The 55,158-nt window shown below is 73.0% G+C and carries 51 protein-coding genes (1 of these 51 only partly in view); 27 read left to right on the top strand and 24 right to left on the bottom strand.

The window, feature by feature from the left end; translation table 11 throughout:
* Positions 1–669 carry the 5' portion of a GNAT family N-acetyltransferase gene (locus ACFCZF_RS15665; protein ID WP_376672106.1) on the bottom strand. It extends 426 nt beyond the left edge of the window, so 669 of the gene's 1,095 nt are visible here — the first part of the coding sequence; its start codon is at positions 667–669; the stop codon falls past the left edge of the window.
* A gap of 10 nt (positions 670–679) precedes the next feature.
* Complete coding sequence (locus ACFCZF_RS15660) at positions 680–1,360, bottom strand: hypothetical protein (protein ID WP_376672105.1); 681 nt, start codon at positions 1,358–1,360, stop codon at positions 680–682.
* A 100-nt stretch (positions 1,361–1,460) separates the two neighbouring features.
* Here ACFCZF_RS15660 and ACFCZF_RS15655 point away from each other — a divergent pair, with 100 nt between their 5' ends.
* The 3 genes from ACFCZF_RS15655 (at position 1,461) to ACFCZF_RS15645 (ending at position 3,588) form a co-directional block, all read left to right on the top strand.
* The gene (locus tag ACFCZF_RS15655) at positions 1,461–2,120 is read left to right on the top strand and encodes a TetR/AcrR family transcriptional regulator (protein WP_376672104.1); all 660 of its coding nucleotides are present in this window, start codon (positions 1,461–1,463) and stop codon (positions 2,118–2,120) included.
* A 9-nt stretch (positions 2,121–2,129) separates the two neighbouring features.
* The gene (locus ACFCZF_RS15650) at positions 2,130–2,813 is read left to right on the top strand and encodes a maleylpyruvate isomerase family mycothiol-dependent enzyme (protein ID WP_375917612.1); all 684 of its coding nucleotides are present in this window, start codon (positions 2,130–2,132) and stop codon (positions 2,811–2,813) included.
* Between the two features lie 85 nt (positions 2,814–2,898).
* Positions 2,899–3,588 carry a copper homeostasis protein CutC gene (locus ACFCZF_RS15645; RefSeq protein WP_376672103.1) on the top strand — a complete coding sequence of 230 codons (690 nt, stop codon included), beginning with the start codon at positions 2,899–2,901 and terminating at the stop codon, positions 3,586–3,588.
* Positions 3,589–3,775: 187 nt separating this feature from the next.
* Here the strand turns inward: ACFCZF_RS15645 and ACFCZF_RS15640 are convergent, their stop codons facing one another.
* Positions 3,776–5,854 (bottom strand): HelD family protein, encoded by a 2,079-nt coding sequence (locus tag ACFCZF_RS15640; RefSeq protein WP_376672102.1) that lies wholly within the window; start codon positions 5,852–5,854, stop codon positions 3,776–3,778.
* A 279-nt stretch (positions 5,855–6,133) separates the two neighbouring features.
* Between ACFCZF_RS15640 and ACFCZF_RS15635 the strand changes: the two genes are divergently transcribed.
* On the top strand, positions 6,134–6,319 hold the full coding sequence (locus tag ACFCZF_RS15635; RefSeq protein ID WP_375917620.1) for a hypothetical protein: 186 nt from the start codon (positions 6,134–6,136) through the stop codon (positions 6,317–6,319).
* 13 nt (positions 6,320–6,332) lie between these two features.
* Here ACFCZF_RS15635 and ACFCZF_RS15630 read toward each other — a convergent pair whose 3' ends face one another.
* From ACFCZF_RS15630 to ACFCZF_RS15620, 3 genes are all read right to left on the bottom strand, one after another.
* The gene (locus ACFCZF_RS15630; protein WP_376672101.1) at positions 6,333–7,979 is read right to left on the bottom strand and encodes a DNA repair helicase XPB; all 1,647 of its coding nucleotides are present in this window, start codon (positions 7,977–7,979) and stop codon (positions 6,333–6,335) included.
* 92 nt (positions 7,980–8,071) lie between these two features.
* The gene (locus ACFCZF_RS15625) at positions 8,072–8,284 is read right to left on the bottom strand and encodes a hypothetical protein (protein WP_376672100.1); all 213 of its coding nucleotides are present in this window, start codon (positions 8,282–8,284) and stop codon (positions 8,072–8,074) included.
* A 427-nt stretch (positions 8,285–8,711) separates the two neighbouring features.
* The gene (locus ACFCZF_RS15620) at positions 8,712–11,291 is read right to left on the bottom strand and encodes a helicase-associated domain-containing protein (protein WP_376672099.1); all 2,580 of its coding nucleotides are present in this window, start codon (positions 11,289–11,291) and stop codon (positions 8,712–8,714) included.
* Positions 11,292–11,422: 131 nt separating this feature from the next.
* Between ACFCZF_RS15620 and ACFCZF_RS15615 the strand changes: the two genes are divergently transcribed.
* Both ACFCZF_RS15615 and ACFCZF_RS15610 read left to right on the top strand, forming a co-directional pair.
* A complete protein-coding gene (locus ACFCZF_RS15615) occupies positions 11,423–12,457 on the top strand; it encodes a hypothetical protein (protein ID WP_376672098.1) in 1,035 nt (344 codons plus the stop codon).
* Between the two features lie 30 nt (positions 12,458–12,487).
* Complete coding sequence (locus ACFCZF_RS15610) at positions 12,488–13,144, top strand: HAD family hydrolase (protein WP_376672097.1); 657 nt, start codon at positions 12,488–12,490, stop codon at positions 13,142–13,144.
* On the opposite strand, the gene ACFCZF_RS15605 is transcribed toward ACFCZF_RS15610, so the two are convergent.
* Positions 13,099–13,371: a hypothetical protein gene (locus ACFCZF_RS15605; RefSeq protein WP_376672096.1), complete on the bottom strand. Its 273-nt coding sequence runs from the start codon at positions 13,369–13,371 to the stop codon at positions 13,099–13,101. The genes ACFCZF_RS15610 and ACFCZF_RS15605 overlap by 46 nt on opposite strands.
* Before the next feature lie 162 nt (positions 13,372–13,533).
* Between ACFCZF_RS15605 and ACFCZF_RS15600 the strand changes: the two genes are divergently transcribed.
* Positions 13,534–13,917 carry a cold-shock protein gene (locus tag ACFCZF_RS15600; protein WP_053132946.1) on the top strand — a complete coding sequence of 128 codons (384 nt, stop codon included), beginning with the start codon at positions 13,534–13,536 and terminating at the stop codon, positions 13,915–13,917.
* Between the two features lie 39 nt (positions 13,918–13,956).
* Here the strand turns inward: ACFCZF_RS15600 and ACFCZF_RS15595 are convergent, their stop codons facing one another.
* Genes ACFCZF_RS15595 through ACFCZF_RS15580 form a run of 4 tightly spaced genes read right to left on the bottom strand, consistent with a single transcriptional unit; the run spans position 13,957 to position 17,455 of the window.
* A complete protein-coding gene (locus ACFCZF_RS15595) occupies positions 13,957–14,805 on the bottom strand; it encodes a 1,4-dihydroxy-6-naphthoate synthase (protein ID WP_376672095.1) in 849 nt (282 codons plus the stop codon).
* The gene (locus ACFCZF_RS15590; protein ID WP_376672094.1) at positions 14,795–15,505 is read right to left on the bottom strand and encodes a futalosine hydrolase; all 711 of its coding nucleotides are present in this window, start codon (positions 15,503–15,505) and stop codon (positions 14,795–14,797) included. Before ACFCZF_RS15590 ends, ACFCZF_RS15595 begins: the two co-directional genes overlap by 11 nt.
* Positions 15,506–15,516: 11 nt before the next feature.
* On the bottom strand, positions 15,517–16,005 hold the full coding sequence (locus ACFCZF_RS15585) for a DUF2771 domain-containing protein (RefSeq protein ID WP_376672093.1): 489 nt from the start codon (positions 16,003–16,005) through the stop codon (positions 15,517–15,519).
* Positions 16,006–16,063: 58 nt separating this feature from the next.
* The gene (locus ACFCZF_RS15580) at positions 16,064–17,455 is read right to left on the bottom strand and encodes an MFS transporter (RefSeq protein WP_376672092.1); all 1,392 of its coding nucleotides are present in this window, start codon (positions 17,453–17,455) and stop codon (positions 16,064–16,066) included.
* 344 nt (positions 17,456–17,799) lie between these two features.
* On the opposite strand from ACFCZF_RS15580, the gene ACFCZF_RS15575 reads away from it, so the two are divergent.
* Both ACFCZF_RS15575 and ACFCZF_RS15570 read left to right on the top strand, forming a co-directional pair.
* Positions 17,800–18,726: a DUF3027 domain-containing protein gene (locus ACFCZF_RS15575; RefSeq protein WP_376672091.1), complete on the top strand. Its 927-nt coding sequence runs from the start codon at positions 17,800–17,802 to the stop codon at positions 18,724–18,726.
* A 166-nt stretch (positions 18,727–18,892) separates the two neighbouring features.
* Positions 18,893–22,015 carry a sacsin N-terminal ATP-binding-like domain-containing protein gene (locus ACFCZF_RS15570; RefSeq protein WP_376672090.1) on the top strand — a complete coding sequence of 1,041 codons (3,123 nt, stop codon included), beginning with the start codon at positions 18,893–18,895 and terminating at the stop codon, positions 22,013–22,015.
* Positions 22,016–22,091: 76 nt separating this feature from the next.
* Here the strand turns inward: ACFCZF_RS15570 and ACFCZF_RS15565 are convergent, their stop codons facing one another.
* The 3 genes from ACFCZF_RS15565 to ACFCZF_RS15555 form a co-directional block, all read right to left on the bottom strand.
* The gene (locus ACFCZF_RS15565; RefSeq protein WP_376672089.1) at positions 22,092–24,494 is read right to left on the bottom strand and encodes a cation-translocating P-type ATPase; all 2,403 of its coding nucleotides are present in this window, start codon (positions 24,492–24,494) and stop codon (positions 22,092–22,094) included.
* A 99-nt stretch (positions 24,495–24,593) separates the two neighbouring features.
* Positions 24,594–25,085 (bottom strand): GNAT family N-acetyltransferase, encoded by a 492-nt coding sequence (locus ACFCZF_RS15560; RefSeq protein WP_376672088.1) that lies wholly within the window; start codon positions 25,083–25,085, stop codon positions 24,594–24,596.
* 32 nt (positions 25,086–25,117) lie between these two features.
* Positions 25,118–25,375: a DUF2530 domain-containing protein gene (locus tag ACFCZF_RS15555; protein ID WP_375917662.1), complete on the bottom strand. Its 258-nt coding sequence runs from the start codon at positions 25,373–25,375 to the stop codon at positions 25,118–25,120.
* A 190-nt stretch (positions 25,376–25,565) separates the two neighbouring features.
* On the opposite strand from ACFCZF_RS15555, the gene ACFCZF_RS15550 reads away from it, so the two are divergent.
* Positions 25,566–27,023 carry an NCS2 family permease gene (locus tag ACFCZF_RS15550; RefSeq protein WP_376672087.1) on the top strand — a complete coding sequence of 486 codons (1,458 nt, stop codon included), beginning with the start codon at positions 25,566–25,568 and terminating at the stop codon, positions 27,021–27,023.
* Between the two features lie 41 nt (positions 27,024–27,064).
* On the opposite strand, the gene ACFCZF_RS15545 is transcribed toward ACFCZF_RS15550, so the two are convergent.
* Positions 27,065–27,247, bottom strand: a complete 183-nt coding sequence (locus tag ACFCZF_RS15545; protein WP_055417808.1) for a hypothetical protein — start codon at positions 27,245–27,247, stop codon at positions 27,065–27,067.
* Positions 27,248–27,403: 156 nt separating this feature from the next.
* Between ACFCZF_RS15545 and ACFCZF_RS15540 the strand changes: the two genes are divergently transcribed.
* From ACFCZF_RS15540 to thpR, 3 genes are read left to right on the top strand one after another with little or no spacing between them, the layout of a single operon-like run.
* Complete coding sequence (locus tag ACFCZF_RS15540) at positions 27,404–27,841, top strand: MarR family winged helix-turn-helix transcriptional regulator (protein ID WP_007450858.1); 438 nt, start codon at positions 27,404–27,406, stop codon at positions 27,839–27,841.
* Positions 27,842–27,868: 27 nt separating this feature from the next.
* Positions 27,869–29,236, top strand: a complete 1,368-nt coding sequence (locus ACFCZF_RS15535; RefSeq protein WP_376672086.1) for an MFS transporter — start codon at positions 27,869–27,871, stop codon at positions 29,234–29,236.
* Positions 29,237–29,292: 56 nt separating this feature from the next.
* Positions 29,293–29,865 (top strand): RNA 2',3'-cyclic phosphodiesterase, encoded by a 573-nt coding sequence (gene thpR, locus ACFCZF_RS15530; RefSeq protein WP_376672085.1) that lies wholly within the window; start codon positions 29,293–29,295, stop codon positions 29,863–29,865.
* A 144-nt stretch (positions 29,866–30,009) separates the two neighbouring features.
* On the opposite strand, the gene ACFCZF_RS15525 is transcribed toward thpR, so the two are convergent.
* Entirely contained in the window at positions 30,010–31,002 is a 993-nt protein-coding gene (locus ACFCZF_RS15525; protein WP_376672084.1) for an aldo/keto reductase, read from the bottom strand.
* A 52-nt stretch (positions 31,003–31,054) separates the two neighbouring features.
* Positions 31,055–31,642: a Uma2 family endonuclease gene (locus ACFCZF_RS15520; RefSeq protein ID WP_376672083.1), complete on the bottom strand. Its 588-nt coding sequence runs from the start codon at positions 31,640–31,642 to the stop codon at positions 31,055–31,057.
* Between the two features lie 90 nt (positions 31,643–31,732).
* Between ACFCZF_RS15520 and ACFCZF_RS15515 the strand changes: the two genes are divergently transcribed.
* Positions 31,733–32,500 (top strand): aminoglycoside adenylyltransferase family protein, encoded by a 768-nt coding sequence (locus ACFCZF_RS15515; protein ID WP_376672082.1) that lies wholly within the window; start codon positions 31,733–31,735, stop codon positions 32,498–32,500.
* Here ACFCZF_RS15515 and ACFCZF_RS15510 read toward each other — a convergent pair.
* A complete protein-coding gene (locus ACFCZF_RS15510; RefSeq protein WP_376672081.1) occupies positions 32,479–33,162 on the bottom strand; it encodes a GDSL-type esterase/lipase family protein in 684 nt (227 codons plus the stop codon). The two genes, ACFCZF_RS15515 and ACFCZF_RS15510, sit on opposite strands and share 22 nt — an antisense overlap.
* A 112-nt stretch (positions 33,163–33,274) precedes the next feature.
* Between ACFCZF_RS15510 and ACFCZF_RS15505 the strand changes: the two genes are divergently transcribed.
* A complete protein-coding gene (locus ACFCZF_RS15505) occupies positions 33,275–34,258 on the top strand; it encodes a WD40 repeat domain-containing protein (RefSeq protein WP_376672080.1) in 984 nt (327 codons plus the stop codon).
* Here the strand turns inward: ACFCZF_RS15505 and ACFCZF_RS15500 are convergent.
* Positions 34,232–35,020 carry a TetR/AcrR family transcriptional regulator gene (locus ACFCZF_RS15500; protein ID WP_376672079.1) on the bottom strand — a complete coding sequence of 263 codons (789 nt, stop codon included), beginning with the start codon at positions 35,018–35,020 and terminating at the stop codon, positions 34,232–34,234. The two genes, ACFCZF_RS15505 and ACFCZF_RS15500, sit on opposite strands and share 27 nt — an antisense overlap.
* 91 nt (positions 35,021–35,111) lie before the next feature.
* Between ACFCZF_RS15500 and ACFCZF_RS15495 the strand changes: the two genes are divergently transcribed.
* The gene (locus ACFCZF_RS15495; RefSeq protein WP_376672078.1) at positions 35,112–36,101 is read left to right on the top strand and encodes an ATP-binding cassette domain-containing protein; all 990 of its coding nucleotides are present in this window, start codon (positions 35,112–35,114) and stop codon (positions 36,099–36,101) included.
* Entirely contained in the window at positions 36,098–36,922 is an 825-nt protein-coding gene (locus ACFCZF_RS15490) for an ABC transporter permease (protein WP_376672077.1), read from the top strand. Before ACFCZF_RS15495 ends, ACFCZF_RS15490 begins: the two co-directional genes overlap by 4 nt.
* Positions 36,923–37,035: 113 nt before the next feature.
* On the opposite strand, the gene serC is transcribed toward ACFCZF_RS15490, so the two are convergent.
* Positions 37,036–38,154 carry a phosphoserine transaminase gene (gene serC, locus ACFCZF_RS15485; RefSeq protein ID WP_376672076.1) on the bottom strand — a complete coding sequence of 373 codons (1,119 nt, stop codon included), beginning with the start codon at positions 38,152–38,154 and terminating at the stop codon, positions 37,036–37,038.
* A 111-nt stretch (positions 38,155–38,265) separates the two neighbouring features.
* On the opposite strand from serC, the gene ACFCZF_RS15480 reads away from it, so the two are divergent.
* Positions 38,266–41,139, top strand: a complete 2,874-nt coding sequence (locus ACFCZF_RS15480; protein ID WP_376672075.1) for an FAD-binding and (Fe-S)-binding domain-containing protein — start codon at positions 38,266–38,268, stop codon at positions 41,137–41,139.
* Between the two features lie 39 nt (positions 41,140–41,178).
* Here ACFCZF_RS15480 and ACFCZF_RS15475 read toward each other — a convergent pair whose 3' ends face one another.
* Both ACFCZF_RS15475 and ACFCZF_RS15470 read right to left on the bottom strand, forming a co-directional pair.
* The gene (locus ACFCZF_RS15475; RefSeq protein WP_376672074.1) at positions 41,179–41,463 is read right to left on the bottom strand and encodes a hypothetical protein; all 285 of its coding nucleotides are present in this window, start codon (positions 41,461–41,463) and stop codon (positions 41,179–41,181) included.
* The gene (locus ACFCZF_RS15470) at positions 41,460–41,714 is read right to left on the bottom strand and encodes a hypothetical protein (protein ID WP_376672073.1); all 255 of its coding nucleotides are present in this window, start codon (positions 41,712–41,714) and stop codon (positions 41,460–41,462) included. The genes ACFCZF_RS15475 and ACFCZF_RS15470 overlap by 4 nt, the downstream gene beginning before the upstream one ends.
* 147 nt (positions 41,715–41,861) lie before the next feature.
* Between ACFCZF_RS15470 and ACFCZF_RS15465 the strand changes: the two genes are divergently transcribed.
* The 3 genes from ACFCZF_RS15465 (at position 41,862) to ACFCZF_RS15455 (ending at position 44,438) form a co-directional block, all read left to right on the top strand.
* The gene (locus ACFCZF_RS15465) at positions 41,862–42,134 is read left to right on the top strand and encodes a GntR family transcriptional regulator (protein ID WP_376672072.1); all 273 of its coding nucleotides are present in this window, start codon (positions 41,862–41,864) and stop codon (positions 42,132–42,134) included.
* A 149-nt stretch (positions 42,135–42,283) separates the two neighbouring features.
* Entirely contained in the window at positions 42,284–43,741 is a 1,458-nt protein-coding gene (locus tag ACFCZF_RS15460) for a VCBS repeat-containing protein (RefSeq protein ID WP_376672071.1), read from the top strand.
* Positions 43,742–43,844: 103 nt separating this feature from the next.
* A complete protein-coding gene (locus tag ACFCZF_RS15455; RefSeq protein WP_376672070.1) occupies positions 43,845–44,438 on the top strand; it encodes a DinB family protein in 594 nt (197 codons plus the stop codon).
* Positions 44,439–44,487: 49 nt separating this feature from the next.
* Here the strand turns inward: ACFCZF_RS15455 and ACFCZF_RS15450 are convergent, their stop codons facing one another.
* Together ACFCZF_RS15450 and ACFCZF_RS15445 are read right to left on the bottom strand one after the other, a co-directional pair.
* Positions 44,488–45,105 carry a dihydrofolate reductase family protein gene (locus tag ACFCZF_RS15450; protein WP_376672069.1) on the bottom strand — a complete coding sequence of 206 codons (618 nt, stop codon included), beginning with the start codon at positions 45,103–45,105 and terminating at the stop codon, positions 44,488–44,490.
* Between the two features lie 91 nt (positions 45,106–45,196).
* Positions 45,197–45,649 carry an NUDIX hydrolase gene (locus tag ACFCZF_RS15445; RefSeq protein WP_376672068.1) on the bottom strand — a complete coding sequence of 151 codons (453 nt, stop codon included), beginning with the start codon at positions 45,647–45,649 and terminating at the stop codon, positions 45,197–45,199.
* A gap of 306 nt (positions 45,650–45,955) precedes the next feature.
* Between ACFCZF_RS15445 and ACFCZF_RS15440 the strand changes: the two genes are divergently transcribed.
* From ACFCZF_RS15440 to ACFCZF_RS15415, 6 genes are all read left to right on the top strand, one after another.
* Positions 45,956–46,936 carry a DMT family transporter gene (locus ACFCZF_RS15440; protein ID WP_375918423.1) on the top strand — a complete coding sequence of 327 codons (981 nt, stop codon included), beginning with the start codon at positions 45,956–45,958 and terminating at the stop codon, positions 46,934–46,936.
* 88 nt (positions 46,937–47,024) lie between these two features.
* Positions 47,025–48,821 carry a protein kinase gene (locus ACFCZF_RS15435; protein WP_376672067.1) on the top strand — a complete coding sequence of 599 codons (1,797 nt, stop codon included), beginning with the start codon at positions 47,025–47,027 and terminating at the stop codon, positions 48,819–48,821.
* Between the two features lie 132 nt (positions 48,822–48,953).
* The gene (locus ACFCZF_RS15430) at positions 48,954–49,820 is read left to right on the top strand and encodes a TIGR03084 family metal-binding protein (RefSeq protein ID WP_376672066.1); all 867 of its coding nucleotides are present in this window, start codon (positions 48,954–48,956) and stop codon (positions 49,818–49,820) included.
* Entirely contained in the window at positions 49,817–51,487 is a 1,671-nt protein-coding gene (locus ACFCZF_RS15425; RefSeq protein WP_376672065.1) for an acyclic terpene utilization AtuA family protein, read from the top strand. Before ACFCZF_RS15430 ends, ACFCZF_RS15425 begins: the two co-directional genes overlap by 4 nt.
* A gap of 103 nt (positions 51,488–51,590) precedes the next feature.
* A complete protein-coding gene (locus ACFCZF_RS15420; RefSeq protein WP_376672064.1) occupies positions 51,591–53,189 on the top strand; it encodes an acyl-CoA carboxylase subunit beta in 1,599 nt (532 codons plus the stop codon).
* Between the two features lie 31 nt (positions 53,190–53,220).
* Positions 53,221–55,068 carry a biotin carboxylase N-terminal domain-containing protein gene (locus ACFCZF_RS15415; RefSeq protein WP_376672063.1) on the top strand — a complete coding sequence of 616 codons (1,848 nt, stop codon included), beginning with the start codon at positions 53,221–53,223 and terminating at the stop codon, positions 55,066–55,068.
* Positions 55,069–55,158 lie beyond the last annotated feature (90 nt).

Below are 55,158 nucleotides of genomic sequence, written 5' to 3'. Positions count from 1 at the left end.
GAAGCCCCCGTCGCCGCCCGCGGCCAGGTCGGTGGCGGCGGCGGGCGTGACGCCCTGGAGGGTGAGGCGCTCGGCCTCGATCACCAGGTTGTTGCGCCAGCGCCATTCGGTGACCGGGGCGCGTCCGGGCAGTTCGCCGCGGCCGGTGGCCCACAGCAGGGTGCGCCAGGGGTCGGCGCCGGGCTGGACGTGCGGGAAGATCCGGGCGAGGACGTCCGCGCACAGTTCGGCGGGCGGCTCGTAGGCCAGTCCGAGGCCCTCGGCGATGTCGTGCGTGTGCGCGAGGACCTCGGTGACGCCCATGGCGGCGAAGCCCTCGCGGTTCGCGCTGCGGAAGGGGTACGGGTGGAAGGCGCGGATCTCGCGCGGGGTGGTGCGGAGGGTGGCGGCGAGCAGCGCGCCGGTCGTCTCGACGACGTGCAGGACGCCCTCGTTGTCCGTGCCGTCGTCGAGGGTGAGCTCGAAGGGGACGTAGGCCTCGGTGGCGCGTCCGGCGAGCTGGCCCGCGTAGGCGATGAGGTCGCCCGCGATGTGCTCCGCCGTGTACCGGCAGTTCCACTCCAGCCGCCCGGCCGGTACCGCCTCCCAGTCCCGGTCCGTCGCCGTCCGCAGCAGCGCGACGGCGCCCGCGACGGCCTCTGCCACCTGTTCCCCACCCATGCTCCGCATGCCGGGCAGGCTACGGGGCCGGGCTGTCCCCGAGCGACAGCATTTCCAGCTCACCGGTGAGGTTGTGGCGGGCGGTCGCCTCCCACTCGCGGCGCCCGTGCGGGGTGTGGAACAGCCGGGGCAGGTCGAGCAGTTGGCGGAGCACCGCGGCCCGGCCCTCGCGGAAGGCGTCGTTCGGGACGAAGTGGTACTCCTCGCGGACGGCCGCCGTGTACGCGGCGTACCCCGACGGCGGCGCGGCGAGGATCGCCAGGTCCGCGTCGCACAGCACCTGCCCGTCGCGGTCGTCGCCGGCCGGGTCGTGGCCGACGGTGAGGCGGACCAGCCGGGCCACCTCGGCGGTTCTCTCCGCCGGAACACCGGCCTCGGGCAGGGCGCGCTCGGCGAGGCGGGCCGAGCGCTCCTCGTTCTCGGAGCGGTCGGGGAGGTAGACGGCGTCGTGGAACCAGGCGGCGAGGCGCACGACGTCGGCGTCGTCGGCGTACTCCTCCAGTACGTCGATGTGGTCCAGGACCGCCGCCAGGTGCGCGAGCGTGTGGTAGCGCCGCTGGGGCTCCTGCCAGCGGGCCAGCAGGTTGTCGGCGTACGGCGCGGGGTCGGGACCGGGGGCCCCGGCGGACGCGGCACCGGGTGCGGTGGTTCCCGCCAGGGCGCGGGCGAAGCGAGAGCGCAGGGCGTCGAGGTCGGCCATGGGCCCATTCTTCCAGATAACGTTCGTGATAGCTTCTAACTGAAGCGCCGGGGTTCCCGGCGGGCGGACTGGGCGAAGAACGAAAGGCGGCGGTCGGACCATGCCGGAGGCGCGCACCAGCACCCCGCGCGAGCGCTACCGCACCCAGGTGCGCGCGGAGATCAAGGAACACGCGTGGGAGCAGATCGCCACGGCCGGCGCCTCCGCGCTCTCGCTCAACGCGATCGCCAAGCGGATGGGCATGAGCGGACCCGCGCTCTACCGCTACTTCGACGGCCGCGACGAGCTGATCACGGAACTCATCTGGGACGCCTACCGCAGCCAGGCCGACACCTTCCGGGCGGCCGCCGAGGCCGGGGCCGACCTGGCCGGCCTCGCGCACGCCCTGCGCGCCTGGGCCCTGGACGACCCGCAGCGCTACTTCCTCATCTTCGGCACCCCCGTCCCCGGCTACCAGGCGCCCGGTGACATCACCGAGATCGCCGCCGAGACCATGGCGGTCATCGTCGACGCCTGTGCCGCGCTGCCGTCCGCACCGGCGCCGGACGACGCCGCCGGTGCGTTCGACGCGCACCTGGAGACCCACCGGCAGTGGGCGGGCGACCACCCGGCGCCCTCCGCCGCCCTCCACCGGGCCCTGTCCTTCTGGTCCCGGCTGCACGGCGTCCTCTCCTTGGAACTCGCCGGTCAGTTCACCGGCATGGGATTCGACCCCGCTCTTTACTTCGCCGCCGAACTGGAGGACCTGCTCGGGTCCTAACGTGGAGCCATGACGACTCCCGCAGACGTGCACGACGTACGTGACCCCGAGCTGCCCGGCCGGCTGCTGATCCTCGAACGCGACGAACTGGTGCCCCTGTTGCGCTCCCGCGCGGACGCGGACTTCGCGCTGCCCGTGGCCGCGTGTCCGGGCTGGACCGTGCGGGACGTGCTGGCGCACTGCTCCAGCGCGCTGATCCGGGTGGTGGAGAAGCGCTTCGAGGACGGTGTCTTCTCTCCCGCCTCCAACGACCGCGACATCGCCGAACGCGCCGACTGGGGCAACGCCCGGGTCATCGACGAACTGGAACGCGGCATGACCGAGGCCGGACGGGTGATCGCGCGGTCGGACGGCAGGCTGGACGCGGTGGCGCTGGGCGAGTGGGTGCACGCCGGTGACGTACGAGTGACCTTCGGCGAGCCGGGGGCGTACGCGGGGCGCGGGCTCCCCGAGGCGCTCACGCTGCTCGGCGCGATCACCCGGGCGCGCGGTCACGTGCCGCTCCACGCCGACCTGGACGACCTCGACGAGCCCCTGAAGCTGGGCGAGGCGAGCGGTGCGCGGCCGCCCGGCCGGTTCATCGGCGACGGCCCCACCCTCCTGCGGCTCTACGCGGGCCGTCCCCTGGACGGAGCGGCGGCGTACGAGCTGGCCGGGGTGGAGGCGGCGGAGCTGAACATCTTCGGCGACTGAGCGGCGACGCGGGGACCCGGGCCTGCCGCGGGGCGCGTAGTCTGGGATTGGACTAGACCTGTAGCAGGCCGACGAATGGGGTCCCATGAGCAAGCGTGCAGTCCTGGAGGTGATCGCCCTCGACGTCGAGGACGCGGTCGCCGCCCAGGCCGGAGGCGCGGATCGCCTCGAACTGGTCACCGACATGGCGGCCGACGGACTCACCCCGTCGGCCGCGACCGTCGCCGCGATCCGCGCCGCCGTCGACATCGACGTACGGGTGATGCTGCGGCTGGCGGACGGGTTCGCCGCCGGGGACGTCGAGCGGCTGACGCGGGTCGCCGCGGAGATGCGGGAGGCCGGGGCCACGCAGTTCGTGCTCGGGTTCCTCGACGCGGACGGTGACGTGGACCTGGGTGCGGTGGAGCGGGTCGCGGGGGTGCTGGACGGGTGCCGGTGGACGTTCCACCGCGCGATCGACCGCGCCTCGAACCGGGACGCCCTGCGCAAGCAGCTCGCGGACTTCCCGGGCCTGGACACGTATCTGACGGCGGGGTCGGCCGACGGGGTGGACGACGGGCTGCCGCTGCTGCTCGCCGAGGCGCGACGGCGGGGCGAGCCCGGGTACGAGCAGCACCTGCTGGTCGGCGGCGGCCTGCGGCTGGACCACGTACCCGGGCTGCTGGACGCGGGGATCGACGGCTTCCACATCGGCGGCGCGGCGAGGCCCTCCGGGTGGGACGGGCCGGTTTCGGCGGCGGCGGTGGGGGAGTGGCGGCGGGTGCTGGGGGACTGAGCGTCGCTTGAGCGGTACCCCGCGTTGCCGCTCGCGGGGGTGGGTGCGCGGCCCGGCGTTCGCGGGGTGCCGCTGCGCCCACCCGTGCCGCCCCAGCGGCACGACTGCCCGCAGCTGCGCGGCGCGATTGGCCGCAGCTGCGCCGCGCGACTGTCCGCAGCTGGGCCCACGACTGTCCGCGGCTGCGCTAATCCGTCAGCTGCGGCGGCAGACCCGCCCCGTGCGTCACGATCAGGCCCGACACCGCGCGGGTCAGCGCCACGTACAGCCGGCGTAGCCCCGTCCGTTCGTCCGGTTCGCCGTCGACCACGGCCTGTGGTTCGTCCAGGACCACGTAGTCGTACTCCAGGCCCTTGGCCAGCGAGGCCGGGACCAGGGTCAGGCGGGTGGCGTGGGTCGTCTCCTCGCCCGGCCCGATGAAGCCGATCCCCGCCGCCCCGAGGGCCTCCGCCAGCGCCGGCACCCGCGCGTCGGCGGCGATCAGACCGACCGAGCCCTCCCGCTCCAGCAGCTCGAGGCACGCCGCCACCACGTCGGCCGTAAGGGCGTCCGTCGCACGGATGTCGAAGAAGCCCGGGTTCTCACGGATCGACGCCACCGGCGTCAGGCCCGGCGCGATGTCCGGCAGCAGCCGGGACGCGTAGGCGATGACGTCCGTCGGCACGCGGAAACCGGCCGTCAGCTCCTCGATCACCGCCTCGCCCTTGCCCAGGTGCCCCAGCGCCTCCTCCCAGCTCCGGGTCGCCCACGGCGTCGTGCCCTGCGCCAGGTCGCCGAGGACGGTCGCCGAGCCGGTGGTGCAGCGTCGGCCCACCGCGCGGTACTGCATCGGGGAGAGGTCCTGCGCCTCGTCGAGGACCACGTGCCCGAGGGAGTGGGTGCGCTCGATCAGATCCGTGGCCTCGTCGATCAGCACGGCGTCGGCGGGTGACCACCTGGCCGACTTCACCGAGCGGGCCGGCTTCACCCACAGCACCGCCTTCCGCTCGTCCTCGGTGAGGACGCCCTCGGCGTGCTCGGCGAGGAAGTCCGCGTCGGAGAGCAGGCGCAGGACGAGCTTCGCGGGGTCGACCTGCGGCCAGACGGTCTTCACCACCGCCTTCACGGCGGCGTTGCGTGCGACCGCGTTCTGCACCCGGTCGTCCGGCGCCTCACCGGCCCGCTCCATCTGCACCAGCACGGCGTGCGCGATGCGCTGGGGGAGGGCCTCGCGGGCGGCGCCGTAGCGGATGTCGCGGGCGAGCAGTTCGCGGACGATCTGCTCCACCTCGTACGCGGCCACCCGCCAGCGGCGTGAGCCGCGCACGACGACGACCCCCTCGGTGGGCAGGGTGACGTGCGAGTAGAGGGCCCTGCGCAGGACCTCCGCCATCCGCGCGTCGCCCTTGATCACCGCCGTCGCCGCCTCGTCCGCGCCGCGCACCTCGACGTGCGCCACCAGGTCGTCGACGGTGGCCTGGCGGACCGTCAGTTCGCCGAGCGCCGGGAGCACTTGCTCGATGTAGTGCAGGAAGGACTTGTTCGGCCCGATGACCAGGGTGCCGGTGCGGGCGAGGCGCTCGCGGTGGGCGTACAGGAGGTAGGCGACCCGGTGCAGGCCGACGGCGGTCTTGCCGGTGCCGGGGCCGCCCTGCACACAGACCGAGCCGGACAGCCCGGCGCGCACGATCTCGTCCTGCTCGGGCTGGATGGTCGCCACGATGTCGCGCATCGGGCCGACGCGGGGCCGCTCGATCTCCTGCTGGAGCAGCTTGCTGGTGACCGCCGCCTCGGCCGGGTCGGACAGGTGCTCGTCCTCGTAGGCCGTGAGGTCCCCGCCGGTGTAACCGAAGCGGCGGCGCAGCGAGATGTCCAGCGGGTCCTTCTTCGACGCGCGGTAGAACGGCTGCGAGACAGGTGCCCGCCAGTCGATCACCATCGGGTCGCCGTCCGCGTCGTGCACGTGCCGCCGCCCCACGTGCAGTGTCTGATAAGCAGCCTCCGGCTGCGGGCGCTCCCCCTCCCCGCCCTCCGCCTGCTCGGCGCCCGGAGCGTGCAGGTAGTCGAGGCGGCCGAAGAACAGCGGCGTCTCGCTGAGGTCGGCCAGGGCCTTGATGCGCTGCTCGATCTGGCTCTCCAGAACGGCGGCGTTGACCCAGTTCGCGGTGACGTCGGTGATGTCGAGGGACTCGACGTCCTCCCGCATGGTGCGCAGGGCGGAACGGGAGGCGGCCAGGTGGGAGCGCTCTTTGGACAGGGGGTCGGCGTCGTGGACGGGCGTGGACAAGGGGGTGCCTCCGGGTGACCTGCGGTGTGGTGGGCGCGGGCTGCGCGCGGTGGGCCGACCGGTTTCCGTCCGGACGGCGGCACTCCGTGGGGAGGCGGGCAAGAGCGGAGAGTCTAGGGGAGCGGGCACGGCGCGGGCCAACGGGTTTTCCGACACCCCCTAGGGGTCGGCGCCCTCCGGGCTGAGGGGACGGCTCCACCCGGAGGCGTACGGAGCGGGGGAGGGGGTTCGGTCCGCAGACCGATGCCGTTCGGGGGCGGGCAGTCGCACCATGGAGACATGAGCGCAGCAACCATCTCCCCCGCCCCGGCACCGGGCCGCGCGTCCGGTGCCACGCCCGTGGCCGGCAGCCACCGGCACCGGCTCGGTGACGCCCTGCGTGTCGTCAGGGTGTTCGCGGGCGCCGCCTTCGACGTGGTCGTGCTCGGCGAGTACGGCGAGGAGGCCGGCGTCCGCCGCCGGTGACCCGCGGGCCTTCTCAGACCCCTTCGGACAGGATCTCGTCCGCGTCCATGATCCGGTACGCGTAGCCCTGCTCCGCCAGGAAGCGCTGGCGGTGGGCGGCGAAGTCCTGGTCGAGGGTGTCGCGGGCGACGACCGAGTAGAAGTGCGCCTGGTGGCCGTCGGCCTTCGGGCGCAGCACCCGGCCGAGGCGCTGCGCCTCCTCCTGCCGGGACCCGAAGGTGCCCGACACCTGGACGGCGACGGTCGCCTCCGGCAGGTCGATGGAGAAGTTCGCGACCTTGGAGACGACGAGGACGCTGATCTCGCCCTGCCGGAAGGACTCGAAGAGCTTCTCCCGCTGGGCGTTGGACGTCTCGCCCTTGATGACCGGCGCGCCCAGGTGCTCGCCCAGTTCGTCGAGCTGGTCGATGTACTGACCGATGACGAGGATCTGCTGCCCGGCGAAGCGCCGCACGATCGCCTCGGTCACCTTCCGCTTGGTCGCGGTCGTCGCGCAGAAGCGGTACTTCTCCTCCGTCTCGGCGGTGGCGTACGCGAGCCGCTCGGAGTCGGTGAGGTTGACCCGGACCTCCACGCAGTCGGCGGGCGCGATGTAGCCCTGCGCCTCGATCTCCTTCCACGGCGCGTCGAAACGCTTCGGGCCGATGAGGGAGAACACGTCCGACTCGCGGCCGTCCTCCCGGACGAGCGTCGCGGTCAGGCCGAGCCGCCGCCGCGCCTGGAGGTCGGCGGTGAACTTGAAGACCGGCGCCGGCAGCAGGTGCACCTCGTCGTAGACGACCAGGCCCCAGTCCCGGGAGTCGAACAGCTCCAGGTGCGGGTAGACGCCCTTCCGCTTCGTCGTCAGGACCTGGTAGGTGGCGATGGTGACGGGCCGGATCTCCTTCTTCGTCCCGCTGTACTCGCCGATCTCGTCCTCGGTCAGGCTGGTCCGCTTGATCAGCTCGTGCTTCCACTGCCGGGCGGAGACGGTGTTGGTGACCAGGATCAGCGTCGTCGACTTGGCCTGCGCCATCGCACCCGCCCCGACCAGCGTCTTGCCCGCGCCGCAGGGGAGCACGACGACGCCGCTGCCGCCGTGCCAGAAGTTCTCCACCGCCTGCTTCTGGTACGGCCGCAGCGCCCACCCGTCCTCGGCCAGCTCGATGGCGTGCGCCTCGCCGTCGACGTACCCGGCGAGGTCCTCGGCGGGCCAGCCCAGCTTCAGCAGCGTCTGCTTGATCTGCCCGCGCTCGGAGGGGTGCACGGCCACCGTGTCGGGGTCGATACGGGCACCGACCAGCGGCGCGATGCGCTTCGACTTCAGGACCTCCTCAAGCACCGGCCGGTCGGTGGTCGTCAGGACCAGCCCGTGCGCCGGGTGCTTGGAGAGGGTGAGGCGGCCGTAGCGGTCCATCGTCTCGGCGATGTCGACGAGCAGCGCGTGCGGCACCGGGTAGCGGCTGTACTCGACGAGCGCGTCCACGACCTGCTCGGCGTCGTGGCCCGCCGCCCGCGCGTTCCACAGGCCCAGCGGCGTCACCCGGTAGGTGTGGATGTGCTCCGGGGCCCGCTCCAGTTCGGCGAACGGCGCGATGGCCCGACGGCAGTCGCCGGCCTGCTCGTGGTCGACTTCGAGGAGCAGGGTCTTGTCGGACTGGACGATCAGCGGACCATTCACGGGCGGCACCCTTTCGCGCGCGTACGGCCGACAGCGACTGGACGGATCGGCCAAACGTCCAGTGTGCCTGATCGCGGAGTGGGGCCCCGCCGCTACCGGACAGTGATGTTGTTGATCAGCGGGCCCTCGATCGTGACCCCCTCCGTGACCAGGGACTCCACGCCGGCGGCCGGCAGGGGCAGCGGCAGCGCGGCGGCCTCGGGGGCGAGTGCTCCGAAGAGCGCCGCGGCGGTGATCAGGGCGGCGACGGAGACGGCGACGGCGGCGCGGGCGGTGCCGTCCGGATCGGTGAGCTTGGAGCGCATGGCGTGCCTTTCGAAAGGCTGGGGGCCGGGGGAGGGGGAGGGAGGAGGGGGGAGGAAGGCGGGCCGGGCCCGGGGGGACCCGGCCCGCCGTCAGGGGACGTGGAACGTGGCGTTCAGAGGGTGGTCAGCGAGTGGTCAGAGGGTCACGCCCCCACCGAGGTCGATGCCGACCGCGGCGGCCTCGGCGGCGAACGCCGCGATCAGCGCGGCGGTGGAGGTCAGGACAGTGGCGACTCGACGAACGGCACGCATCGGGTGGTTCCTTTCGGTTCGGTGTGCAGGACACCCGGTGGCTGCCCGACCGCCGAAAAATCGATGCGGATTATGAAAAAAGCTCCCTCGCAGGTGCTAATCACCCGGCGTGGCGTGCATGATCCGGCCCGTACCCCCGAAAGGGGGGCGCGTCAGAGGTGAGGGGAGGGGCGCGTCAGCCCGCGTCCTCGGCGAGCTCGGCCACGCCGGTGATCCGGTGCAGCGGATACGTGCGCACCTCGTCCGCCGTGTGGTCGTACGCCGTCACGAAGCCGCCCTCGACCCGGATCGGCGCGATGACGCGCTGGCTGGCGGAACCCTCGGCGTTCACGTAGCCGATCCACAGCGCCTCGCCGGTCATGACGGCCGCCTGCATGGTGGCGAGGGTCTCGGCGGCGCCGGTACGGGGCAGCTCGCCCCCCGCCACCGGGGCGCCGCCCGCGTCGCTCCCGGGACCCGGCTTGCGCGGGGTCGTGGCGGCCAGGTCGCCGGCCCGGACGGCGCGGACCGCCGCCGCCAGGAGCGTGTCGTCGGGGGCCGTCGGACCGTCCGGGACCGGCTCCGGTGCCGCCCGCGGCGGCGTGCGGTGGGCGTCGGCACGGGCGATCAGCACATCGCCCGCGGCGGACTCGGCGGCCGGCGCGAACCCCATCGAGCGCAGCCCCTCAAGGAGCGCCGCCGGGTCGGCCTGCGCGGCCAGCACGGTCGGCGCGAGACGGCGCAGGCCGAGGCCGGAGGCCCGCTTGTCGGCGAGGATCTCGTCCAGCGTCGCGTCGTCGTCGCAGCGCACGTACGCCGAGGCCGCGCCCACCCGCAGCCGCCCGTGCCGCCGGGCCACGTCGTCGATCAGGTACGTGAGCGGCTGCGGCACCGGCGTGCGGGAGTGCCGGGCGAGGAAGGCGTGCAGGTCGGCGGCGGCCTGTCCGGCGTCCAGCGCGCGGCGCACCGAGCCCGGCGTGAACCGGTAGACGGTCGCCCCGCCCTTGGACTCCACGTCCGCGAGCACCCCGAGGACATCGGCCAGCTCAGGCTCCAGCGGCCCCGGCGCCACCGCCGTCAGGTCGGCCTGGAGCAGCACGTGGTCCAGCGGTTCGGGGAACAGCGGCGCGAGCAGCCGGGCGGCCCGTGCGGTGGCGGCGGCCTGCTCGGCGGGGGTCGCGGGCGCGGGCACGGGCGGGGTGCGGTGGTGGTGGACGGGGAGCTTGTCACCGGGACCCTCGGCCGCCTCGGTCGCCTTGGCCGGGTGCGGCGGCTCCGGCGCCCCGATCAGCGCCCGCCCCGGAGCCGCCAGCGCGCCGCGCCCGGTGACGCCCAGCAGCTCGGCCTCGGACAGCGTCCAGCGGGCCAGCCGGGTGCGCAGGTCGTCGTCCCGCCCGTCCAGCCCGTCCCGCCGGGGCCCGCGCAGCGGACGTTCCCAGCGCAGCCGGGCCAGCACCGACTCCTCGGTGGGCGAGGCCCCCTCGGGCAGCCCCGCCAGCAGGGCCAGCACCCGGTGCCGTACCTCCGGCGCCGCCGAGCGGTCCAGATTCGGGCCCAGCGCCGAGAGCGTACGGTCCTTCGCGTCCCGCCCGCCGACCACACCCGGCGTGCGGGTGGCCGTCAGCCACGTCCCGGCGAGCCGCGCCCAGCGCTCCGAGGTGGGCAGCTCCCGCCACTCGTCGTACGCCGGGGTCGCCGCGTACCGCTCGTCGGCCTCACCGTCGGACGCGATCAGCCCCGCCGCGTAGGCCAGCTCGACCCAGAACGCGGCCACCGGCTCGGGCACGTCCAGCGCGACGGCCGTCCGCTTCAGGTCGCGCACGCTCAGCCCACCGGCCCGCAGCACCGTCGGGCCGCCCTCGTCCCACTCCTTCAGCAACTCCTCGACGGTCGCCAGCGCCGACAGGGCCTGCCCGGCCGCGGTGGCGTCCACAACCTGTGGACGGTGCGTGGCGGCGGCCTCCACCGGCGGCGGCACCGGCTCGGGCGTGCGGTGCGCCCGGCCCGCGCGCAGGTGCAGGGCGACCTCGCGGGGCAGGACGACCGTGCCGGGCGCGGTCGGCAGCAGCAGGCCGGCGTCCAGCAGCCGGCGCAGGTGAGCCGCCGGATCGTGGGTGACCTGGCCGTACGGCGGGCCCCACACCAGCCGGGCCAGCACCTCGCGGGACTCCTCGGGCAGACCGGCGAGGAGCCTCGCCATCCGCGGCCGGTCGGCGAACAGCGCACCGAGCGCGGACACGGCGGAGACGGAGTCATGGGTCGAGGGCAGGCCGACGGCGGCCAGGATCTCCTGGATCCGGCCCGGCGACATCCCCGCCGTCGCCTCCCGCACGGAAGGGCCGAGCCCCGTCGGAGAGGGATGCTGCGGTGAGGGCGCGAGCAGCTCACGGGCGGTGCGCACCAGCCGCAGCCGGTCGTCGGCACCCCACACCAGGGCCTGTTCCCGCAGGAGGGCGACGGCCCGGGGCAGGGCCGCCGTGATGACGGGGTCCCGCTCGTCACCGGCCATGAGCCGGAGCAGCTCGTCGTACGGCGCCGGGTCCACCGCCACCGCCAGCGCCTCCGCCGCCTGCAGCGCGAACCGGTCCAGCCGCTCCAGCGCCCGTACGACCGAGGCGCGGGTGCCCGCCCGGGTGGCGAGCTGCGTCAGGTCCGTGGGCACGGGGGTGATGAGGTCGGGACGGCTGCGCAGGAGGGCGGCCAGCGAGACGTCGTCCCTGACGCGGAGCGCCTCCGCGAGGGACCGGGGGGCCGCGGACTTCTCCTCGGTGCTCATCCGGCCCACGTTAGCGGGTGGGCAGGACGGTGGGGTGCGCGTGCGGTCGCGCGGTGCGGGTCCGCCGCACCCGGGAGGATTCGGTACCTTCGTCCGACGGCGTACGACAACACACCGCCCCGGAGGGCTCCGTGGGGATCGAGAGCGACCAGGTCGTCTACGAGTACCTGAGCCGCGTCGGCGACGTGGCCCAGCAACGGCAGCTGCCGTCGGCCACCCGCATGCGGCTGGTCTCCGAGCTGCGCGACGAGATCGACCGGCACCGCGCCAGGACGACCGTGGACAGTCCCGCCGCCGTCCGCCGCATCCTGGACCGGCTCGGCAGCCCGGCCGACATCGTCGACGCGGCGGGCGGCACGAGCGCGGCCCCGCGGCCATCGGTGCCGCCGCCCACCGCCGTCCCCGAGCAGCGGGAGGGCCGGCCGCGGAAGGCGGAGCGGCTCAAGGGCCTGCGGCGCGCCGTCCCGCGCCCCCGCCCGGACGCGCCCGATTCCCCGCCCGCACCCGCGCCCGCTGCCTCCCCGCCGCACCTGGCGAGCGCACACGAGCTGGGGGACAGCGGCGGCGCACAGCCGGACTGGTGGCGGGTGGACAACGGCCCGTTCGGGGGCGGCGTCGACAGCGTGCCGGGGTTCGTCGGCGGCGTGGAGATCCCGGAACTGCTCAAGCCCCCGCCGCGGGACACGGACGCGACGGACGGGGCGGCGAAGAAGGACGGGGCCGCCGAGAAGGCGGCCGCCGGGGCGGTGGTGGAGGCCGTGGAGCCGGTCGCCGGGGCGTCGGACGGAGCCCCGCGCCGCCGCCTGCCCCGACTGTGGCCCGAGGGCGGCTGGAACAACCCGCTGCTGCTGCTCGCCGCCGCCCTGCTGGTCGCCGGCGCCGCCCTCGGCAGCCTCGTCCCGCTGGGCCTGGGCTGGCTGATCGCCTACCTCTCCCGCCGCCTCACCCCGGCCCAGTCGAAGTGGGCGGTACTGGGCCTGCCCGGTACGGTCGCCGCCGCCGGCGCCGTCTGGCTGTGGGGCCGTACGGAGGGCCGCTGGGGCGACCCGATCGCCGAGGGCCACATGAACGACGCCGTCACCGAGACCTGGCCCTGGGTCCTGCGCACGGCCGCCGTCGCCACGGCCCTGTACCTCCTCTGGCGCTCCCGCCGCCCCCGGGGCTGACCCGCCGGCCCGCCCGGCACAATGGGCCCCATGGCCTCCACGACCCGTCCCGCGCCCACCGTCGGCTTCGACCTCGACATGACGCTGATCGACTCACGCCCCGGCATCCGCGCCTGCTACCTGGCGCTGACCGAGCGGACGGGCACGTACGTCGACGCCGACCTGGCCGTCACGCGGCTCGGGCCGCCCTTGGAGGAGGAGCTGGCCCACTGGTTCCCGGCCGAGGCGATCGCCGCCACCGCCGAGCTGTACCGGGAGATGTACCCGACGTACGCCGTCGCCGCCACGCCCGCGCTGCCCGGCGCCCGGGAGGCCATCGCCGCCGTACGCGAGGCGGGCGGACGGACGATCGTCGTCACCGCCAAGTACGAGCCGAACGCCAAACTGCACCTCGCACACCTCGGCATCGAGCCGGACGCCGTGATCGGCAACCTGTGGGCCGAGCAGAAGGCCGTGGCGCTGCGCGAGCACGGCGCGGACGTGTACGTCGGCGACCACCTCGGCGACGTACGCGGCGCACGCGCCGCCGGCGCCCACTCCGTCGCCGTGGCCAGCGGGCCGTGCGGCGCCGAGGAACTGCGCGCGGCCGGCGCGGACGTCGTCCTCGCCGACCTGACGGAGTTCCCGGAATGGCTCGCGGGCTACCGCGACGGTGACGCCGACGGGGCGGCCGCGGCGCGGGCCTGACGCCGGCCCGCCGCGATGGACCGGAACACCCCCGCACCGGCGATCAGGAAGCCCACTCCCATCAGCATGCTCAATCCGAACATGTAGGTGGGAAAGGGCGTCGTCCCCAGAAACAGCGGGGCCACCGTGACCAGTGTGGCCACGGTTCCGACGAAGAAGACGATCGCACCGGCACGGATCAGTCGGTCACCGGGCGCGGCGGAATTCGTTTGGGTTTTGTCACGCACCCGACCAGGGTAGTTCCCATGCCTGGGGAACGACCGGGGGACGTCTTGTCACCGGCCTGAAGACCATTAGCCTTGGTACCGGCGGGTCAGGACGACCCGCCCAAGTGCTATCAGAAGCCGTTTCCGAGCAGTTTTCCGACGAGTACGAGGACGAGGACAGACGTGCCTACCGGCAAGGTCAAGTGGTTCAACAGTGAGAAGGGCTTCGGCTTTCTCTCCCGCGACGACGGCGGTGACGTCTTCGTCCATTCCTCGGTCCTCCCCGCCGGAGTCGAGGCACTGAAGCCGGGCCAGCGCGTGGAGTTCGGCGTCGTCGCCGGGCAGCGCGGCGACCAGGCACTGTCTCTCACCCTGCTGGACCCGGCTCCCTCGGTCGCGGCCGCGCAGCGCAAGAAGCCCGACGAGCTGGCCTCCATCGTCCAGGATCTGACCACCCTCCTGGAGAACATCACCCCGATGCTGGAGCGGGGCCGCTACCCCGAGAAGACCGCCGGCAAGAAGATCGCCGGCCTGCTCCGCGCGGTCGCCGACCAGCTGGACGTCTGACCCGCACGCCGCACGCCGCACGTCTTCACGCCGCACGTCTTACGGAAAAGCCAGCGCGTCCGGGCCGAGGGCCGGTACCAGTCCCTCGGCCGCCGCGCGGGTCAGCAGGCCCCGGATCGCCGCGTAGCCGTCCTCGCCGAGGTCGGCCGTGAACTCGTTGACGTACAGCCCGATGTGCTGGTCGGCGACGGCCGGGTCCATCTCCTGCGCGTTCTCCATGACGTACGGCCGGGAGACCTCCGGGTCGTCCCAGGCCGCGCGTACGGACGCGACGACCGAGTCGGCGAGGCGGGTCAGCGTCTCCTCGCCCAGCGACCGCTTCGCGATGATCGCGCCGAGCGGGATCGGCAGCCCGGTGGTGTGCTCCCAGTGCTCGCCCATGTCGGCGAGCTTGTGCAGCCCGTAGTTCCGGTAGGTGAAGCGCGCCTCGTGGATCACCAGACCCGCGTCGACCTTCCCGTCCCGCACGGCCGGCATGATCTCGTGGAACGGCATGACGACGATCTCGCCGACCCCGCCGGGTACGGTGTCGGCGGCCCACAGCCGGAACAGCAGGTACGCCGTCGACGTCTCGCTGGGCACCGCGACCGTACGGCCCCTCAGGTCCGCTTCCGCCTCCCGGGTCAGCACCAGCGGCCCGCAGCCCCGGCCCAGCGCACCGCCGCAGGGCAGCAGGGCCCAGTCGTCGAGGACGTACGGCAGCACGGCGTACGACACCTTCAGTACGTCGAACTCGCCGCGTGCGGCCATGCCGTTGGTGATGTCGATGTCCGCGAACGTCACGTCGAGGGCGGGGGCGCCGGGGACCCGGCCGTGGGCCAGGGCGTCGAAGACGAAGGTGTCGTTGGGGCAGGGCGAGTACGCGATCTGCAAGGGCTCAGTCGTCATGTCGGTTCCAACTCGTGAGGACGGGTGCGAGCTTCCCGAAGGCGTCCGTCAGGGCCCCGAGCGCGTCGCCGATGCGCCAGGCGGCGCGGTCGCGCGGGCCCACCGGATTGGAGACCGCGCGCAGCTCCAGCACCGGCACCCCGTGCGCGGCGGCGGCCTCGGCGACGCCGAAGCCCTCCATGGCCTCGGCCAGCGCGCGCGGGTGACGGGCGCGCAGCAGCGCGGCGCGTTCGGCGGTGCCGGTGACGGTGGACCCGGTCAGGACGGTGCCGGGGCGGGCCCCGGTCGCGGCGGCGACGGCGGCGGCGAGGCCGGCGGGCGGCCGGTGGGTGACGGTGCCGAAGCCGAGGTCGGTGACCGGCAGGAAGCCGTCGGCCGTCTCGGCGCCCAGGTCGGCCGCGGTGATCTCGTCGGCGACGACGAGCGAGCCGACGGGCGCGTCCGGGGCGAAGCCGCCGCCGATGCCGGCCGAGACGACCAGGCCGTAGGGGGCGCCGTCGAGGGCCGCGGCGGTCAGCGCGGCGGCGGTGGAGGCGGCGGCGAGGGCGGGGCCGACACCGGCGGCCAGCAGGTCGAAGCCGCCCGGGAGCCGGTGCAGGGTCACCCCGGGGCTCGACACCTCGGCGCCCCGCTGTTCCAGGAACGCCCGAGCCACCGCGTCCCGTTCGACGGGGACCGCGGTGGCCACGAGGACGCGCACGGAGGACGTGGTCAGTCGTCCTTCTTCAGCTTGAAGGACCACAGACCGGTGGCCTCCTCGCTGTCGTCCTTGCCGTCGCCGGCCTTGATGGTGACGAGCGTCGAGTCGCCCTGGGCGCCGTACTGGGCGTTGAAGAACACGCTGCCCGGGACCGTGCGGTACGTGTTGTCCGTGTCGTCGGTCAGCTGCTGACCGTTCATCAGGATCGTCCAGCGCTCGTCGGCGACCTCGGGGTCCACGCCGAAGCGCACCGTGTCGTCGGGGTTGACCGTGATGGACTCGACGTCGTCCTTCTGGAGGCACTTCTGGATCTCGGCGGTCTCCAGGACCTTGCCCTCACCGCCACAGGTGGCGTCGGAGCTGACCGAGTCACTGCCGACCGTGACCGTCGCCATGGGCGTCGGCTTGTCACAGGCGGACAGCAGGAGCAGTCCAGCGGATACGGCGCCTGCGGCGGCGACGGCGCGGCGGCGTCGCACGGAGGATTGCAACGTGGTCATGGGCGAAGGCTATACGGCGCCTGTGGCCCGTTCCCCACCTGGGTACGGCGTGGCGTGGTCACGCCACCCTCGGTCGCGCCGGACCCCCGTGCCGGGCCGAGTCGATCAGACCCCGTACGGTCGTCAGCCACCCGGCGGCGATGATCACGGCGGCCACCGACAGGCCCAGCGTGCCGTTCAGCGGCAGCACGATGCCCACCGCGCCGCCGAACACCCAGGAGACCTGGAGCAGCGTCTCGGAGCGCGCGAACGCCGACGTGCGGACCTGCTCGGGCACGTCCCGCTGGATCAGCGCGTCCAGGGACAGCTTGGCCAGCGCCTGCGCGAACCCGGCGACCGCGGCCAGACACGCCACCAGCACGGTGCTGAAGAACACCGCGGCCGTCACCGCCGTACCCAGCACGATCGCGACGACCGTCACGATGATGATCTCCGGCGCGCGCGAGCGCAGCCACGCCCCGACCGCCGTGCCCAGCGCGTTGCCCGTACCGGCGGCGACGCCCACGATCCCCAGCGACACGGCCGCGCTCTGCCCGGACAGCGGATGCACGCGCAGCAGGAAGGCCAGGAAGAAGATCAGGAAGCCGGACAGGCAGCGGATGCCGGCGTTGGCGGCCAGCGCGTGCGTCACCGCCGGGCCCACCGTGCGCAGCCCGGGCCGCTTGACCGGCTTGCGGTGCGGGCCGTGCAGATGCCGCTCGTCGGCCGCGAGCAGCGCCCGGTCCTCGCCGCGCGCCGAGTCCACCTTCGGCGGCAGCGTGAACGACAGGACGGTGCCCGCCACGAAGATCACGAAGGCGCCGTACAGCGGCCAGCGCGGCCCGACCTGCTGGAGCCCCGCCGCGATCGGCGCGGCGACGCCGGTGGCGAGCAGCCCGCACAGCGTGACCCGCGAATTCGCCTTCACCAGGGAGAAGCGTGGCGGCAGCAGCCTGGGCACCACCGCGCTTCTGACCACGCCGTACGCCTTCGAGGCGACCAGCACGCCGAGCGCGGCCGGATACATCTCGATGCTGCCGCTGATCACCGCCCCGGACAGCACCAGCGCGAGCAGCGCCCGGGCGCCCATCGCGGCCGCCATCGCCGCGCGGCGGCCGTGCGGCAGCCGGTCCAGGAGCGGGCCGATCACCGGCGCGAGGAGCGTGAAGGGCGCCATGGTGATGGCCAGGTAGAGCGCGACCCGGCCGCGCGCCTCGTCGGTGGGGACGGAGAAGAAGACGGTGGAGGCGAGGGCGACCGTGATCATGACGTCGCCGGCGCCGTTCACCCCGTGCAGCTCGATCAGCTTGCCGAGGCCGGACTCGCCCGCGCCGTGCGCGTGCGTCGCCTTGCGGATGCCGCGCGCGGTCCCGGTCACCGGCAGGCGCAGGGCACGGCCGACCGCACGGAACCGGGAGCCGGGGCCGCGCCTCCGGCTCCCGCCCTTGAACTCCGTCCGTGCGGCTGCCACCCCGTCATAGTGCCCCGAGAGCGGGGGCTATAGCGTCGATACGGCACGGATGGCGGTGATCGAGTCGGGTGACACCGACCCCGACAGCACCGGGGAACGCGGGACCTTACCCCGCCGAAACTCCCGTCGGTGTAGGCCCAGCGCACATGAGCAGGTAGCGTGCCTAGCGCGCCGTGGCGAACGTTCTCGGCCGCGCGCCTTACGGCCATCCCGCAGAATGGATGACGTAGGTGTGCCCGAGCGCGATCGGGCGCGGACGTCGACGCGGTCCACAGGTCCGCTCCGTCCGCCCCTCGCAGGCAGCGGCGCACTCGTGAGACGGCGTATGGAGAGAAGCGATACCTGTGAGCGCAGCGACAACGCGAAGCCGCACCCCTGACCGTCTGTGCGCCGAGGCCGTCGACCTCGCCCGCGCCGCAGCCGAGGAGGCCGCCGCACCAGGCGTCGTCGGCGAGCACGAGGGCATGGTGTCGGAGGGCGACCGGGTCGTCACGCACCACTTCGCCTGCAAGGAGCTGGGGTACCGCGGCTGGCGCTGGGCCGTGACCGTGGCCCGCGCCTCCCGCGCCAAGATCGTCACGGTGGACGAGGCGGTACTGCTGCCCGGCCCGGACGCGCTGCTCGCGCCCGAGTGGGTGCCGTGGAGCGAACGGCTGCGTCCCGGCGACATGGGCCCCGGCGACCTGCTGCCCACCGACGCGGAGGACCTCCGGCTGGAGCCCGGCTGGACCGGCGAGGACGAGCCGCCGCCGAACTCCGCCGTCTCCCACGAGATGGCCGAACTGGTGGAGGCGGAGGACGCCGAGGTCACGGCGGGACCGCCCGCCGAGCTGTCGGCCGTCCCGGCGCGCGGCACGATCTCGGCCGTCGCCGAGGAACTGGGCCTGCGCCGCACCAGGGTCCTCTCCCGGTACGGCCTGCATGTCGCCGCGGACCGCTGGGAGGACGACTTCGGCCCCAAGACCGCGATGGCCCAGGCGGCCCCCGCGTCCTGCGTGAGCTGCGGCTTCCTGGCCCGTATCGGCGGCTCGCTGGGGCAGGCCTTCGGGGTGTGCGCCAACGAGTTCTCTCCGGCGGACGGACGGGTGGTGTCGCTGGCCTACGGGTGCGGCGGGCACTCCGAGGCCGCGGTCATGCCGAAGCCGCCGCGGGTGGCTCCGCCGGTGATCGACGAGACGCGGGTCGATCCGTTCCCGCTGCGGCCGGCGGCGGACTCCGGGTCGGTGTCGGTGGCCGAGGACGAGGCGTCGGCGGAGCTGGGGCACTCGTAGCGTGCGCGGGCTTGTGGCCGGGGCTCCGGGGGCTGCGCCCCCGGACCCCGCTTCGGCCTTGACGGCCTCGTCCTCAAGCGCCGGACGGGCTGATTGTGCCGGTCGGCGTTCCAACGGGTGAGTGCCGGGGCGGTACCTTCATGGTCCGTCGATGAGGAGAGTCACCGTGAGCATGTTCGTGCGGCCTGCCGCCGAGGGCGCGGATCCGTTCGGTACGGCGCGTCTGCGGCGCGGTGTGCTGGACGCCTGGGCCACGAGCCCGGCCCGGTTCCGTGAGGACGCCAACGCGGAGGAGGACCTCGTCCTCGGCGGCTACCGCGACCGGCTGGTCGTCGAGCTCGCGCAGAACGCCGCCGACGCCGCCGCACGGGCCGGTGTGCCCGGCCGGCTCCGTCTCACCCTGAGGGACGGTGTCCTGGTCGCCGCCAACACCGGCGCCCCGCTGGACGCGGCCGGCGTCGAGTCGCTGTCCACCCTGCGGGCCTCCGCCAAGCGGGACGCCGGGGACAGCGCGGTAGGCCGGTTCGGAGTCGGCTTCGCCGCCGTCCTGGCCGTCACCGACGAGCCCGCCGTCGTCGGCCGGCACGGCGGTGTGCGCTGGTCCCTGGTCGAGGCCCGGGGCCTGGCCGCCGACACCGCGCTGCACAGTCCCGGCCTGGGGGACGAGATCCGGCGGCGCGACGGGCACGTCCCGCTGCTGCGGCTGCCGTTCCCCGCCGAGGGCACCGCGCCCGACCCCTACGACACGGCCGTCATCCTCCCGCTGCGCGACACGGCCGCCGCCGACCTCGCCGAACGGCTCCTGCACGCCGTCGACGACGCCCTGCTCCTCGCCCTGCCGGGTCTGGAGGAGGTCGTGGTGGAGGTGGCGGACGAGGTGCGCACGCTGGGCCGCCGCACCGAGGGCGTCCTGACCGTGGTGGACGACTCCCGGGAGGGCGTCACCCGTTGGCGCACCGTCGCCGCGCACGGCCCCCTCACCCCCGACCTCCTCGCCGACCGGCCGGTGGAGGAGCGGCTGCGCCCCCACTGGTCCGTGACATGGGCGGTGCCCGTGGACGCGGACGGCGGCCCCGAACGCCCCCGCACCAGCCCCTTCGTCCACGCGCCGACGCCCAGTGACGAGCCCCTCGGCGTGCCCGCGCTGCTCATCGCCTCCTTCCCGCTGGACTCCACCCGCCGGCACGCCGCGCCCGGCCCGCTGACCGACTTCCTGACGGAACGGGCCGCGGACGCCTACGCAGGGCTCCTCGCCGACTGGCGGCCGGTGGTGACCGGCCTCATCGACCTGGTGCCCGGCCCGCTGGGCAAGGGCGAGCTGGACGGCGCGCTGCGGGCGGCGATCCTCGAACGGCTGCCGCGCACCTCCTTCCTGCCGCCCGCCGCCGGACCGCGCGAGGACGACCCCGACCTGCCCGAGTCCCTGCGGCCCCGCGACGCCGAAGTGGTGGAGGGCGCGGGCACCGACACCGTGCGGGTCCTCGCCGAGGTGCTGCCGACCCTCCTGCCCGCCGGACTCGAACGCCGGGCGGAACTGCGCACGCTGGGCGTGGCCCGGGTACCGCTGACCGACGCGATCGACCGGCTGGCCGGGCTGGAGAAGGCCCCCGACTGGTGGCGGCGGCTCTACGACAGCCTCGCCGGGGTCGACCCCGACCGGCTGACCGGGCTGCCCGTGCCCCTCGCCGACGGACGCACCACCATCGGCCCCCGGCAGGTGCTCCTGCCCTCCGGGGCGGCCGCCTCCCTCGACCCGGAGGTCCTCACCCGCCTCGGTCTGAAGGTCGCCCACCCGGACGCCGCCCACGGCCTCCTGGAGAAGCTCGGCGCCCTCCCGGCCACCCCGCGCGCCGTGCTCACCACCCCGCAGGTCCGGGCCGCCGTCGCCGCCTCCCTGGAGGACGACGGCGGCACGAACTGGGAGGATGACACGCTCGACGCCGACGAACTGGCCGACACGGTCCTCGGCCTGGTCCGCGACGCCGGACTCGACGCCGGGGAGGAGCCCTGGCTGGGCGCGCTGGCCCTGCCCGACGAGGACGGAGAACTCTCCCCGGCGGGCGAACTCGTCTTCCCCGGCGGCCCGTTCGCCCAGGTCATGCGCGAGGACGAACTCGCCTCCGTGGACGCGGAGCTGGCCGAGAAGTGGGGGCCGGAGCCCCTGGCCGCCTGCGGGGTGCTCGTCACCTTCGCCCTCGTCCGCGCCACCGACGTCGTCCTCGACCCGGACGAACTGGAGCCCCGCGAGGGCGACTTCGCCGAACCGGACGACGCGGGCCTGCTGGACGCCGTGGACGTGTGGAGCGAGGACGTCCTCGACCGCTTCCCGGACAGCCCCGTCCCGCCGGTCGCCCCCGAGATCGTCGCCGTGCGCGACCTGGACCTCGTGGACGACGACCGGTGGCCCGAGGCCCTCGCCCTGCTGTCGCGGCCCCCGCTGCGCGACGCGCTCGTCCAGTCCGTACGCGTCCTCCTGCCCGACGGCACCCACGAGGTCGTACGGCCGTACACCGCGTGGTGGCTGCGCGGACACCCGGTACTCGGCGGGCGGCGCCCGGCGGGTCTGCGTGCGGCGGGCGGCGACCCGCTGCTGCGGGGCCTGTACGACGAGGCCGACGCCACCGGTTTCGAGGACGAGCAGGTGCTGCGGGCGCTGGGCGTACGGACGTCGGTGGCCGCCCTGCTCGAAGAACCCGGCGGTGCGGCGGAGTTGCTGGACCGCCTCGCCGACCCCGACCGCCCGGTCACGGCCGCCCAACTGCACGCCCTGTACGGCGCGCTGGCCGAGCTGGACCCGGAGCAGGTCACCCTGCCGGACGAGGTGCGGGCCGTGGTCGACGGCCGGGTGGAGGTGGTGGACGCCGCCGACGCGGTGGTCGTCGACTCACCCGACCTGCTGCCCTTCACGTCCGGCGTCCCGCTGCTGCCGGTACGCCCGGCCCGGGCCGCCGAGCTGGCGGAGCTGTTCCAGGTGCGGCGGCTCAGCGAGTCCGTCACCGGCGAGGTGGACTCCGAGGGCACCGAGCACGACGTACCGGAGCCGGTGCGGACGCTGCTCGGGGCGCGCACCCCGGCGTCGTACGTGGAGCACGAGGAGCTGGTGGTCGACGCTGTGGAGATCGACTGGCGGCTGACGGCCGACGGGGCGTTGCACGCGGCGACGCTGGAGGGGGTGGCGGCGGGGCTGGCCTGGGCGGCCGGTCAGTGGCCCCGCCGCTTCGAGGTCGCGGCGCTGCTGGAGGACGAGTCACGCACGGAGGAACTGGCGCGGGACCGCTGGTTCGACTGAGGGCTGAGGAGCGCCCCGAAGGGGCGCGGGGAACTGCGCGACCAGCCACAACGGCGCCGCAGCGAACCACGGACCGCTATACCGGAAGGCGCCGGTCCACCCACCTCCACGTCAGCTCCAACAGACCCGCACCGACCACCGCGATGCCGACGGCAGTCCACGGCATCGTCACCCCCACCAGCTTCAGCGCGAAGAAGTCCTGCAGCCACGGCACCGCCAGTACCACCACGAAGCCCAGGCCCATCGTCGCCACCAGCGCCACCCGCCACCACGTATAGGGCCGCGCGATGATCGCCAGCACCCACATCGAGATCAGGAACAGCGTCAGCGTCGCCGCGCTGGTCTCCGCGTCCAGCGCGCCCGGCCCGGAGTAGTGCTGCCGGGCGATGAGGTACGTCGTGAAGGTCGCCGCCCCGGCCAGCACCCCGCCCGGGATCGCGTACCGCATCACGCGCCGTACGAAGTGGGGCTGGGCCCGTTCCTTGTTCGGGGCGAGGGCCAGGAAGAAGGCGGGGACGCCGATGGTGAGCGTGGAGAGGAGGGTGAGGTGGCGGGGCAGGAACGGGTACTCGACCTGTGAGCAGACGACCAGGATCGCCAGCAGCACCGAGTACACGGTCTTCACCAGGAACAGGGTCGCGACCCGGGTGATGTTGCCGATGACCCGGCGGCCCTCGGCCACCACCGAGGGCAGCGTGGCGAAGCTGTTGTTGAGCAGCACGATCTGCGCGACCGCCCGGGTGGCCTCCGATCCGGAGCCCATCGCCACACCGATGTCGGCGTCCTTGAGCGCCAGGACGTCGTTCACGCCGTCGCCGGTCATCGCGACCGTGTGGCCGCGGGACTGGAGGGCGCCCACCATGTCCCGCTTCTGCTGCGGGGTGACCCGCCCGAACACCGTCCCCCCGTCGAGCGCCTCGGCCATCTCCTCCCGCTCGGCGGGCAGCCGGCGCGCGTCGACGGTCGCGCCGGACAGCCCGAGCTTGGCGGCCACCGCGCCGACCGACACCGCGTTGTCACCGGAGATGACCTTGGCGCGGACGTCCTGGTCGGCGAAGTAGCGCAGGGTGTCGGCGGCGTCCGGGCGCAGCCGCTGCTCCAGGACGACCAGGGCGGTGGGCGTGACGCCCTCGGCCACGCCGGGGTCGTCCAGGTCGCGGCCTGCGCGGGCGAGCAGCAGTACGCGCAGCCCCCGCTCGTTGAGCCGCGTGGTCTCGGCGAGCGCGGGGTCGTCCTCGGCCAGCAGCACGTCGGGCGCGCCCAGCAGCCACGTGCCGGAGGCGCCGTCGCCCTCGACGAGGGTGGCGCCGCTGTACTTCCGGGCGGAGGAGAAGGGCAGGGACTCGGCGCAACGCCAGTCCCCGGCGGCTTCGGCGGCCGGGTAGGCGTCGATGATCGCCTGCAGGGAGGCGTTCGGGCGCGGGTCGGACTCGCCGAGGGCGCCGAGCACCGTGCGGACGTGACTCTCGTCGGCGCCGTCGAGCGGACGCAGTTCGGTGACGTCCATGCCGCCCTCGGTGAGGGTGCCGGTCTTGTCCAGGCAGACGGTGTCGACGCGGGCCAGGCCCTCGATGGCGGGCAGTTCCTGGACGAGGCACTGCTTGCGGCCGAGCCGGATGACGCCGATCGCGAAGGCGACGGAGGTGAGCAAGACCAGGCCCTCCGGGACCATGGGCACGATGCCGCCGACCGTCCGCGCGATGGAGTCGTCCAGCTCGTTGTCCTTGGCGACCAGCTGGCTGAGGATCAGGCCGATCGCGGTGGGGATCATCATCCAGGTGACGTACTTCAGGATCGTGGAGATGCCGGAGCGCAGCTCGGACTGGACCAGGGTGAAGCGGGAGGCCTCCTCGGCGAGCTGTGCGGCGTACGCCTCGCGCCCCACCTTGGTCGCCCGGAACGCGCCGCCGCCCGCGACCACGAAGCTGCCGGACATGACCTGGTCCCCCGGCTGCTTGACGACCGGGTCGGCCTCGCCGGTCAGCAGGGACTCGTCGATCTCCAGCCCGTCCGCCTCGACGCACACCCCGTCGACGACGACCTTGTCCCCGGGCCCGATCTCGATGACGTCGTCCAGCACGATCTCCGAGGTGCTGACCTCGGCGGCCGTCCCGTCCCGGCGTACGGTCGGGCGGACCTCGCCGATCAGGGCGAGGGAGTCGAGGGTCTTCTTCGCCCGCCACTCCTGGATGATGCCGATGCCGGTGTTGGCGAGGATCACGAAGCCGAACAGGCTGTCCTGGATCGGCGCGACGAACAGCATGATCACCCAGAGCACGCCGATGATCGCGTTGAACCGGGTGAAGACGTTGGCGCGGACGATGTCGGCCAGTGAGCGGCTGCTGCGCACCGGTACGTCGTTGACCTGACCGCGCGCGACCCGTTCGGCGACCCCGGCCGCGGTCAGGCCGGTCGCCGGGGAGGCGGCGTGGAAGGGGTCCGCGGGATCGAGTCGGTCGTCCGCGTCGAGATGCGTCATGCGTTCGACGGTAAGGGCGGATTTACGGCTTCACCCGCCGAATACGGGGAAGTTCCGACCCGGGTAGGAGCGGGTGATCCGGCCCGTGATGCCCTGGTACTACAGGGTGAGCAGGTAGGTCAGACCCGGGCGCCCGTCGAGCCGTGTCTCGCCGGTGACGACGAACCCGGTGCGGGCCAGCACGGCCCGTGAGGCCGCGTTGTCGAGGGTGGCCGAGGCCCGCAGCGCGGTCAGCCCGTACGCGCGGGCGGCGAGTGCGCAGACCTCCCGTACGGCCCGGGTGGCCAGACCGCGGCCGGCGGCCCGTTCCGCGATCCGGTACCCGAGCTCGGCGACACCGCCCTCCGCGTCCACGAGGTTGACCCGCCCGAGCACCTCGCCACCGGGGCCGACCAGCACGTGGAAGAAGCAGATCCCGGCCTCCTGCTCGGCCAGCAGCGCGCGGAGGCGCTCGTCGAACCGGGTGAAGTAGTCATCGCCCCGGTCGGGCACGGAGGCGGCGAACCAGGCGCGGTTCTCCCGCTCGAAGGCGAGGAGCGCGGGCGCGTGATCGGGTCGGAGCAGTTGCAGCTCGGCAGCCGGATCCGGCAACGCGGGTGGCTCGGGTGGCTGGGGCACGGGTTTCAGGCGGTCTCGTCCGTCGCGGTTCGCTTGAGCGCGGCGTCGCGCCCCCGCACGTACCAGATGCCGATCAGTCCGAGCCCGGCGCCGGCCAGGCAGGTCCACACCCACCAGGTGTGCCCGTGGTCGTCGAACCAGCCGTAGAAGGGCAGCTGCACGAGGAAGAGGACGAACCAGAGGACGGTGCCGCCGATGATGGTCGGAACCACGGGGCCCTCCAGGGGCTCCGGCGCCTCGTGCGTGGGTGTCCACTTCTTCATGCGTACAGCTTACGAGGAGGCCGACCGCGCGTTCACCGGACCGCACCACACGCACCACACAGGTCTACGCGCGGAGATAGCGCTCGGGTGGCTCATACGTTCATACTGAACCCGTTTGTCTCTGACCGCTTTCATTCGTAGGAAACACCAATAAGGCCGTGGGGGAACCTGTTGGTGATGAGGTCCTCGCATGCCCACCTCGGCCTCCGCCAAGGTCCCCCCGTCCCCCGAGCCGCCCGAAGACAGGCGGCCCCCGCAGAACGGCCTCGACCGCTACTTCAGGATCTCCGAGCGCGGCAGCACGCTGCCCCGGGAGATCCGCGGCGGCTTCGCCACCTTCTTCGCGATGGCCTACATCATCGTGCTGAACCCGATCATCCTGGGCAGCGCGAAGGACATGTACGGCAACCAGCTCGACAACGGTCAGCTGGTCACCGCGACCGCCCTGACGGCGGCGTTCACCACGCTCCTGATGGGCGTCATCGGCAATGTCCCGATCGCGCTCGCCGCCGGCCTCGGTGTGAACTCCGTCGTCGCCCTCCAGCTCGCCCCGCGGATGTCCTGGCCGGACGCCATGGGCATGGTGGTGCTGGCCGGTTTCATCGTCATGCTGCTGGTCGCCACCGGCCTGCGTGAGCGTGTGATGAACGCCGTGCCCTACGGCCTGCGCAAGGCCATCGCCATCGGTATCGGCCTGTTCATCATGCTGATCGGCCTGGTCGACTCGGGGTTCGTCAGCCGGATGCCGGACGCCGCCCAGACCACCGTTCCGCTCCAGCTGGGCACCGGCGGGCACCTGCTCGGCTGGCCGGTGCTGGTCTTCGCCCTCGGTGTGCTGCTCACCCTGGCGCTGATCGTGCGCAGGACCCCTGGCGCGATCCTGATCTCGATCGTCGTGATGACCGTCCTCGCGATGATCATCAACGCGGTCGCCGACATCCCCTCCTGGGGCCTGACCACCCCCGAGTGGCCCGGCAACCCCGTCGCCACCCCCGACTTCGGCCTGGTCGGCGAGGTCAGCCTGTTCGGCGGTTTCGAGAAGGTCGGCGTGCTGACCGGCGTGCTGTTCGTCTTCACCGTGCTGCTGTCGTGCTTCTTCGACGCGATGGGCACGATCATGGCCGTCAGCGACGAGGCGAAGCTGACCGACGCCCAGGGCCAGATGCCGGGCATCAACAAGGTCCTCTTCGTCGACGGCGTCGCGGTCGCCGCGGGCGGTGCCAGCTCCGCCTCGGCCACGACCTGCTTCGTGGAGTCCACGGCCGGTGTCGGCGAGGGCGCGCGCACCGGCTTCGCCAACGTCATCACCGGCGCGCTCTTCGCCGCGGCGCTGTTCCTCACGCCGGTCGCCACGATGGTCCCGTCCCAGGCGGCCACTCCGGCGCTGGTCGCGGTCGGCTTCCTGATCCTGGCCGGCTCGATCCGGGAGATCGACTGGTCCGACTTCACGATCGCCATCCCGGCCTTCGTGACGATGCTGATGATGCCGTTCACCTACTCGATCACCAACGGCATCGGCATGGGCTTCATCACCTTCTCGGTGCTGCGCCTGGCGGTCGGGCGGGGCCGGGAGGTCCCGGTCACGATGTACGTGGTGTCGGCGGTGTTCGCCTTCTACTACCTGATGCCTGCCCTGGGGCTCACCTGACCGGCGTGATCGGCGCCTGATCAGCGCCTGACCGGTGGGGCTCAGGTGACCCCGTAGAACCGTTCCGTCTCCTCCACGGCGGACTGGAACCGCTCGTCGAAGTCATCCCGAATGAGCGTCCGGACGACATAGTCCTGGACGCTCATTCCCCTTTTCGCCGCATGGTGCCGGAGCCGATCGAGCAGCTCCCCGTCCATCCGCAGGCTGAGCACGCTGGTCCCCATGTGCACGAGGGTCACCCCCACCGACCGGGTGATGCTCCGATTTACGGAAACAGCTCACTCGTACGGGTGAAGTCCGGGTTTCCGTGGCGGGCGTCACGGGCACGCGGGCGGGTGAGCAGTGGTATTTCGCTAGCCTAATGAGTTACGCTAAGGAACATGCCGGACCTCAAGCATGGCGACGACGCCGCCGCCGTGAACTCCCTGCGCTCCGCCGTGATGCGGTTGTCCCGTCGCCTCAAGCACCAGCGGGTCGACGAGTCGCTCAGCCCCACCGAGATGTCGGTGCTGGGCACCCTGTCCAACTGTGGCAGCGCGACCCCGGGCGAGCTCGCCCGCAAGGAACACGTCCAGCCACCCTCGATGACCCGCATCGTGGCGCTCCTGGAGGCCAAGGGACTGGTCCGTCTGGAGCCGCACCCCGAGGACCGGCGCCAGAAGGTCGTGACGCAGACCGAGCAGGCGGTGGTCATGCTCGAGGAGAGCCGCCGCAAGCGGAACGCGTTCCTGGCCACGCTGGTCGAGGGACTCGACGAGGACGAGTGGGCGAAACTGCGCGCCGCCGCCCCCGTGCTGGAGAAGCTCGCACACCGGTAAGCAGCAATCGCGAGGAGGCGAACCCTTTTGAGTACGGGATCCGGAGCAGCTTCCGCCCCCGCACCTGACGGCCACGACGACCCGCCCACCCCCGACGCCCCTCGCCAGACCAAGACCTCGATGTTCGCCTCCCTCCGGGTCCGGAACTACCGCCTGTTCTTCCTGGGGCAGGTCGTCTCCAACATCGGCACCTGGATGCAGCGCATCGCCCAGGACTGGCTGGTGCTCAGCCTCACCGGCTCCTCGGCGGCCGTAGGCATCACCACGGCTCTCCAGTTCCTGCCGATGCTGCTCTTCGGCCTCTACGGCGGCGTCCTCGTCGACCGCCTGCGCAAGCGGCCCACGCTGCTGGTCACCCAGTCGTCGATGGCCGTCACCGCGCTCTTCCTCGCCGTCCTCACCCTCACCGGCCACGTCCAGGTCTGGCACGTCTACGTCGCCGCCTTCGCGATGGGTCTGGCGACCGTCGTCGACAACCCGGCCCGCCAGTCCTTCGTCGCCGAACTGGTCGGCCGCGACCAGCTCCAGAACGCCGTCAGCCTCAACTCGGCCAACTTCCAGTCCGCCCGGCTGGTCGGCCCCGCCGTCGCCGGGCTGATGATCACGGGCGTGGGCACCGGCTGGGCGTTCCTCGCCAACGGCCTGTCCTTCGTCGCGCCGCTGAGCTGCCTGCTGCTGATGCGCGCCCGCGAACTGCACGCCGTCCAGCGCGCCCCGCGCGGCAAGGGACAGCTGCGCGAGGGCCTGCACTACGTCGCCGGCCGTCCCGAGCTGATCTGGACCATCGTGCTGGTCGGCTTCATCGGCACCTTCGGCTTCAACTTCCCGGTCTTCCTGTCCGCCTTCGCCGACGACGTCTTCGACGCGGGCGCGGGCGCCTACAGCCTCTTCAACACCCTCATGGCCGTCGGCTCGGTGACCGGCGCCCTGCTCGCCGCCCGGCGCGGCACGGCCCGGCTGCGCGTGCTGATCGCGGCGGCGCTGGCCTTCGGCGCCCTGGAGATGGTGGCGTCGGCGGCACCCGAGCTGTGGCTGTTCGCGCTGCTGATGGTCCCGATAGGCGTCTTCAGCATGACGGTCAACGTCACCGCCAACACCAGCATCCAGATGTCCACCGACCCGGCCATGCGGGGCCGCGTCATGGCCCTGTACATGATGGTCTTCCTCGGCGGCTCCCCGGTCGGCGCCCCGATCGTCGGCTGGGTCACGGACACGTACGGCGCCCGGGCGGGCTTCGCCGCGGGCGGCGCCGTCGCGGCTACGGCGGCTGTCGTGATCGGCCTGGTCCTGGCCCGCGTCGGCAACCTGCGCCTGTCGCTCGGCTGGCACCGGGGGCACCCACAGGTGCGGTTCGTGCCGCGAGAGCGCCGGGAGGAGCTGGCACCGGCGGCGTAGCCGGTCCCCGGTCAGTCGCGGGGGAAGTCGCCGGTCCCCGGGCAGACTGTGACCCCATGAGACTCTTCGCCGCCGTGCTGCCCCCCGAGGATGTCACCGCCGCCCTCGCCGCCGAGGTGGCCGCGTTGCGGAGGCTGCCCGGCGCGGACGGGCTGCGCTGGACCGGCCGTCCGGGGTGGCACCTCACGCTGGCCTTCTACGGGGAGGTCGACGACGACCTCGTACCCGACCTGTCGGCTCGCCTGGAGCGGGCTGCCCACCGCACCGCGCCCTTCGAGCTGGCGCTGCGCGGGGGCGGCCAGTTCGGGCACGGGCGGGCTCTGTGGGCGGGTGCGGAGGGCGGTCTCGCCACCCTGCGGCTGCTGGCCGACCGGGCGGAGTCGGCGGCGCGCAAGGCGGGCGTCCCGATGGGGGAGCACCGGCGCTACAAGCCCCACCTGACCGTGGCCCGCAGCCGCGAGGCGTTCGACGTGCGGCCGTACGTCGAGGCACTGGACGGCTTCACGAGCCCCGCCTGGACCGTGACCGACCTGGCACTGGTGCGCAGCGACCTGCCGAGGTCCGGGGTGCCGGGCGAGCAGCCCCGTTACGAGACGGTCGCCCGCAGCCCGCTGAGCGCGTCCGGTTAGGCTCGGGGGCGTGGACCCGAAGACCCGTAACCGGATCATGGCCGGTGTACTCGTGCTGATGCTCGTCGTGGTGGCGGTGGCGGCGGCCCTCGGTTAAGCGGCCCTGGGCAGGCCGGGGGGGCGGCCGCCGCCCCGCTCATCCCGCTACCAGGCGAACGCCTCCGGCGACGGCCCCGGCCCCGGGAAGATCTCGTCCAGCCCGGCCAGCAGGTCGTCCGACAGCTCCAGCTCCACGGCCCGCAGTGCCGACGCGAGCTGCTCCGCGGTGCGCGGACCGACGATCGGGCCGGTCACGCCGGGCCGGGTCAGCAGCCAGGCCAGCGCGGCCTCGCCGGGCTCGATGCCGTGCTTGTCGAGCAGGTCCTCGTAGGCCTGGACCTGTGCGCGGCCCGCGGGGTCGGCCAGGACGTCGGCCGCCCGCCCGGAAGCGCGCCGTCCGCCCTGGACCTCCTTCTTCAGGACCCCGCCGAGCAGTCCGCCGTGCAGCGGCGACCACGGGATGACGCCGAGGCCGTAGTCCTGCGCGGCCGGGATGACCTCCATCTCGGCGCGGCGCTCGGCCAGGTTGTACAGGCACTGCTCGCTGACCAGGCCGATGGTGCCGCCGCGCCGGGCGGCGGTCTCGTTGGCCTGGGCGATCTTGTACCCGGGGAAGTTCGAGGACCCGGCGTAGAGGATCTTGCCCTGCTGGACCAGGGTGTCGATGGCCTGCCAGATCTCGTCGAATCCGGTGGCGCGGTCGATGTGGTGGAACTGGTACAGGTCGATGCGGTCCGTCCGGAGCCGCTTGAGGCTGGCGTCGACGGCCCGCCGGATGTTCACGGCGGACAGCTTGTCGTGGTTGGGCCACGCCTCGCCGTCGGCGCCCATGTTGCCGTAGACCTTGGTGGCGATGACGGTCCGGTCGCGCCGGTCGCCGCCCTTGGCGAACCAGTTGCCGATGATCTCCTCGGTGCGGCCCTTGTTCTCGCCCCAGCCGTACACGTTGGCGGTGTCGAAGAAGTTGATGCCGGCGTCCAGCGCCGCGTCCATGATGGCGTGGCTGTCGGCCTCGTCGGTCTGCGGGCCGAAGTTCATGGTCCCGAGGACGAGCCGGCTGACCTTGAGTCCTGTGCGTCCGAGCTGCGTGTACTTCATGGTCCCCAAGCCAACGACTTGGAGTGCGCTCCAGGCAAGCGGGTTCGGTCGGTCAGTCGCGGGGGAAGGTGTCGGTCCTGAGGGTGAGGCCGAGGACGGTGTCGGTGAGGTCCAGGTCCTCCCCGAAGACGACCCTGGTCTCGGTGGTGTAGTCGCCGTCCTTGGGGTGCGTGAAGATGTGGCAACGGCCCTGGTACGGGTCGGCGATGAGATAGAGGGGGACCTCGGCTGCTGCGTAGGCGAGCTTCTTGGGGCCGTAGTCGTTGGCGGCGGTGCCCTGGGAGATGACCTCGGCTACGAACTCGACGTCCTCGTGGCGCCAGCGGCCCGTGTCGTCCTCCTTCGCACCGTCGCGCATCTTGACGACGTCCGGGCAGAAACCGTTCTCGTGGCCCGGGAAGTCGATGCGGACATCGGAGAGCACCTTTGCGCGCCTTCCGAAACGGAACCTGATGTCCGACGCGATCTCGAAGATGATTTCCCAATGGGTGCCGCGCTGCGGTGTCGTGTAGACGGTGCCCCCGACGATCTCAGCCCTGAATCCTTCGGGGACAGGCATCCGTTCAAGCCGCTCGAACCACTCGTCCAAGCGCTCCGTACTGATGTCGGCCATGGCGATCCTGTCGTCTACGACGGTCATCGTGGCGCTCCTCCCCGGCTGACCCAACGACGAGTACAGCCACGCGGTACAACGATACGCACGGCGACCGAGACACGGGAGGACGCGCATATGCCAGAGCGGGACCGGGACCGCACCGACCACCTCGTCACCCTCGTCCTGAACCACCTCGGCGACGGCAACGTGCTCGGCGTCTACGCGCACGGCTCCGCCACCCTCGGCGGCCTGCGCCCGCACAGCGACCTCGATCTGCTCGTCGTCGTACGGCACCCCACGACGCACGCGCAACGCGCCACGCTCACGGAAGAGTTGCTGAAGCTGTCCGGCGGCGAAGGGCACCGCCCGGTCGAGCTGATCGTCGTCGTACGGGACGACGTCCGGCCCTGGCGCTACCCGCCCCGCCGCGACTACCTCTACGGCGAGTGGCTCCGCGACGCCTACGAGCGCGGCCATGTCCCCGAGCCCGAGGACGACCCCGACCTCGCCCCGCTCCTCACGATGGTGCTGCGCGCCGACGCCCCGCTGTTCGGCCCGCCGCCCGCGACCCTGCTCGACCCCGTCCCGCACGAGGACCTGCGGCGCGCGATGGTCGCCGGGTTGCCGGGGCTCATGGCCGAGGTGGAGTCGGACACCCGCAACGTGCTGCTCACCCTCGCCCGGATCTGGAGCACGCTCGTGACCGGCGACATCCGGTCGAAGGACGCGGCGGCCGAGTGGGCCCTCGGGCGGCTGCCGGCCGAGCACGGGGGGCCGTTGGCCCACGCCCGCGCCGTGTACCTCGGGCACGAGCGCGACGAGCGCTGGGACGAAGGCGTGCGCCCCTGCGCCGACCGCATGCTCCGGGCGATCCGGGAGGCCTACGAGGAAGCGGCCGAGTAGGGCCCGCCCAGCCCCCACCCCTCGTCCATCGCCTCCGCGAACGCCTCCGCGATCCTGTGCTCGCCGTTCTCGTTGGGGTGCGTGCCGTCGTAGGTGTCCGCGTGGAAGTCGTACGACGCGGGCGGCGGGACGAGCAGCAGTGAGGAGCGCGGGTCGTCGAGGCCGGCGATCGTCTTCGCGAGGAGGTCGTTGAACCGGGTGACCTGCTCGGCGAAGGTCTCGTCGGCCTCCACCCGGATGTTCGGGACGACCGGCATCACGGCCATGCGAACACGCGGGTTGGCCGAGCGGGCCGCCGCCACGAAGGCCCGGACGTTGTCGGCCGTCTGCTCCGCGTTCGTGTAGAAGCCGAGGTCGATCAGGCCGAGGGAGACCAGGAGCACGTCCGCGCGGCAGGTCCGTACCGTCTCGCCGATCAGCGGGGCCATGTGGTGCCAGCCCTCTCCCCAGCCGGCCAGGTGGGCGCGGGGGAAGTCGGGGTCGGCGTAGGCGTACGAGGTGGGGGCGTCCGTCGACTGGTCGTGCAGCGTCTCGCGGGGGCCGACGAACGTGAACGGGCGGCCGTAGGAGTCACGCAGGTGCTGCCACAGCCGGTAGCGCCACGTGTGTTCGCCTGCGCTCCCGATCGTCATGGAGTCACCGACGAACATGAACCTGAGCATCCGCTCATCATGGACGATCTGCCTGGCCGGCGCGATGTGAGCCCGACCACCCAGCGTGACTCCGCGCGGGACCACCGCCGCGAACGCCCGTGCGGGATGGCAGGCTTGGCGCATGCGCCGACCCTTCGCCCTCCTCGCCGCGGCCCTTCTCGTGGGCGCGTTCGCCGTGCCCGCCTCCGCCGCGGACGGCGACGACGGAAGCGACGGGTTCACCATCAAGGACCCGCGCATCACGGAGTCCAGTGGCCTCGCCGCCTCCCGACTGCACCCCGGCATCTACTGGACGCACAACGACCAGGACAACGGGCCGTACCTCTACGCCGTGGACGGCTTCACCGGCGAGACCGTCGCCCGCGTCGCGCTCTCCGGCGTCGGTACGCCCCGGGACGTCGAGGCGATCTCCATCGGGCCGGGCAACCGGATCTTCGTCGGCGACATCGGGGACAACGAAGGCGTGACCTGGCCGTACGTGTGGATCTACGAGCTGCCCGAGCCGAAGGAACTGAAGGACCAGACGGTCAAGGCGACGCAGTACGTCGTGAAGTACGCGGACGGCGCCCGCGACGCGGAGTCGATGGCCGTCCACCCGAAGACCGGGCGGGTCTACATCATCGACAAGAACGAGGACGGCGGGCACCTGTACGAGGGTCCGGCGAAGCTCTCCGCCTCCGGCACCAACGTCTTCCGGCGCGCCGCCCCCGTGGACCTCTGGGCCACCGACGCCGCCTTCTCCCCGGACGGCGAGCGGCTCGCCGTGCGCGGCTACCTCGGGGGCATCTGGTACGACTGGAACGGCGGGAAGATCCAGCGCAAGGGGCGGATCAGCGTGCCGCTGGGGCAGGGCGAGTCCGTCACCTACACCACCGACGGCGAGAAGCTGCTGCTCGGCATGGAGGGCGCCGGCAGCCCCGTGAAGGCCGAGGGCGCGCCCGGGGGCGGCGGCGATTCGGCGGGGGGCGGCTCCGACGCCTCGGGCGCGGGCTCCGCGGGGGACGACGGGTCCGGCGGCGACACCCTCAAGGTCGGGGCGGTCGGCGTGATCGTCGCGTGCGCCGCCGTGTTCCTCGGGCTACGGCGACTGTTCCGCCGCCGCTGAGCCGTGCGCCGCGCTCCGCGCGGCCACCAGCACCTCCAGCCCGTCCAGGATGCGCTGCAGCCCGAACTCGAAGTGGTCGAAGCCGGCGCCGAAGGTGTCCTCGGAGAGGGAGGCCAGGACCGGGTAGCGCCCACTGAGCATGGCCTTCTCCAGCGCCGGCTGCTGGGCGCCCCAGAACTGCGCGTCCGTCAGCCCGGACCGGCGCTCGGCCTCCGCCTCGTACACCTGCGTGCGTGCGGCGCCGACGACATACCCGTCGATCATGACGATCGCCGACACCAGCTCGGGATCGGTCAGGCCCATCGGCTTGATCCTTCTCAGGACCTTCTCCATGCCGTCCAGGGCGCTCGGGCCGAGGATCGGGCGGGACTGGTTGACCTCCAGCAGCCAGGTGTGCCGGCGGTACAGGGCGAGGGTGGCGTGACCGAGGGCCTGAAGCGCCGAGCGCCAGCCGCCGTCGCCGAGGTCGTCGGGGTCCTCGGAGGGGCGCTGCACGCGGTCCAGCATCAGGTCGATCAGCTCGCCCTTGCCGGGGACGTAGCGGTACAGGGACATCGTGCCGGTGCCCAGCTCCGTGGCGATCCGGCGCATCGATACCGCGCCCAGTCCGTCCCGGTCCGCGACCTCGACGGCGACCTCCACTATCCGCTCCAGCGTCAGGCCCGGTTTGGGACCCCGGCTGGGCCGCCTGCCGGTGTCCCACAACAGTTCGAGGGTGCGGCCGATGTCACCGCTGCCGCTGGTCTCCGTACCGCTTGCCATGCGGTCAGTCTAAGTCCGCGGGAAATAACTGGGTACGGTGTACGCGCAATAGGGTACGCTGTACTCAGTTAGGGAGCGAGAAGGGGGACCCATGAGCGACGGTTACGCGGTACGGGCCGAGGGCCTGGAGAAGCGGTACGGCGAGAAGCGCGCCCTCGACGGCTTCGATCTGGCAGTCCGCGAGGGCACCGTGCACGGCCTGCTCGGGCCGAACGGCGCGGGCAAGACCACCGCGGTGCGCATCCTGTCCACGCTGATCCGGCTGGACGGAGGACGGGCCGAGGTGGCGGGCCTGGATGTCGCCCGGCAGGCGCGCGAGGTGCGGTCGCGGATCGGTCTCACCGGTCAGTACGCGGCCGTGGACGAGGTGCTCACCGGCCGGCAGAACCTGGAGATGTTCGGGCGCCTGTTCCACCTGGGCGGCAGACGGGCCCGCGCGCGGGCGGTCCAGTTGCTGGAGCAGTTCGACCTGACCGACGCCGCCGACCGGGGCGTCGGCAAGTACAGCGGCGGCATGCGGCGCCGCCTCGACCTCGCCGCGTCGATGATCCTCGCCCCGTCCGTCCTGTTCCTGGACGAGCCGACGACGGGCCTCGACCCCCGCAGCCGCGGCGAGGTCTGGGAATCCGTCCGCGCGCTGGTGGCGAGCGGCACGACCGTACTGCTGACTACGCAGTACCTGGAAGAGGCCGACAAGCTCGCCTCGCACATCACCGTCATCGACCAGGGCAGGTCCATCGCCGACGACAGCCCGGACGGGCTGAAGAACCTGGTCGGCGGCGACCGTATCGAGGTCGTGGTGGCCGACCGGCCGGAGATCCCGAAGGTGGTCAAGGTGGTCGCCCGGGTCTGCGACGGCGAACCCGAGGCCGACGAGGAGGGGCTGCGGGTGCACGCCCCGGTCACCGACCGGGTGCCGGCCCTGACCGAGGTGGCGCGCACCCTCCAGGACGAGGGCATCCGGGTGGAGGACATCGGACTGCGCAGGCCGAGTCTCGACGACGTGTTCCTGCGCCTGACCGGCCACCGTACGAGTGCGGAGCACACGGACAACGCCGAGAAGGAGGCGGTGGCGGCATGAGCGCCCTCGACCTGACGACGGCACCGCAGAAGCGCGGCCGCCTGTACTGGCTGATCGCCGACTGCGGCAATGTCGTCCGCCGCGGCCTGACCCACTACCAGCGCCAACCCGTCAACATCGCCTGGCAGCTCGGCTTCCCGATCCTGTCCGTTCTCCTGTACGGCTATGTCTTCGGCAGCGCGATGACGGTGCCGGGCGGCGGGGACTACAAGGACTTCCTGATGCCGGGCATGTTCGTGATGACCATGGCGTTCGGCTTCATCAACACCGCGACCGTCGTCGTCTACGACTCCACCAAGGGCGTCATCGACCGGTTCCGCTCCATGCCGATGGCCTCCTCCGCGGTGGTGGCGGGGCGCGGGGTGACCGATCTCGTGGTCGCCTGTGCCGAGTTGACGATCCTGATGCTGACGGCGCTGGCCATGGGCTGGCGCCCGGACGGCGGCTGGGGCTTCGTGGCGGCGTTCGGTCTGCTGCTGTGGCTGCGGTTCGCGCTGATCTGGCTCGGCGTGTGGCTCGGGCTGCTGGTCCCCAACCCGGAGGCGGCGGGCGGCCTGTTCGCGGTGGCGTTCCCGCTGACGATGATCTCCAGCATCTTCGTCGCCCCGCAGCTGATGCCCGACTGGCTGGGCTGGGTGGCCGCCTGGAACCCCATCTCGTCCACGGCGGCGGCGGCCCGCGAACTGTTCGGCACGCCGGTCGGCGGCGGCGACTCGTGGGTCGAGCAGCACGCGCTGCTGATGGCGGGCGTGTGGCCGGTGGTCCTGACGGCGATCTTCCTGCCGCTGGCGGTGCGGCGCTTCCAGCGGCTCAGCCGGTAGGAGCGGGAGAGCGGGAGAGCGGGAGAGCGGGAGAGCGGCGAGGGGCGGGAGAGCGAGGAGGGGCGCCCGGCGAGTGCCGGGCGCCCCTCATCGTCGTACTGCGGGAGCGGTGATCAGAGCTTCTCGATCACGTAGTCGACGCACTTGGTCAGCGCCTCGACGTCCGCCGGGTCGATCGCCGGGAACATCGCGACGCGCAGCTGGTTGCGGCCGAGCTTGCGGTACGGCTCGGTGTCGACGATGCCGTTGGCGCGCAGCACCTTGGCGACGGCGGCGGCGTCGATGTCGTCGGCGAAGTCGATCGTGCCGATGACCTGCGAGCGCTTGGCCGGGTCGGAGACGAACGGCGTGGCGTACTTGGCCTCCTCCGCCCAGGAGTACAGGCGGGACGACGAGTCCTTGGTGCGGCCGGTGGTGAAGTCCAGGCCGCCCTGGCCGTTCATCCAGTCCAGCTGCTCGCCCAGGAGAAATAGGGTGGCCAGCGCCGGGGTGTTGTACGTCTGGTTCTTGCGGGAGTTGTCGATCGCGGTCGGCAGCGAGAAGAACTCCGGGACGTGCCGGCCGCTCGCGTGGATCCGCTCGGCGCGCTCGATGGCGGCCGGGGAGAACACGCCGATCCACAGGCCGCCGTCGGAGGCGAAGGACTTCTGCGGGGCGAAGTAGTAGACGTCGGTCTCGGCGATGTCGACGGGGAGACCGCCGGCGCCGGAGGTGGCGTCGACGAGGACGAGGGAGCCCTCGTCGGCACCGGCGACACGCTTGATCGGCATGGCGACACCGGTCGAGGTCTCGTTGTGCGTGAAGGCGTACACGTCCACCCCGGCCTCGGCCCGCGCCTCGGGGTGGGTGCCCGGTTCGGAGGAGACGACCGTCGGCTCGGCCAGCCACGGGGCGAGCTTCGCCGCCTTGGCGAACTTGGAGGAGAACTCGCCGAAGCTCAGGTGCTGCGACTTGTTCTCGATCAGGCCGTGGGTCGCGACGTCCCAGAACGCGGTGGAGCCGCCGTTGCCGAGGACCACCTCGTAGCCGTCGGGGAGCCGGAACAGCTCGCGGATGCCCTCACGGACCTTGCCGACCAGGTTCTTGACCGGGGCCTGGCGGTGGGAGGTGCCGAGCAGGGACGTACCGGTGGCGGCCAGGGCGTCCAGCGCCTCCACCCGTACCTTGGAGGGACCCGCGCCGAATCGACCGTCCGCGGGCTTGATGTCAGCAGGAATCTGGATCTCAGCCACGTGCCGGAGGGTATCCCGTCGGCCAAACCGGGCGAAGCCATGTCCGTCCGATGAGACGAGATCTCCGCCTTGCGGACCTGTAGCGAACCACAAGAGCCCATGCTGGATGACATGACCGATCTGGAGGCAGCACTGCGCACGGCCGTTCGCGGCGAGGTCGGCTTCGACGTCACCTCCCGGGCCCTGACCACCATGGACGCGTCCAACTACCGTCGGGTCCCGCTCGGTGTGGTGGCACCGAGAGACGCCGACGACGTGGCCGCCGTACTGGAGGTGTGCCGGGCGCGCGGGGTGCCGGTCGTGGCGCGGGGCGGTGGCACGTCCATCGCGGGGCAGGCGACCGGCACGGGCGTCGTCCTGGACTTCACCCGGCACATGAACCGGCTGGTCTCGCTCGACCGGGAGGCGCGCACGGCCGTCGTCCAGCCGGGCCTGGTCCTCGACCGCCTCCAGCGTGCCGCCGCCCCGCACGGCCTGCGCTTCGGCCCCGACCCCTCCACCCACAGCCGCTGCACGCTCGGCGGAATGATCGGCAACAACTCGTGCGGCTCGCACTCGGTGGCGTGGGGCACGACGGCGGACAGCGTGCGCGAACTGACGGTGCTCACCGCGCGGGGGAAACGGCTGCGGCTCGGACAGGAGTGGGCCGGGGCGCCGGAGGGCCTGCGGGAGCTGGTCGACGGCGACCTGGCGCGCCTGCGCACCGGCTTCCCCGACCTCCCCCGCCGTATCTCCGGCTACGCGCTGGACGCGCTGCTGCCGGAGCGGGGCGCGGACGTGGCCCGCTCCTTCTGCGGTTCGGAGGGCACGCTGGGCGTGCTGACCGAGGCGGTGGTCCGGCTGGTCGAGGCACCGCGCGCGCGTGCGCTGGCGGTGCTCGGGTACGCCGACGAGGCCGGGGCGGCGGAGGCGGCGGCCGGGCTGCTGCCGCTCGGGCCGCTGACGGTGGAGGGCATGGCGGCGGACCTGGTGCCGGTGTCGGCCGCGGCCCTGCTTCCCCGGGGCGGGGCGTGGCTGTTCGTGGAGACGGGCGGCGAGTCGGCGGCGGAGGCACGCGCGCGTGCGGAGGCTGTCGTGCGCGCGGCCGACGTCGTCGACGCGCTGGTGGTGACCGACCCGGCCGGACAGCGGACGCTGTGGCGGATCCGGGAGGACGCGAGCGGCACGGCGACACGGATGCCGGACGGCGCGGAGGCGTGGCCCGGCTGGGAGGACTGCGCCGTGCCGCCGGCCAGGCTGGGCGCCTACCTGCGGGACTTCCGGGGCCTGCTCGCCACCCACGGCCTGCGCGGCACGCCGTACGGCCACTTCGGCGACGGCTGCATCCACGTACGCATCGACTTCGACCTGCTGACGGACGCGGGGGTCGCCCGATTCCGCCGCTTCTCGGAGGAACTGGCGGACCTGGTCGTGGCGCACGGGGGTTCGTTGTCCGGGGAGCACGGGGACGGGCAGGCGCGGGCGGAGCTGCTGCCGAGGATGTACGGCGAGGAGACGGTCGCCCTCTTCGAGCGCGCGAAGTCCGTCTGGGACCCGGACGACCTCCTCAACCCCGGCATGCTGGTCCGCCCGGCACCCCTCGACGCGAACCTCCGCTTCTCCGTCCTGCCGCGCGAGCCGGTGGACGTGGCGTTCGGCTACCCGTCCGACGGCGGCGACTTCTCGGCGGCGGTACGGCGCTGCGTCGGGGTCGCCAAGTGCCGTACGACGTCGGCGGCGGGCTCCTCGGTCATGTGCCCGTCGTTCCGGGCGACGGGAGACGAGGCGCACTCCACTCGCGGGCGGGCCCGGCTGCTGCACGAGATGCTCGCCGGTGAGCTGGTGACCGACGGTTGGCGCTCCACGGAGGTCCGGGACGCCCTCGACCTGTGCCTGTCCTGCAAGGGCTGCCGCTCCGACTGCCCGGTCGAGGTCGACATGGCCACGTACAAGGCGGAGTTCCTGCACCACCACTACGCCGGCCGCCGCCGCCCTGCCGCCCACTACGCGATGGGGTGGCTGCCGGTGTGGCTGCGGTGGGCGGCGCGGGCGCGTGTCGCGCCGGTCGTCAACGCGCTGGCCTCCGTACGGCCATTGGCGGCGGTGGCGAAACGGCTGGGCGGGATCGCGGGGGAGCGGGAGGTGCCGCGGCTCGCGGGGGAGACGTTCAGCGGGTGGTGGCGCGGGCGGCGTAGGGGTGTCGGACGGACCGGGTCCGGTGACCTGGTGGTCCTCTGGCCCGACACGTTCACCGAGCATCTCTCACCCTCCGTGGGCCGGGCGGCCGTACGGGTGCTGGAGGCTGCGGGGCTGCGGGTGGCGTTGCCGCCGACGCTGCTGCCGGGGCGTGCCGTGATCGGGGACGGTACGTCGAAGTCGGCTCTGGCGCTGCTGACCGCCCGCCGGGGCCGGGTCTGCTGCGGCCTGACGTACGTCTCCACGGGCCAACTGGACCGCGCCCGAGCGGTGATGCGCCGCACCCTGGACCTGATGGCCCCGGTACTGGAGACGTCCGCGCCGGTCGTCGTCCTGGAACCGAGCTGCGCCGCCGCTCTGCGCACGGACCTGCCCGAGCTCCTCCACGACGACCCACGGGCGGCTCGACTCGCGGCCCGCGTGCTGACCTTCGCGGAGGCCCTGGAGCGCCACGCCCCCGACTGGATCCCGCCCGCCGTGAACCGTCCGGTCACCGGCCAGACCCACTGCCACCAGCACGCGGTCCTGGGCGACGCGGCCGACCGCCGCTTGCGTGAGGCGGCCGGCCTGACCGGCGAGCTGACCGGCGGCTGCTGTGGCCTCGCGGGCAACTTCGGTTTCGAGGACGGCCACTACGAGGTCTCGGCCGCCTGCGCGGAGGATCAGCTGCTCCCGGCGGTGCGCGAGGCACCGGACGGGGCGGTGGTCCTGGCGGACGGCTTCTCGTGCCGGACGCAGCTGGAGCAGTTGGCGGGGGTGCGGGGGCGGCACTTGGCGGAGGTGCTGGCGGAAGGGCTGGGGCGGTCCTGAGAACCGAGGACAGAACCGCCCCGCGCGTCCTCGATCCGCTCAGTTGAGCCCGTTCAGCCTCCGCCCTCGGCTCTCAGCCACCCGTAGCGCGTCCGCGAGGGCTTCGGTGAGGAGCTCGGCGAGGTAGCGGAGTTCGCTGTGCGGGGCGCGGGGGAGGAGGTCGTGGGCGTGGGCGAGGAGCTCGGCGCCCATGCCGAGCTGCGTGCTCTCGGTGGTGTCTGCCAGCCGCGAGACGGGGCCGCCGTCGCCGTCGGTGATCAGGTAGCAGGGCTTGCCGTCGGGGCCGGACCAGGGGAGCAGGCGGGGTTCGCGCGGTTGCGTCATGCTGCCGCCTCCAGCTCGTACGGCGGGTGCGCGAGGAGGTACGGGCGTACGGCCGTCGTCTCGGTTCCGTCGAGGGCGGAGGGCAGGCCGTAGGGACTGCGGTGGGAGGGGAGGGGCGGGACGCCGGCTGCGGCTGGATGGTGCGGTGTGGTGCGGACGGGCGGGGGATTGCCGTTGCGGTAGCGGTGGGCGCCCCGGGGGTTGAGCAGCTCGCTCGCCCACCCGATCAGGCGGTCGATAAGGTTGGTCATGTCATCAGCTCCGTTCAGGATCCAGCTGGTGGCCGCGCCCCCGGACGGCTCCACCCGTCGCGGGGGTCTTCAGTGGGAGTGGTCTCCATGGTCTACCGCAGTATACTGCGGTCGCGCGGTCTACCGCAGAGTTTTAGCGTCCACCGCATGACTCCCGAGCTTGATCGCACCCGGCCCGTGTGGCGGCAGGTCGCCGCTGCCATTGAGGCGCGCATCGCGGACGGTACTTATCCCGTTGATGCCCGGGTTCCGTCGGTGGTCGAGTTGTCGGCCGAATTCGCCATCGCGGCGTCGACCGCTCAGAAGGCGCTGGCCCACCTGAAAAGTGAAGGCCTGATCCGCGCCGAAGTGGGGCTCGGCTCGTTCGTTGCCCGTCGGCCGCAAGTGACAGAAGACGGTGACCCCGCCTCGGGTGCTTGATCGGAACCGCGAGTCGTCGCCGTCGCGTGATCGTTCCTATGGACGGTTCGAGTGATCAAGCGGAAGCTCCACGACGAAGGGTCGGCAAGCGGCCCTGGGTGATCGGCGGGGGCGCGGCCGTCGTCGCGTTGGTGGTTGCCGTGGGTGTGGTGATCGCGAACAGCGAGCCGGCCGACATCGCCGCGCCGTACGCCTGCCGGAGCCCGGCCCACGGCACCGCCGCGCCCGCGTCGGGGCGGCCCGCTACGGAGGGGCCCGCCTCGGAGAGGGCCGCCGACTTCGATGGTGACGGTCACCCCGACCTGGCCTTCGGCTCGATGGGGAGTGTGCAGGGCGGCAGCGGGGGCGGGAGTATCGAGGTCGCGTACGGGGCGGGGGACGGGACCGGGGTCGGCCGGTGCCAGTACCTCACCCAGGACGATGCGGGGATACCCGGGAAGAACCGCGACGAGGCCTTCTTCGGGTCGGACGTGGTGGCCCGCGACTTCGACGAGGACGGGTACACGGACCTCGCCGCCTCCGTCTTCGACTGGGAGCCCAGCGTGGTCATCATGTGGGGATCCGAGGAGGGGTTGTCCCGGGCGGCCCGGGTGCCGGGGACGGGTCGCAGTGACGTCGCCTGGGACAACGACCCGATCCTGGACGAGCAGCTCGCCGCCGGTGACTTCGACGGTGACGGGCACGCCGACCTGGTCTTCGGGCTCGGCTCCGACAAGGGGCTGCTCAAAGGGCCCTTCGGGCGCGACGGCACCCCGGCCGGGACGGGCCGCGTCCCCGCCCCGCGCCGACCCGCGCCGGACGTCGACACCGCGAACTACGGCGACCTCCTCGCCGGGGACCTCGACGGCGATGGCATCGACGACCTGGTGAGCTTCCACGACGCCGACACGGGACCGGAGGTGCCCTGGTCCGAGAGGAACCAGCCGGTGAGCTACCTTCGCGGCGGCCGGGACGGCTTCACGCAGCCGGAGGGCACCCGCCTCCCCGACGCGGGGGAGGGGGCGGTCGGCGACGTGGACGGCGACGGCTACGACGACCTGGTCCTCAGTCCCCGGGGCGGCGACGCGAGCCGCAGCTCGGTGACGGTGGTGTACGGGTCGGAGGCCGGGCCGGGGAGGCGGACGACGACCGTCGACCGGGGCACTTCCGGCGTACCCGGCGAGGAACCTCAGGACGAGGACGCCGTCTTCGCCACCCTGGACACCGGGGACGTCAACGGCGACGGATATGCGGACGTGGTGGCCGGGGCGCCCCGGTGGGACATCTACGGGGAGCCGGGCCCGGAGCAGGTGCTGTTCCTGGCGGGTGGGCCGGGCGGGCTCAGCGGTGAGGGGGCCCGGTTGTTCGACGGGGACGACCTCGGTGCCGTCCCGGGCGGGGACGCCGACTTCGGCGCTTCGGTCGGCCTCACCGACCTGGACGGCGACGGCCGTGCCGACCTCGTGGTGACCGCGCCGGGCAGCGACACGGTCGACAGTGTCGCGTGGCTGCTGCCCGGCACGGCGGAGGGGCCTGCCACCGAGGGCGTCACCCGGCTGTCCGGGGACACCTTCGACGACACCGAGGGGCTGGGCCTGCTGATGGGCGGCGGTGAGATCGCCCTCTAGACACTCCGTCCGCCGCTTGTGGGGGATCTAGGACATGATCTGACCTCTATGACTCATAGCGTGGTTCTCGACCGACGGAGCAGAACACCGGAAGGCGGAGACCATGACCACTCTCGACGAGGCGACTACCCGCGACCTGACCACCGGCGCCCCGACCACCGGCGACCCGACCGAGGCCCCGGCCGTCACCGGTGAGCGCGCCGACCTGCTGGAGATGCTGGCTCACCAACGGCACTTCCTGCGCTTCACCGCCCGTGACCTCACCGACGAGCAGGCTGGACTCCGGACCACCGCGAGCGAGCTCTGCCTGGGCGGCTTGATCAAGCACGTGTCCTCGGTCGAGCGGAGCTGGGCAAACTTCATCGTGAACGGCCCGTCGGCGATGGGAGGAGACTTCACGGCCATGACCGAGGCCGACTGGGCCCAGCGGGCCGACGAGTTCCGGATGCTGCCCGGTGAGACGCTGGCCGGGGTCCTGGCCGACTACGCCGAGGCGGCCCGCCGGACCGACGACCTGGTCGCCACGCTGCCCGACCTGGGGGCCACGCAGCCGTTGCCGAAGGCCCCGTGGTTCGAGGGCGACGCGCAGTGGTCGGCCCGCCGGGTGCTGATGCACATCGTCGCCGAGACCGCTCAGCACGCCGGCCACGCCGACATCATCCGGGAGTCCCTGGACGGTGCCAAGAGCATGGGCTGACCGGCGGCGTCCGGTCGGGCGGGCCGACGAGGGCGAGGCGCCGGCCGGGTCACTTCAAGAAGCGGTACTTCAGGTGAGTGGCCAAAGGCGTCTCGACGACCCCGATCTGTTCGAGGTCGCGCCGCACCGCGCCCAGCCCCTCGAAGAGGCGCAGCCCGTCGCCGAGGAGCACGGGCACCACGTGCAGCTGGAGTTCGTCGATGAGTCCGGCTCCGAGGTACTGCCGCACCGTGCTCGCCCCGCCCGCGATGTCGACGTTCCGGTCCCCGGCGGCGGCCTGCGCCTGCTCCAGTGCGCTGTGGATGCCGTCGGTGACGAAGGTGAAGGTGGTGCCGCCCTCCTTCACCAGGGTCGGGCGGGGGCGGTTGGTGAGGACGTAGACCGGGGTGCGGAAGGGCGGGTTGTCGGCCCAGAACTCCTCGCCCGTGTCGTACATCGTCCGGCCCATCACCACCGCCCCGGTGGCGTCGAACCACTCGCGGACCAGCTCGGAGTCGCGGTTCTCCTCCCCGCCGGTCATGCCCTGGCGCTCCCGCCAGCTCGCCAGGGTGTGGATCCAGTCGAAGATCGGCTCGCCGCCGTCGCCTTGCGGGTTGTCGAGGGTGACGTTCGGGCCGGCGACGTAGCCGTCGAGGGTGATGGCCAGGTCCGCGGTGACGGTGGTCATGAGAGGTGCTCCTCGGGGTGGGTGTGTGTCTTTGTCTTCACTCCTTGCGTCGATCGGAGACCGGCGCTTTCGACACACCCGCGCGGGCGATTCAGGGCACCGTCTCGCCCCGCACCAGCGGATGGCACACCGGCTGGACGCCCTCGGGCAGCTCGTCCGGGCGGCACCAGCGGGCCTCCAGGATCTCGAAGGGGTCGATGCGCAGCTCGCCGCCCAGCAGGCGGGCCTCGTAGGCCACCTCCAGGCGGGTGCGGAAGCCGCTGTTCAGCATGACCAGGCGGCCCACCTCCACGTCGAGGTTCGTCTCCTCCCGCACCTCGCGGACCACGGTCTTCCGGAAGTCCTCGCCCTTGCGCGCGAAACCGCTCGGCAGGCCCCACTGGCGGCCCGGCGGCCACATCCGGTGCTTCAGCAGCAGGACCCGCCCCTCGTCGTCGCGCACGACACCGGTCACGCCGACCACGAACTTGGCGTGCAGGATCCACATGACGCGGCTCTGAACAGGGCGCAGGAGCCGCCAGAGGCGGGCAAGAAGTCGTCGCACGGGACCTCGGGAGATGTGGTGGGGCTGGCACGGGATTCGGCTACGGGATTCGGATACGGGATTCGGACACGGGGTTCGCCATGGGGACGGTACCCGCCGTGGCGGGCGGTCCGTATGACGGACGGAGTTGACCCGGGCGGGGCGAGGGACTCATCGTCAGGTGTGTAAACCTTGCACGGTCCTGTCCGGAGATCATTACTCTGGACAGGTCGGCACTCTGGACCGGTCGGCGCAGTGCGACGTGCGCTGCCCGGCAGGAGTTCCGTCCCCGCGCCGACACTTCGCGCCAAGACCCAGGAAGGCCCCGTGACCACCCCCAGCGCCGCCACCCCGTCCACCCCGGCCGCCGCGGCCACCGCACCTGTGGCGGGCACCGGGCCCACGTCCGACCCGGCGGGTGCCCCGCGCGGACGGGGCTCCCTGGGGCCGGTCGGCCTGGTCCTCGCCGGTGGCCTCTCCGTGCAGTTCGGCGCCGCGCTGGCGGTGAGCCTCATGCCCCGGGCCGGCGCGCTCGGCGTGGTGACCCTGCGGCTGGCCGTGGCCGCCGTCGTACTGCTGCTCATCTGCCGGCCCCGGCTGCGCGGCCACTCACGGGCCGACTGGGGCACGGTCGTCGTCTTCGGCATCGCCATGGCCGGTATGAACGGCCTCTTCTATCAGGCCGTCGACCGCATCCCCCTCGGCCCCGCCGTCACCCTGGAGGTGCTCGGCCCGCTCGCCCTCTCCGTCTTCGCCTCCCGCCGCGCGGTCAACCTGGTCTGGGCCGCGCTCGCCCTGGCCGGCGTCTTCCTCCTCGGTGGCGGCGGCTTCGACAGCCTCGACCCGGCCGGCGTCGCCTTCGCGCTGGGGGCGGGCGCGATGTGGGCGGCGTACATCGTCTTCAGCGCGCGTACGGGGCGCCGGTTCCCGCAGGCCGACGGGCTGGCCCTCGCCATGGCGGTCGGGGCGGTGCTGTTCCTGCCGCTGGGCATCGCCGAGTCTGGCGGCAAGCTCCTCGACCCGATGACTCTGGCGCTGGGCGCCGGGGTCGCCCTGCTCTCCTCCGTCCTGCCCTACACCCTCGAACTCCTCGCCCTGCGCCGCCTGCCCGCGCCCACCTTCGCCATCCTCATGAGCCTGGAACCCGCCATCGCCGCGGCGGCCGGTTTCCTCATCCTCGACCAGGCCCTGTCCGCCACCCAGTCCGCCGCCATCGCCCTGGTCATCGCGGCCAGCATGGGGGCGGTGCGGACGCAGGTGGGGCGGCGGCGGGTGAAGGCGCTCCCGGACGTGTCCCAGGCGCACTGATCACCGGCGCCCCCGGCCGGACCGGCGTCCACCCCACCGCATAGGCTGCGGACCTGGTCATCTCATCGGGATCACGGGGAGGGAACCGATGAACCGCACGGCCGAGGTCTTCCAGCCATTGCAGGACGACGACCCGCGCGCGGTGGGCGGTTACCGGCTCGCCGCCCGGCTCGGCGCGGGCGGCATGGGCCGGGTCTACCTCTCCCACACCCAGGGCGGACGCCCGGTGGCCATCAAGGTCGTACGGTCCGAACTGGCCGACGACCCGACCTTCCGGCGGCGTTTCGGCCGCGAGATCAAGTCGGCCCGGAAGGTGAAGGGCGCCTACACCGCCGAACTGATCGACGCCGACCCGGACGGCACACCGCCCTGGCTGGCCACGCTGTACGTGCCGGGGCCCGCCCTGTCCGACGTCGTCGCCCGGAGCGGGCCGCTGCCGGTGCCGGCGGTGCTGTGGCTGATGGCCGGGGTCGCCGAGGCGCTGCAGGCGATCCACGGCGCGGGCATCGTGCACCGGGACCTCAAGCCGTCGAACGTGCTGCTCGCCTCCGACGGGCCCCGCGTCATCGACTTCGGCATCTCGGTCGCGGCCGACAGCACCGCGCACACCGCCACGGGCGCCGCCATCGGCACGCCCCAGTTCATGGCGCCCGAGCAGGCGTCCGGGGGCGACGTCACGGCGGCGACCGACATCTTCTCGCTCGGCCAGACGGCCGCGTTCGCGGCGCTGGGCAGGCCGCTCTACGGGGACGGGCCCGCCGTCAGCGTCCTCTACCGCATCGTGCACTCAGAGCCCGACCTGTCCGGGCTGCCCGAACAGCTCCGCGCGTTGATCGCCCGGTGCATGGCCGCCGACCCCGGGGAGCGGGCCACCCTGGCGGAGGTCGTCGAGTGGTGCCGGCGGGAACTGGGGCGGGACGCCGAGGCCGGGGCGGGTCCGGCCGTCTGGCAGGAGGTCGCCGGGCCGAAGGTGGCGGTGCCGCCGCCCGCGTCGGTCCCGGAGCAGGCTCCGGCTCCCACCGCGGTGCACACGGGGCCGTGGACCGCTCCGCACCCGATGGCCGCCCAGCAGCGGCCCGCCACCGCCCAGTGGACGGGCGCGGCACCGTGGCCGGGCGCCGTGCAGTGGCCCGCCGGTCCGTACGGCACGACCGCGCCGCAGCGGCCGGCCGGGCCGGAGGAGCGCAAGCGCCGCAGGAGACGCGTCGCCCTCATCGCGGCCGCCGCCCTGGCCGCGGCAGGGCTCGTGGTCACAGCGGCGTGGACGGTCCTCGACGCGGCGTGGGATGCCGCCCGGGACCGCACCCGGGACACAGCGGCGTCCGCGTCCGGGACGCCCGGTGCGGGGGCGGGCGGGGCGTCGGCGTCCGGGGACACGGAGTCCGGGGGCGTGTCGCCCGGGCCGGCCGACGCCGAGGGGGCGGGGTCGTCGTCCGCACCGGGGGACGACTCGTCGGCCACGTCCGGATCGGTGGCCGACGGCGCAGCCGCCGGGACGGGGGCGCCGCGGGCCCACTCCTACAACGCCATGTCGGTGGACGCCAACACCTCGATCAGCCTCGCCGACGGGGAACTGCGTGAGGACCGCAAAGGGGACATCCGCTTCGACTGCAAGGACGTCGGCTGTGCTCTGGAGAGCGACACCAGCGTCTTCACGATGATGTTCGGCGGGCCGGGTGCCGGATACGAGGAGTGCGCCCTGATGACCGCCGGTCAGAAGAGCAAACACCTCTTCCTGGCCGCCGCGTCGGCGGGCATGGAGATCTGCGTCAGGCACCGCAACGGAGACATCGCGCTGCTCGTCGTCGAGACGAAGTCGACCGCACTGCCCGAACTCGCCTTCCTCAGGTCGGCCGTCACAGTCTGGCGGGCGGAGAAGGACTGAGACGTTCCCTGCGCGGGCCGGCCGCCGGGGAGGCGGGCCGAAAATCATGCAAGCATGCTTGATTGTTAATCCCGCCCCTGTCATGCTCCCCCACACCGCCCCGCACACCGCCGTGCCCGAGGGGAGCGCCCCGTGTCCGACCCGACGCCCGTGATCGACGACCTGCGTGAGGAGAGCGAGGAACTCGACGCGCTGGTCGCCCGGTTGAGTCCAGAGCAGTGGACGCTCACCACCCCGGCTCCCGGCTGGACGATCGCCCACCAGATCGCGCACCTGGCCTGGACCGACCGCGCCGCCCTGGCCGCCGTCACCGACGAGGACGGCTTCCGGGAACTGGTCGAGCAGGCCCTCGCCGTGCCCGACCGGTACGTCGACGACGGCGCCGAGGAAGGCGCCCGGCAGGCCCCCGCCGAGCTGCTGGCCGCCTGGCGGGAGGGCCGCGCCGCCCTCGACAAGGCGCTGCGCGAGTCGGCGCCCGGCGCCCGCTTCCCCTGGTACGGCCCGCCCATGGCCGCCGCCTCCATGGCCACCGCCCGCCTGATGGAGACCTGGGCCCACGGCCTCGACATCGCCGACACCCTCGGCGTTACGCGCCCGCCCACCGACCGGCTGCGGCACATCGCCCGTATCGGCGTCCGCGCCCGGGACTTCGCCTACGCGACCCATGGCCTGACCCCGCCCGCCGAGCCGTTCCGCGTCGAACTCACCGGGCCGGGCGGGGACGTGTGGGCGTACGGCCCCGAGGACGCCCCGCAACGCGTCACCGGCCCCGCCCTCGACTTCTGCCTCCTCGCCACCCAGCGCGCCCACCGCGCCGACCTCGTCCTCACCGCCGAGGGCCCGGACGCCGACCGCTGGCTGGACATCGCCCAGGCCTTCGCGGGACCGCCGGGAACGGGACGCCCACCGGGAACGGGACGCCCACCGGGAACGGGACGCCCGCCGGGAGCGGGACGCCCGCCGGGAGCCGGACGCCCGCCGCGTGGGGAGGGGCAGTGACCGTCCTCCGCATAGGCAACGCCTCCGGCTTCTACGGCGACCGCTTCGACGCCATGCGCGAGATGCTCACCGGCGGCCCGCTGGACGTCCTCACCGGCGACTACCTCGCCGAGCTGACCATGCTCATCCTGGGCCGGGACCGGCTGAAGGACCCGGCCGCCGGGTACGCCCGCACCTTCCTGCGGCAACTGGAGGAGTGCCTCGGCCTCGCCCACGAGCGGGGCGTCAGGATCGTCGCCAACGCCGGCGGGCTCAACCCCGCCGGACTCGCCGACGCCGTACGCGCCCTCGCCGAACGGCTCGGCATCCCCGTACGGGTCGCGCACGTCGAGGGCGACGACCTCACCGCCGCCCACCCGGGAGCGCTGGCCGCCCACGCCTACCTCGGCGGCTTCGGCATCGCCGAGTGCCTGCGGGCGGGCGCCGACGTGGTCGTCACCGGCCGGGTCACCGACGCCGCCCTGGTCACCGGGCCCGCCGCCGCGCACTTCGGCTGGGCACCGACGGAGTACGACCGGCTCGCGGGCGCCGTCGTCGCCGGACATGTGCTGGAGTGCGGGGCGCAGGCGACCGGCGGCAACTACGCGTTCTTCCACGACGGTGACGTCCGACGCCCCGGCTTCCCGCTCGCCGAACTGCACGCCGACGGCAGCTGCGTCATCACCAAGCACGACGGCACCGGCGGCTTCGTCGACGTCGGCACGGTGACGGCCCAGCTGCTGTACGAGACGGGCGGCGCCCGGTACGCGGGGCCCGACGTCACCGCCCGGCTGGACACCGTACGGCTCACCCGGGACGGGCCCGACCGCGTACGGATCGAGGGCGTGCGCGGTGAGGCCCCGCCGCCCACGCTCAAGGTCGGCCGCAACCGTCTCGGCGGCTTCCGCAACGAGGTCGCCTTCGTGCTCACCGGCCTCGGCATCGAGGACAAGGCAGCCCTGGTGCGGGCCCAGATGGAACCCGCCCTCGGCAAGGTCGCCGACGTCCGCTGGGACCTCGTCCGCACCGACCGGCCCGACGCCCCGACCGAGGAGACGGCCAGTGCCCTGCTGCGGCTCGTCGTCCGGGACGCCGACCAGCAGGTCGTCGGGCGGGCGTTGAGCGGGGCCGCCGTCGAGCTGGCCCTCGCCAGCTACCCCGGCTTCCATGTGCTGGCGCCACCCGGAAAGGGCGCGCCCTATGGGGTCTTCGAGGATGTGTACGTCCCCCATGGCGCCGTCGACCATGTGGCCGTCCTCCACGACGGGAAGCGGATTCCCGTACCCGGCGCCCAGGACACCGCCCTACTGGCGGAAGTACCGGAACCACCGCTACCGCAGCCGCTTCCGCCGGGGCCCGCACGCCGCGCCCCCCTCGGCCTCGTCGCCGGCGCCCGCAGCGGCGACAAGGGCGGGAACGCCAACGTCGGCGTGTGGGCGCGGACCGACGATGCCTGGCGCTGGCTGGCGCACGAACTGACCGCCGACCGCTTCCGCGAGCTGATCCCCGAGGCCCGCGACCTGCCCGTCACCCGGCACACACTCCCCAGCCTGCGCGCCCTCAACTTCGTCGTCGTGGGCATCCTCGGCGAGGGCGTCGCCGCGCAGGCCCGCTTCGACCCGCAGGCCAAGGCGCTCGGCGAGTGGCTGCGCGCCCGCCACCTGGACATCCCGGAGGTTCTGCTATGACCGTCCCGCCGTACTCCCCGGGGGAGCCCGCTGTGACCGTCCCGCCGTACTCCCCGGGGGAGCCCGCTGCGACTGTCCCGCCGTACTCCCCGGGGAGCCCGCTGTGACCGTCCTGCCCTCCGCCCTCGACCCCTGCGCCCCCGACCACCGGGCCAACCGCGAGGCCATGCTCGCCAGACTCGCCGACCTCGACACCGAGCACGCCAAGGCGCTGGCCGGCGGCGGCGAGAAGTACGTCGCCCGGCACCAAAAGCGCGGCAAGTTCCTCGCCCGCGAGCGCATCGAGCTGCTCCTTGATCCCGACACGCCCTTCCTGGAGCTGTCGCCGCTGGCGGCCTGGGGCAGCGAGTACACCGTGGGCGCCTCCCTCGTCACCGGCATCGGCACGGTCGAGGGCGTCGAGTGCCTGATCACCGCCAACGACCCGACCGTGCGCGGCGGCGCCAGCAACCCCTGGTCGCTGAAGAAGGCCCTGCGCGCCAACGACATCGCGCTCGCCAACCGGCTGCCCTGCATCAGCCTGGTCGAGTCCGGCGGCGCCGACCTGCCGTCGCAGAAGGAGATCTTCATCCCCGGCGGCGGGATCTTCCGGGACATCACCCGGCTGTCGGCGGCCGGCATCCCCACCATCGCCGTCGTCTTCGGCAACTCGACCGCCGGGGGCGCGTACATCCCCGGCATGTCCGACCACGTGATCATGGTCAAGGAGCGCGCGAAGGTGTTCCTCGGCGGGCCGCCGCTGGTCAAGATGGCCACCGGCGAGGAGAGCGACGACGAGTCGCTGGGCGGCGCCGAGATGCACGCGCGCACCTCGGGTCTCGCCGACTACTTCGCCGTGGACGAACCGGACGCGCTGCGCCAGGCCCGCCGCGTCGTCGCCCGCCTCAACCACCGCAAGGCACACCCCGATCCGGGCCCGGCCGAGCCGCCGAAGTACGACCCGGAGGACCTCCTCGGCATCGTCCCCGACGACCTCAAGGCCCCCTTCGACCCGCGCGAGGTCATCGCCCGGATCGTCGACGCCTCCGACTTCGACGAGTTCAAGCCGCTGTACGGGACGAGCCTGACGACCGGCTGGGCGGCCCTGCACGGCTACCCGGTGGGCATCCTGGCCAACGCCCAAGGGGTGCTGTTCAGCGAGGAGTCGCAGAAGGCGGCCCAGTTCATCCAGCTCGCCAACCAGCGTGACATCCCGCTCCTCTTCCTGCACAACACCACCGGCTACATGGTTGGCAAGGAGTACGAGCAGGGCGGCATCATCAAGCACGGCGCGATGATGATCAACGCGGTCAGCAACAGCCGCGTGCCCCACCTCTCCGTCCTCCTCGGCGCCTCCTACGGCGCCGGCCACTACGGCATGTGCGGCCGCGCCTACGACCCCCGCTTCCTCTTCGCCTGGCCCAGCGCCAAGTCCGCCGTCATGGGCCCGCAGCAGCTCGCCGGCGTGCTCTCCATCGTCGCCCGCCAGTCCGCTGCCGCCAAGGGACAGCCGTACGACGACGAGGGCGACGCGGCGCTGCGCGCCATGGTGGAGCAGCAGATCGAGTCCGAGTCGCTGCCCATGTTCCTGTCCGGGCGGCTCTACGACGACGGCGTCATCGACCCGCGCGACACCCGCACCGTGCTCGGCCTGTGCCTGTCCGCCATCCACACCGCGCCCTACGAGGGTGCGCGCGGCGGCTTCGGCGTCTTCCGGATGTGAGGGGAACACTGTGACCAGCGAGGGAAACACTGTGATCAGCACCGTCCTCGTCGCCAACCGGGGCGAGATCGCCTGCCGGATCTTCCGCACCTGCCGTGAGTTGGGAATCCGGACCGTCGCCGTGCACTCGGACGCCGACGAGAACGCCCTCCACGCGCGCGCGGCCGACGCGGCGGTACGACTGCCGGGCGCGGCCTCCGCCGACACCTACCTGCGCGGCGACCTGATCGTGAAAGCCGCGATCGCCGCCGGCGCCGACGCAGTCCACCCCGGCTACGGCTTCCTCTCCGAGAACGCCGACTTCGCACGCGCCGTCGCCGACGCGGGCCTGACCTGGATCGGACCGCCACCGGAGGCGATCGAGGCGATGGCGTCCAAGACCCGCGCCAAGGAACTGATGGGCATCGCGCCACTCACGCACGTCACCGAGGCAGACCTGCCGGTCCTGGTGAAGGCGGCGGCGGGCGGCGGCGGACGCGGCATGCGCGTCGTACGGCGCCTCGCCGACCTCGACGACGAACTGACCGCAGCCCGCGCGGAGGCGGTGAGCGCCTTCGGCGACGGCGAGGTGTTCGTGGAGCCCTATGTCGAGCACGGCCGCCACGTCGAGGTGCAGATCCTCGCCGACACCCACGGCACCGTGTGGGCGCTCGGCACCCGCGACTGCTCCCTCCAGCGCCGCCACCAGAAGGTCATCGAGGAGGCCCCGGCGCCCGGCCTGACGCCCGGGCTCACCGGTGAACTCCACGATCTCGCCGTACGCGCCGCCCGCGCCGTCGACTACGTCGGCGCCGGGACCGTCGAGTTCCTCGTCGCGGACGGCACGGCGCACTTCCTGGAGATGAATACCCGCCTCCAGGTCGAACACCCGGTCACGGAGGCGGTCTTCGGCCTCGACCTCGTCGCCCTCCAACTCCGCGTCGCCGAGGGCCACGCCCTCGAAAACGATCCCCCGCGCGCGCGTGGCCACGCCGTCGAGGCCCGCCTGTACGCCGAGGACCCGGCGAACGGCTGGGCCCCGCAGACCGGCCGCCTGCACCGCCTCACCGTCCCGGACGGCATCCGCCTCGACACCGGCTACACCGACGGCGACGACATCGGCGTCCACTACGACCCGCTGCTCGCCAAGGTCGTCGCCCACGCACCCACCCGCGCGGAGGCCGTCCGCAGACTCGCCGGTGCTCTGGAGCGGGCCGCGATCCACGGCCCGGTCACCAACCGGGACATCCTCGTCCGCTCCCTGCGCCACGAGGAGTTCACCACCGCCCACATGGACACCGGCTTCTACGACCGCCACCTGGCCGACCTCACCCGTGGTGGGACGGCCGACCCCCTCGCCCCGCTGGCCGCCGCCCTCGCCGACGCCCACGGCCGCTCCCGCTTCGGCGGCGCCTGGCGCAACCTGACCTCGCAGCCCCAGGTGAAGCGCTACGGCATGGCGGGCGCGGAACACGAGGTCCGCTACCACCACACCCGCACGGGTCCGGCCGCCGACGGCGTACGCGTTCTGCACGCGGACGCGCACCTGGTCCTGCTGGAGGCGGACGGCGTCCGGCGCAGGTTCGAGGTGGCGGCGTACGGCGACCGGATCCACGTCAACGCCACCCGCCTCACCGCCCTGCCCCGCTTCCCCGACCCCACCGACCAGCACGCCCCGGGCTCCCTCCTCGCCCCCATGCCGGGCACGGTCGTCCGCGTCGCGGAGGGCCTCAAGGAGGGAGCGACGGTCCAGGCCGGCCAGCCCCTCCTGTGGCTGGAGGCGATGAAGATGGAACACCGGATCACCGCCCCGGCCACGGGCACGCTGACCGCCCTGAAGGCCGTACCCGGGCAGCAGGTCACGGTGGGCTCTCTACTGGCCGTCGTCCAAGGCACCTAGGTGTGCTGTTCGGGCAGGTTGGTGACGCGGCTGGCTGGTGTGTGGCCGCCGATGCCGGTGTGGGGTCGGTGGTAGTTGTACCAGTCCAGC

Origin of the sequence: Streptomyces sp. NPDC056296 (genome assembly GCF_042268605.1) — a bacterium.
Lineage (GTDB): Bacteria > Actinomycetota > Actinomycetes > Streptomycetales > Streptomycetaceae > Streptomyces.
The sequence above is the reverse complement of the archived record's forward strand: the minus strand, read 5'-3'. Positions and strand labels throughout refer to the sequence as shown.

What these genes read in the sequence shown, in the direction of transcription:
- ACFCZF_RS15550 (WP_376672087.1), top strand. Translation starts at nt 25,566, where the DNA reads ATGCCCACCTCGGCCTCCGCCAAGGTCCCCCCGTCCCCCGAGCCGCCC.
- ACFCZF_RS15515 (WP_376672082.1), top strand. Translation starts at nt 31,733, where the DNA reads ATGCCAGAGCGGGACCGGGACCGCACCGACCACCTCGTCACCCTCGTC.
- ACFCZF_RS15500 (WP_376672079.1), bottom strand. Translation starts at nt 35,020, where the DNA reads ATGGCAAGCGGTACGGAGACCAGCGGCAGCGGTGACATCGGCCGCACC.
- ACFCZF_RS15635 (WP_375917620.1), top strand. Translation starts at nt 6,134, where the DNA reads ATGAGCGCAGCAACCATCTCCCCCGCCCCGGCACCGGGCCGCGCGTCC.
- ACFCZF_RS15610 (WP_376672097.1), top strand. Translation starts at nt 12,488, where the DNA reads ATGGCCTCCACGACCCGTCCCGCGCCCACCGTCGGCTTCGACCTCGAC.
- ACFCZF_RS15585 (WP_376672093.1), bottom strand. Translation starts at nt 16,005, where the DNA reads ATGACCACGTTGCAATCCTCCGTGCGACGCCGCCGCGCCGTCGCCGCC.
- ACFCZF_RS15520 (WP_376672083.1), bottom strand. Translation starts at nt 31,642, where the DNA reads ATGACCGTCGTAGACGACAGGATCGCCATGGCCGACATCAGTACGGAG.
- ACFCZF_RS15465 (WP_376672072.1), top strand. Translation starts at nt 41,862, where the DNA reads ATGACTCCCGAGCTTGATCGCACCCGGCCCGTGTGGCGGCAGGTCGCC.
- ACFCZF_RS15540 (WP_007450858.1), top strand. Translation starts at nt 27,404, where the DNA reads ATGCCGGACCTCAAGCATGGCGACGACGCCGCCGCCGTGAACTCCCTG.
- ACFCZF_RS15455 (WP_376672070.1), top strand. Translation starts at nt 43,845, where the DNA reads ATGACCACTCTCGACGAGGCGACTACCCGCGACCTGACCACCGGCGCC.
- ACFCZF_RS15490 (WP_376672077.1), top strand. Translation starts at nt 36,098, where the DNA reads ATGAGCGCCCTCGACCTGACGACGGCACCGCAGAAGCGCGGCCGCCTG.
- ACFCZF_RS15660 (WP_376672105.1), bottom strand. Translation starts at nt 1,360, where the DNA reads ATGGCCGACCTCGACGCCCTGCGCTCTCGCTTCGCCCGCGCCCTGGCG.
- ACFCZF_RS15495 (WP_376672078.1), top strand. Translation starts at nt 35,112, where the DNA reads ATGAGCGACGGTTACGCGGTACGGGCCGAGGGCCTGGAGAAGCGGTAC.
- ACFCZF_RS15450 (WP_376672069.1), bottom strand. Translation starts at nt 45,105, where the DNA reads ATGACCACCGTCACCGCGGACCTGGCCATCACCCTCGACGGCTACGTC.
- ACFCZF_RS15435 (WP_376672067.1), top strand. Translation starts at nt 47,025, where the DNA reads ATGAACCGCACGGCCGAGGTCTTCCAGCCATTGCAGGACGACGACCCG.
- ACFCZF_RS15505 (WP_376672080.1), top strand. Translation starts at nt 33,275, where the DNA reads ATGCGCCGACCCTTCGCCCTCCTCGCCGCGGCCCTTCTCGTGGGCGCG.
- ACFCZF_RS15565 (WP_376672089.1), bottom strand. Translation starts at nt 24,494, where the DNA reads ATGACGCATCTCGACGCGGACGACCGACTCGATCCCGCGGACCCCTTC.
- ACFCZF_RS15555 (WP_375917662.1), bottom strand. Translation starts at nt 25,375, where the DNA reads ATGAAGAAGTGGACACCCACGCACGAGGCGCCGGAGCCCCTGGAGGGC.
- ACFCZF_RS15545 (WP_055417808.1), bottom strand. Translation starts at nt 27,247, where the DNA reads ATGGGGACCAGCGTGCTCAGCCTGCGGATGGACGGGGAGCTGCTCGAT.
- thpR (WP_376672085.1), top strand. Translation starts at nt 29,293, where the DNA reads ATGAGACTCTTCGCCGCCGTGCTGCCCCCCGAGGATGTCACCGCCGCC.
- ACFCZF_RS15650 (WP_375917612.1), top strand. Translation starts at nt 2,130, where the DNA reads ATGACGACTCCCGCAGACGTGCACGACGTACGTGACCCCGAGCTGCCC.
- ACFCZF_RS15480 (WP_376672075.1), top strand. Translation starts at nt 38,266, where the DNA reads ATGACCGATCTGGAGGCAGCACTGCGCACGGCCGTTCGCGGCGAGGTC.
- ACFCZF_RS15525 (WP_376672084.1), bottom strand. Translation starts at nt 31,002, where the DNA reads ATGAAGTACACGCAGCTCGGACGCACAGGACTCAAGGTCAGCCGGCTC.
- ACFCZF_RS15475 (WP_376672074.1), bottom strand. Translation starts at nt 41,463, where the DNA reads ATGACGCAACCGCGCGAACCCCGCCTGCTCCCCTGGTCCGGCCCCGAC.
- ACFCZF_RS15655 (WP_376672104.1), top strand. Translation starts at nt 1,461, where the DNA reads ATGCCGGAGGCGCGCACCAGCACCCCGCGCGAGCGCTACCGCACCCAG.
- ACFCZF_RS15645 (WP_376672103.1), top strand. Translation starts at nt 2,899, where the DNA reads ATGAGCAAGCGTGCAGTCCTGGAGGTGATCGCCCTCGACGTCGAGGAC.
- ACFCZF_RS15625 (WP_376672100.1), bottom strand. Translation starts at nt 8,284, where the DNA reads ATGCGCTCCAAGCTCACCGATCCGGACGGCACCGCCCGCGCCGCCGTC.
- ACFCZF_RS15510 (WP_376672081.1), bottom strand. Translation starts at nt 33,162, where the DNA reads ATGCTCAGGTTCATGTTCGTCGGTGACTCCATGACGATCGGGAGCGCA.
- ACFCZF_RS15620 (WP_376672099.1), bottom strand. Translation starts at nt 11,291, where the DNA reads ATGAGCACCGAGGAGAAGTCCGCGGCCCCCCGGTCCCTCGCGGAGGCG.
- ACFCZF_RS15470 (WP_376672073.1), bottom strand. Translation starts at nt 41,714, where the DNA reads ATGACCAACCTTATCGACCGCCTGATCGGGTGGGCGAGCGAGCTGCTC.
- ACFCZF_RS15595 (WP_376672095.1), bottom strand. Translation starts at nt 14,805, where the DNA reads ATGACGACTGAGCCCTTGCAGATCGCGTACTCGCCCTGCCCCAACGAC.